General features: G+C 70.3%; 48 protein-coding genes, 2 pseudogenes and 2 riboswitches (1 of these 52 cut by a window edge). Of the genes and pseudogenes, 21 read left to right on the top strand and 29 right to left on the bottom strand.

Features of this window, described 5'->3' with window-relative positions:
• The 6 genes from gatB to ACZ4WH_RS27315 form a co-directional block, all read right to left on the bottom strand.
• On the bottom strand, positions 1–666 hold the 5' portion of the coding sequence (gene gatB, locus ACZ4WH_RS27340; RefSeq protein ID WP_468185200.1) for an Asp-tRNA(Asn)/Glu-tRNA(Gln) amidotransferase subunit GatB. Its footprint begins 849 nt before the window's first position; 666 of the gene's 1,515 nt are visible here — the first part of the coding sequence; the start codon lies at positions 664–666; its stop codon lies beyond the left edge, outside the window.
• A gap of 16 nt (positions 667–682) precedes the next feature.
• Positions 683–922 carry a hypothetical protein gene (locus ACZ4WH_RS27335; protein WP_468185198.1) on the bottom strand — a complete coding sequence of 80 codons (240 nt, stop codon included), beginning with the start codon at positions 920–922 and terminating at the stop codon, positions 683–685.
• A complete protein-coding gene (gene gatA / locus ACZ4WH_RS27330; RefSeq protein WP_468185196.1) occupies positions 919–2,421 on the bottom strand; it encodes an Asp-tRNA(Asn)/Glu-tRNA(Gln) amidotransferase subunit GatA in 1,503 nt (500 codons plus the stop codon). Before gatA ends, ACZ4WH_RS27335 begins: the two co-directional genes overlap by 4 nt.
• 5 nt (positions 2,422–2,426) lie before the next feature.
• Complete coding sequence (gene gatC, locus ACZ4WH_RS27325; protein WP_004925108.1) at positions 2,427–2,723, bottom strand: Asp-tRNA(Asn)/Glu-tRNA(Gln) amidotransferase subunit GatC; 297 nt, start codon at positions 2,721–2,723, stop codon at positions 2,427–2,429.
• 93 nt (positions 2,724–2,816) lie between these two features.
• A complete protein-coding gene (locus ACZ4WH_RS27320; protein WP_468185193.1) occupies positions 2,817–3,311 on the bottom strand; it encodes a cupin domain-containing protein in 495 nt (164 codons plus the stop codon).
• 24 nt (positions 3,312–3,335) lie between these two features.
• The gene (locus ACZ4WH_RS27315; protein WP_468185191.1) at positions 3,336–3,707 is read right to left on the bottom strand and encodes a DUF4267 domain-containing protein; all 372 of its coding nucleotides are present in this window, start codon (positions 3,705–3,707) and stop codon (positions 3,336–3,338) included.
• Positions 3,708–3,801: 94 nt separating this feature from the next.
• On the opposite strand from ACZ4WH_RS27315, the gene ACZ4WH_RS27310 reads away from it, so the two are divergent.
• On the top strand, positions 3,802–4,380 hold the full coding sequence (locus tag ACZ4WH_RS27310) for a TetR/AcrR family transcriptional regulator (RefSeq protein ID WP_468185188.1): 579 nt from the start codon (positions 3,802–3,804) through the stop codon (positions 4,378–4,380).
• An 80-nt stretch (positions 4,381–4,460) separates the two neighbouring features.
• Here ACZ4WH_RS27310 and ACZ4WH_RS27305 read toward each other — a convergent pair whose 3' ends face one another.
• From ACZ4WH_RS27305 to ACZ4WH_RS27285, 5 genes are all read right to left on the bottom strand, one after another.
• Positions 4,461–6,698, bottom strand: a complete 2,238-nt coding sequence (locus ACZ4WH_RS27305) for a putative bifunctional diguanylate cyclase/phosphodiesterase (protein ID WP_468185186.1) — start codon at positions 6,696–6,698, stop codon at positions 4,461–4,463.
• 259 nt (positions 6,699–6,957) lie between these two features.
• The gene (gene ligA, locus ACZ4WH_RS27300; protein ID WP_468185183.1) at positions 6,958–9,153 is read right to left on the bottom strand and encodes an NAD-dependent DNA ligase LigA; all 2,196 of its coding nucleotides are present in this window, start codon (positions 9,151–9,153) and stop codon (positions 6,958–6,960) included.
• A gap of 15 nt (positions 9,154–9,168) precedes the next feature.
• Positions 9,169–10,176: a methionine synthase gene (locus tag ACZ4WH_RS27295; RefSeq protein ID WP_468185180.1), complete on the bottom strand. Its 1,008-nt coding sequence runs from the start codon at positions 10,174–10,176 to the stop codon at positions 9,169–9,171.
• Positions 10,177–10,207: 31 nt separating this feature from the next.
• Entirely contained in the window at positions 10,208–10,906 is a 699-nt protein-coding gene (locus ACZ4WH_RS27290; RefSeq protein ID WP_468185177.1) for an SDR family oxidoreductase, read from the bottom strand.
• 40 nt (positions 10,907–10,946) lie between these two features.
• Positions 10,947–11,477, bottom strand: coding sequence for an LOG family protein (locus ACZ4WH_RS27285; RefSeq protein ID WP_468185174.1), 531 nt, complete (start codon positions 11,475–11,477; stop codon positions 10,947–10,949).
• 66 nt (positions 11,478–11,543) lie between these two features.
• Here ACZ4WH_RS27285 and ACZ4WH_RS27280 point away from each other — a divergent pair, with 66 nt between their 5' ends.
• Positions 11,544–11,867: a DUF427 domain-containing protein gene (locus ACZ4WH_RS27280; RefSeq protein WP_468185171.1), complete on the top strand. Its 324-nt coding sequence runs from the start codon at positions 11,544–11,546 to the stop codon at positions 11,865–11,867.
• A gap of 63 nt (positions 11,868–11,930) precedes the next feature.
• A complete protein-coding gene (locus tag ACZ4WH_RS27275; protein ID WP_468185168.1) occupies positions 11,931–12,713 on the top strand; it encodes an alpha/beta fold hydrolase in 783 nt (260 codons plus the stop codon).
• A 59-nt stretch (positions 12,714–12,772) separates the two neighbouring features.
• On the opposite strand, the gene mnmA is transcribed toward ACZ4WH_RS27275, so the two are convergent.
• Complete coding sequence (gene mnmA, locus ACZ4WH_RS27270) at positions 12,773–13,903, bottom strand: tRNA 2-thiouridine(34) synthase MnmA (RefSeq protein WP_468185165.1); 1,131 nt, start codon at positions 13,901–13,903, stop codon at positions 12,773–12,775.
• A gap of 105 nt (positions 13,904–14,008) precedes the next feature.
• On the opposite strand from mnmA, the gene ACZ4WH_RS27265 reads away from it, so the two are divergent.
• Complete coding sequence (locus tag ACZ4WH_RS27265) at positions 14,009–14,677, top strand: N-acetylmuramoyl-L-alanine amidase (RefSeq protein WP_468185260.1); 669 nt, start codon at positions 14,009–14,011, stop codon at positions 14,675–14,677.
• Between the two features lie 81 nt (positions 14,678–14,758).
• Here the strand turns inward: ACZ4WH_RS27265 and ACZ4WH_RS27260 are convergent, their stop codons facing one another.
• From ACZ4WH_RS27260 to ACZ4WH_RS27250, 3 genes are all read right to left on the bottom strand, one after another.
• A complete protein-coding gene (locus ACZ4WH_RS27260) occupies positions 14,759–15,928 on the bottom strand; it encodes a cysteine desulfurase family protein (RefSeq protein WP_468185163.1) in 1,170 nt (389 codons plus the stop codon).
• 864 nt (positions 15,929–16,792) lie between these two features.
• The gene (locus ACZ4WH_RS27255; protein WP_468185257.1) at positions 16,793–17,083 is read right to left on the bottom strand and encodes a DUF4190 domain-containing protein; all 291 of its coding nucleotides are present in this window, start codon (positions 17,081–17,083) and stop codon (positions 16,793–16,795) included.
• A 54-nt stretch (positions 17,084–17,137) separates the two neighbouring features.
• Positions 17,138–17,305: a hypothetical protein gene (locus ACZ4WH_RS27250; RefSeq protein ID WP_014675136.1), complete on the bottom strand. Its 168-nt coding sequence runs from the start codon at positions 17,303–17,305 to the stop codon at positions 17,138–17,140.
• A gap of 145 nt (positions 17,306–17,450) precedes the next feature.
• Between ACZ4WH_RS27250 and ACZ4WH_RS27245 the strand changes: the two genes are divergently transcribed.
• Entirely contained in the window at positions 17,451–18,077 is a 627-nt protein-coding gene (locus tag ACZ4WH_RS27245) for a TetR family transcriptional regulator (RefSeq protein ID WP_468185160.1), read from the top strand.
• Between the two features lie 46 nt (positions 18,078–18,123).
• Here the strand turns inward: ACZ4WH_RS27245 and ACZ4WH_RS27240 are convergent, their stop codons facing one another.
• On the bottom strand, positions 18,124–19,092 hold the full coding sequence (locus tag ACZ4WH_RS27240; RefSeq protein ID WP_468185158.1) for a helix-turn-helix transcriptional regulator: 969 nt from the start codon (positions 19,090–19,092) through the stop codon (positions 18,124–18,126).
• Positions 19,093–19,193: 101 nt separating this feature from the next.
• Between ACZ4WH_RS27240 and ACZ4WH_RS27235 the strand changes: the two genes are divergently transcribed.
• Positions 19,194–19,793 carry a TIGR03086 family metal-binding protein gene (locus ACZ4WH_RS27235; RefSeq protein WP_468185155.1) on the top strand — a complete coding sequence of 200 codons (600 nt, stop codon included), beginning with the start codon at positions 19,194–19,196 and terminating at the stop codon, positions 19,791–19,793.
• Here the strand turns inward: ACZ4WH_RS27235 and ACZ4WH_RS27230 are convergent.
• On the bottom strand, positions 19,780–20,643 hold the full coding sequence (locus tag ACZ4WH_RS27230; protein ID WP_468185153.1) for a thioesterase family protein: 864 nt from the start codon (positions 20,641–20,643) through the stop codon (positions 19,780–19,782). The genes ACZ4WH_RS27235 and ACZ4WH_RS27230 overlap by 14 nt on opposite strands.
• 165 nt (positions 20,644–20,808) lie before the next feature.
• Between ACZ4WH_RS27230 and ACZ4WH_RS27225 the strand changes: the two genes are divergently transcribed.
• Positions 20,809–22,068, top strand: coding sequence for an alpha/beta hydrolase (locus ACZ4WH_RS27225; RefSeq protein WP_468185150.1), 1,260 nt, complete (start codon positions 20,809–20,811; stop codon positions 22,066–22,068).
• Here the strand turns inward: ACZ4WH_RS27225 and ACZ4WH_RS27220 are convergent.
• The 10 genes from ACZ4WH_RS27220 to ACZ4WH_RS27175 all read right to left on the bottom strand — a co-directional run bounded on the left by ACZ4WH_RS27220 (position 21,977) and on the right by ACZ4WH_RS27175 (position 33,650).
• Complete coding sequence (locus ACZ4WH_RS27220) at positions 21,977–22,636, bottom strand: trimeric intracellular cation channel family protein (protein WP_468185148.1); 660 nt, start codon at positions 22,634–22,636, stop codon at positions 21,977–21,979. The two genes, ACZ4WH_RS27225 and ACZ4WH_RS27220, sit on opposite strands and share 92 nt — an antisense overlap.
• A gap of 47 nt (positions 22,637–22,683) precedes the next feature.
• Positions 22,684–24,075 (bottom strand): M1 family metallopeptidase, encoded by a 1,392-nt coding sequence (locus tag ACZ4WH_RS27215; protein WP_468185146.1) that lies wholly within the window; start codon positions 24,073–24,075, stop codon positions 22,684–22,686.
• 97 nt (positions 24,076–24,172) lie between these two features.
• Positions 24,173–25,822, bottom strand: coding sequence for an ABC transporter ATP-binding protein (locus tag ACZ4WH_RS27210; protein WP_468185144.1), 1,650 nt, complete (start codon positions 25,820–25,822; stop codon positions 24,173–24,175).
• On the bottom strand, positions 25,819–26,910 hold the full coding sequence (locus ACZ4WH_RS27205; RefSeq protein ID WP_468185142.1) for an ABC transporter ATP-binding protein: 1,092 nt from the start codon (positions 26,908–26,910) through the stop codon (positions 25,819–25,821). Before ACZ4WH_RS27205 ends, ACZ4WH_RS27210 begins: the two co-directional genes overlap by 4 nt.
• Entirely contained in the window at positions 26,907–27,914 is a 1,008-nt protein-coding gene (locus ACZ4WH_RS27200; RefSeq protein ID WP_468185140.1) for an ABC transporter permease, read from the bottom strand. The genes ACZ4WH_RS27205 and ACZ4WH_RS27200 overlap by 4 nt, the downstream gene beginning before the upstream one ends.
• Before the next feature lie 72 nt (positions 27,915–27,986).
• Positions 27,987–29,738, bottom strand: coding sequence for an ABC transporter substrate-binding protein (locus tag ACZ4WH_RS27195; RefSeq protein WP_468185137.1), 1,752 nt, complete (start codon positions 29,736–29,738; stop codon positions 27,987–27,989).
• Positions 29,739–29,794: 56 nt separating this feature from the next.
• Complete coding sequence (locus tag ACZ4WH_RS27190) at positions 29,795–30,793, bottom strand: ABC transporter permease (protein ID WP_468185135.1); 999 nt, start codon at positions 30,791–30,793, stop codon at positions 29,795–29,797.
• Positions 30,794–31,143: 350 nt separating this feature from the next.
• Positions 31,144–31,929, bottom strand: a complete 786-nt coding sequence (locus ACZ4WH_RS27185) for an enhanced serine sensitivity protein SseB C-terminal domain-containing protein (protein WP_468185254.1) — start codon at positions 31,927–31,929, stop codon at positions 31,144–31,146.
• A gap of 194 nt (positions 31,930–32,123) precedes the next feature.
• Positions 32,124–32,915, bottom strand: coding sequence for an enhanced serine sensitivity protein SseB (locus ACZ4WH_RS27180; RefSeq protein WP_468185132.1), 792 nt, complete (start codon positions 32,913–32,915; stop codon positions 32,124–32,126).
• 66 nt (positions 32,916–32,981) lie between these two features.
• On the bottom strand, positions 32,982–33,650 hold the full coding sequence (locus ACZ4WH_RS27175; protein ID WP_468185130.1) for an AAA family ATPase: 669 nt from the start codon (positions 33,648–33,650) through the stop codon (positions 32,982–32,984).
• Positions 33,651–33,829: 179 nt separating this feature from the next.
• A riboswitch (glycine riboswitch) is annotated at positions 33,830–33,925 on the top strand.
• Positions 33,926–34,038: riboswitch (glycine riboswitch) on the top strand.
• A gap of 42 nt (positions 34,039–34,080) precedes the next feature.
• Between ACZ4WH_RS27175 and gcvT the strand changes: the two genes are divergently transcribed.
• From gcvT to ACZ4WH_RS27130, 9 genes and pseudogenes are all read left to right on the top strand, one after another.
• The gene (gene gcvT, locus ACZ4WH_RS27170; protein ID WP_468185128.1) at positions 34,081–35,199 is read left to right on the top strand and encodes a glycine cleavage system aminomethyltransferase GcvT; all 1,119 of its coding nucleotides are present in this window, start codon (positions 34,081–34,083) and stop codon (positions 35,197–35,199) included.
• A gap of 137 nt (positions 35,200–35,336) precedes the next feature.
• Positions 35,337–35,714 (top strand): glycine cleavage system protein GcvH, encoded by a 378-nt coding sequence (gcvH, locus tag ACZ4WH_RS27165; protein WP_014675120.1) that lies wholly within the window; start codon positions 35,337–35,339, stop codon positions 35,712–35,714.
• Positions 35,715–35,728: 14 nt separating this feature from the next.
• Positions 35,729–36,994, top strand: a complete 1,266-nt coding sequence (glyA, locus tag ACZ4WH_RS27160; RefSeq protein ID WP_468185125.1) for a serine hydroxymethyltransferase — start codon at positions 35,729–35,731, stop codon at positions 36,992–36,994.
• Between the two features lie 59 nt (positions 36,995–37,053).
• A complete protein-coding gene (locus ACZ4WH_RS27155; RefSeq protein WP_468185122.1) occupies positions 37,054–38,421 on the top strand; it encodes an L-serine ammonia-lyase in 1,368 nt (455 codons plus the stop codon).
• Positions 38,422–39,070: 649 nt separating this feature from the next.
• Positions 39,071–39,262, top strand: coding sequence for a hypothetical protein (locus tag ACZ4WH_RS27150; protein ID WP_468185121.1), 192 nt, complete (start codon positions 39,071–39,073; stop codon positions 39,260–39,262).
• Positions 39,263–39,786: 524 nt separating this feature from the next.
• A complete protein-coding gene (locus tag ACZ4WH_RS27145; protein WP_468185119.1) occupies positions 39,787–45,087 on the top strand; it encodes a sacsin N-terminal ATP-binding-like domain-containing protein in 5,301 nt (1,766 codons plus the stop codon).
• 34 nt (positions 45,088–45,121) lie between these two features.
• Positions 45,122–45,376: pseudogene (locus ACZ4WH_RS27140) on the top strand (IS5/IS1182 family transposase); the annotation flags it as partial.
• A 776-nt stretch (positions 45,377–46,152) separates the two neighbouring features.
• Positions 46,153–46,996: pseudogene (locus ACZ4WH_RS27135) on the top strand (IS5 family transposase).
• 44 nt (positions 46,997–47,040) lie between these two features.
• Positions 47,041–47,229, top strand: a complete 189-nt coding sequence (locus ACZ4WH_RS27130; RefSeq protein WP_468185117.1) for an AbrB/MazE/SpoVT family DNA-binding domain-containing protein — start codon at positions 47,041–47,043, stop codon at positions 47,227–47,229.
• On the opposite strand, the gene ACZ4WH_RS27125 is transcribed toward ACZ4WH_RS27130, so the two are convergent.
• Positions 47,210–48,010 (bottom strand): very short patch repair endonuclease, encoded by an 801-nt coding sequence (locus ACZ4WH_RS27125; RefSeq protein ID WP_468185115.1) that lies wholly within the window; start codon positions 48,008–48,010, stop codon positions 47,210–47,212. The two genes, ACZ4WH_RS27130 and ACZ4WH_RS27125, sit on opposite strands and share 20 nt — an antisense overlap.
• Before the next feature lie 4 nt (positions 48,011–48,014).
• Positions 48,015–49,385, bottom strand: coding sequence for a DNA cytosine methyltransferase (locus ACZ4WH_RS27120; protein WP_468185113.1), 1,371 nt, complete (start codon positions 49,383–49,385; stop codon positions 48,015–48,017).
• A gap of 218 nt (positions 49,386–49,603) precedes the next feature.
• On the opposite strand from ACZ4WH_RS27120, the gene ACZ4WH_RS27115 reads away from it, so the two are divergent.
• The 5 genes from ACZ4WH_RS27115 (at position 49,604) to ACZ4WH_RS27095 (ending at position 56,811) form a co-directional block, all read left to right on the top strand.
• On the top strand, positions 49,604–50,257 hold the full coding sequence (locus ACZ4WH_RS27115) for an Eco29kI family restriction endonuclease (RefSeq protein ID WP_468185110.1): 654 nt from the start codon (positions 49,604–49,606) through the stop codon (positions 50,255–50,257).
• A 93-nt stretch (positions 50,258–50,350) separates the two neighbouring features.
• Entirely contained in the window at positions 50,351–51,580 is a 1,230-nt protein-coding gene (locus ACZ4WH_RS27110; protein WP_468185107.1) for an IS701 family transposase, read from the top strand.
• A 544-nt stretch (positions 51,581–52,124) separates the two neighbouring features.
• The gene (locus tag ACZ4WH_RS27105) at positions 52,125–54,527 is read left to right on the top strand and encodes an ATP-binding protein (RefSeq protein WP_468185105.1); all 2,403 of its coding nucleotides are present in this window, start codon (positions 52,125–52,127) and stop codon (positions 54,525–54,527) included.
• Between the two features lie 4 nt (positions 54,528–54,531).
• The gene (locus tag ACZ4WH_RS27100; RefSeq protein WP_468185102.1) at positions 54,532–56,205 is read left to right on the top strand and encodes a DEAD/DEAH box helicase family protein; all 1,674 of its coding nucleotides are present in this window, start codon (positions 54,532–54,534) and stop codon (positions 56,203–56,205) included.
• A gap of 6 nt (positions 56,206–56,211) precedes the next feature.
• Entirely contained in the window at positions 56,212–56,811 is a 600-nt protein-coding gene (locus tag ACZ4WH_RS27095) for a hypothetical protein (RefSeq protein ID WP_468185099.1), read from the top strand.
• The last annotated feature ends 172 nt before the right edge of the window (positions 56,812–56,983 follow it).

The following is a 56,983-nucleotide window of genomic DNA, read 5'->3' as shown; positions in this document are numbered from 1 at the left end:
GTTCACGTCGCAGCGCATCTGGCCCATCTCCATGCGGGCCTCGGACACGCCGAGGGCCCGGATGACCTCGCGCAGCTCGCGGACGTACGCCTTGGCCACCTCGGGGGCGCGCTCGCCGGCTCCGACGATCGGCTTGGTGACGATCTCGATCAGCGGGATGCCGGCGCGGTTGTAGTCGAGCAGGGAGTGGGACGCGCCGTGGATACGGCCGGTGGCGCCGCCGACGTGCGTCGACTTGCCGGTGTCCTCCTCCATGTGGGCGCGCTCGATCTCCACGCGGAAGGTCTCGCCGTCCTCCAGCTGCACGTCGAGGTAGCCGTTGAAGGCGATCGGCTCGTCGTACTGGGAGGTCTGGAAGTTCTTCGGCATGTCCGGATAGAAGTAGTTCTTCCGGGCGAAGCGGCACCACTCGGCGATCTCGCAGTTCAGCGCGAGACCGATCTTGATCGCGGACTCGACGCCGGTCGCGTTGACGACCGGGAGCGAGCCGGGCAGGCCGAGGCAGGTGGGGCAGGTCTGGCTGTTCGGCTCGGCGCCGAGCGTCGTGGAACAGCCGCAGAACATCTTGGTCCTGGTGCCGAGTTCGACATGGACCTCAAGGCCCATGACGGGGTCGTACGACGCCAGCGCGTCCTCGTACGACACCAGGTCGGTCGTGGTGGTCACGGTGAAAACTTCCCTCTCAGCCCAGCAGGACGTCGTCGTCGCCCAGCCGCTTCAGCTCGCGGTAGAGGATGGCGAGGCCGGTGGCGATGCCGGCGGCGGTGACGACGGCGTCGACGAGCCGCAGCGTGTCGTTCTCGGAGCGGGCCTTCTTGATCTGCTTCATGGCGCCGACCGCGCCGAACGCGGTGGCGGCCATGGACAGGTACGTACCGGACTTGGACTTCTTGAAGCCCTTGGCCTTGGACAGTGCGCTCACAGCGACGGTGCCTCCTCCAGCAGCGGGTGACCCCACTTTTCCACGAAGGCGGCCTCGACGGCGGCGCCCACCTTGTACAGCCGGTCGTCCTTCATCACCGGGGCGATGATCTGGAGACCGACCGGGAGGTCGTCCTCCGGGGCCAGACCGCAGGGCAGCGACATGGCCGCGTTGCCCGCCAGGTTGGTCGGGATGGTGCACAGGTCCGCGAGGTACATCGCCATCGGGTCGTCGGCGCGCTCGCCGATCGCGAAGGCGGTGGTCGGGGTCGTCGGGGAGACGATCACGTCGACCTGCTCGAAGGCCTTGTCGAAGTCCTGCTTGATCAGCGTGCGGACCTTCTGGGCGCTGCCGTAGTACGCGTCGTAGTAGCCGCTCGACAGGGCGTACGTGCCGAGCATGACGCGGCGCTTCACCTCGGCGCCGAAGCCCGCCTCACGGGTGAGGGAGGTGACCTCCTCGGCGGAGTGCGTGCCGTCGTCGCCGGTCCGCAGGCCGTAGCGCAGGCCGTCGAAGCGGGCGAGGTTGGAGGAGCACTCGGACGGGGCGATCAGGTAGTACGCCGACAGGGCGAGGTCGAAGGACGGGCAGTCCAGCTCGACGATCTCGGCGCCCAGCTCCTTGAGCAGCGCGACCGACTCGTCGAAGCGCTGGATGACGCCCGCCTGGTAGCCCTCGCCACGGAACTGCTTGACCACGCCGACGCGCATGCCCGCGACGCTGCCGTTGCGGGCGGCCTCGACCACCGGCGGGACCGGGGCGTCGATGGAGGTGGAGTCCAGCGGGTCGTGCCCGGCGATGACCTCGTGCAGCAGCGCCGCGTCGAGCACCGTACGGGCGCAGGGGCCGCCCTGGTCGAGCGAGCTGGAGAACGCGACCATGCCGTAGCGGGAGACCGCGCCGTACGTCGGCTTCACACCGACCGTGCCGGTGACGGCGGCCGGCTGGCGGATGGAGCCGCCGGTGTCGGTGCCGATGGCGAGCGGGGCCATGTGCGCGGCCAGCGCGGCCGAGGAGCCGCCGCCGGAGCCGCCGGGAATCCGGGTGAGGTCCCACGGGTTGCCGGTCGGGCCGTAGGCGCTGTTCTCGGTGGAGGACCCCATGGCGAACTCGTCCATGTTGGTCTTGCCGAGGATGACGACGTCGGCGGCCTTGAGCCGCTTGGTGAGCGTCGCGTCGTACGGCGGGATCCAGCCCTCCAGGATCTTCGAGCCGACGGTCGTGGGCACGCCCTCGGTGGTGAAGATGTCCTTGAGCGCGAGCGGGACACCGGCCAGCGGGCCGAGCTTCTCGCCGCGCTCCCGCTTCTCGTCCACGGCACGGGCCTGGGCGAGGGCGCCCTCGCCGTCGACGTGGAGGAAGGCGTGCACCTTCTCGTCGACCGCCTCGATCCGGGCGAGGTGGGCCTCGGTGACCTCGACGGCCGTCAGCTCGCCGGAGGCGATCCTCGCCGCGGTCTCGGCCGCGGTGAGCCTGATGATGCTGTTCTTGTCCGTCATGGTGGTCACTCCTCCCCCAGGATCTGCGGCACCTTGAAACGCTGCTGCTCCTGTGCCGGGGCGCCGGAGAGCGCCTGCTCGGGGGTGAGCGAGGGACGGACCTCGTCCGGCCGCATGACGTTCGTCAGCGGGAGCGGGTGAGAGGTCGGCGGTACGTCTTGGTCGGCGACCTCGCTGACGCGGGCGACCGCGCCGATGATGTCGTCAAGCTGTCCCGCGAAGTGGTCGAGTTCTTCGGGCTTCAGCTCCAGACGCGCCAGCCGGGCGAGGTGGGCGACCTCCTCGCGCGTGATGCCAGGCATGCAGCGATCCTCTGGGGTGAGTGTGTGTGGTTTGGGCCCAATCCTATGGGGCGGGGCGCCGTGACCGTGAAACGGTTTCCCCCGGGCCCGGCCTCAGCGGCGCCGCCCGTCCCAGGCGTCGCTCTTCAGGAAGTGGTTGTCGTACAGCTCCTGGACCTCCAGCAGGCTCTCCGGGGTGGCCTCGCCGAGGCGGATGCGCTGGAGGTGGCGGAAGTACTCGAAGCGCTCGACGCCCGGGGTGATGACGATGAGCAGGTCGGCGGTGCTGCCGGGGACGGCGGCGAAGGCGTGGGGCCGGTCCGGCGGGACGATGATCAGGTCGCCGCGCCCGGCGGTGACGACGTCGTCACCGGAGAGGACCTCGGCCTCGCCGTCGAGCAGGTAGAACATCTCGGCCGAGTTGTGGTGTACATGAGGGCGGGCCCCGTCGGCGCCCTCGGCGAGCGTGACGCGCACGGTTGACAGCGCGCCGCCGCTGGCGCTGCTGTCGGCCAGCAGCTTCACGGCGACGGGCGCACCGCCGACGACCTCGGCCTCGGCGTCGCGGACGAGCACGGTGGCGTCGAACTTCGGCACGAACAGCGACATGGCGGATTCCCCCTGTGGATGTGGTCAGACCGCGAAGAGCAGTCCGGCGCTGATCAGTACAACGATCGCGGTGGCGAAGTGGATCCCGAAGGCGACGGCTTTCGCGCCGCCGTTCCGCAGGACTATCAGCGTGTCGACGAGCGGGACGAGTGCCACGCAGACCATGAACCAGGCCTCGGCCCGGGCGCCGGCGAAGGCGAGCAGGGCGAGGCCCAGCAGCCCGAAGGCGCCGTCCCTGAGTCCCTTGACCGACAGGTAGGCGCGGGCGTCGCCGCGCGGGTCGGCGGGGACTCCGTAGCCGGCCGCCGCGGGGCCGGGCTGGAACCAGAACCGGTAGCCGAGGAACACGCAGAACAGGTCGAGCAGGACGGCCAGGGTGTACGCGGTGACGGTCATTTCCGTTCTCCCACTTCTTTGCTAGCAGCGCTAGCTGCAAGAGCGACGCTATCAGAGCAATGACAGGTTGGCTAGCGTTGCTAGAATCAAGGCCATGTCGATCCAGACGCGCCGGGAGCGCGAACGAGCGGAACGCGAGTGGCTGATCGTCACGGCCGCGCGGGAGCTGGCGGAGTCCGAGGGTTGGGACGCGGTGACCACACGCCGGCTGGCGGCCGGGATCGAGTACAGCCAGCCCGTCCTCTACAGCCACTTCAGGGGCAAGGACGCGATCGTGGCGGCGGTCGCGGTGCAGGGGTGCGCCGACCTGGCGACGGAACTGCGGCAGGCCCGCACGGCGGCGCGCGGCACACGGGAGGCGCTGGCGGCGGTGGCGCAGACGTACACGTCCTTCGCCAGGCGCCGGCCCGCCCTCTACGACGCGATGTTCACCCTCCGGGTGGATCTGCCGTTCGCCACGGAGGAGGCTCCGGCACCGCTGCGGGAGGCCTTCGCCGAACTGCGCCTCGCGGTGGAACCCGTCGCGGCCGAGGGCGACGACCCCGCGCTGCTGACGGAGACGTTCTGGGCGGGGCTGCACGGCCTGGCCACGCTGGTGCGGTGCGGCAGGCTGCCGGAACACGCGCACGGGACGCGCTTGGCGCTGCTGGTCGGCCACTTCACGGGGGGCTAGGGTCTTTAGTCTGGATCAGGCCGGATCAGGGAGCGGTGTCAGACCCCGCGAGCCCGGCCTGAGACGAGCGGGCGGGAGAACTACTCGGCCGCGGGCAACGCGGCGCGCGGCCGCTGCCACCCACGGGAGCCCCGCGCCAGCAGCCACGCCGTCGCCTCCTCGGGCGGCATCGCCGCGGCGACCAGCCACCCCTGCACCGCGTCGCACCCCAGATCCCGCAGCCGCTCCCACGTCTCGTCGTCCTCGACCCCCTCGGCGACGACGAGGAGGCCCAGCGAATGGGCGAGGTCGACGGTGCAGCGCACGATCTCCGCGTCCTCGGCGTCGACGGCCAGCCGGGCCACGAAGGAACGGTCGATCTTCAGCTCGCTGACCGGGAGCCGCCGCAGGTGCACCAGCGACGAGTAGCCGGTGCCGAAGTCGTCCAGGGACATCTTCACGCCGTGCCCGGTGAGCCCGGCGAGGGTGTCGGCGGCCCGCTGCGGGTCCTCCAGCAGGACGTGTTCCGTGATCTCCAGCTGAAGCGCTCCGGCGGGGACCCCGTGCCGGGCGAGGCGCGCGGCGACCGATCCGGCGAATCCCGGGGTGTGGACGTCGCGCGGGGAGACATTGACGGCGACCGGGACCCTGAGGCCCTGTGCGCGCCACCGGGCGACCTGGCCGAGCGCGGTCTCCAGGACGTACTCGGTGAGGTGGGGCATCAGCCCCGAGGACTCGGCTATCGCTATGAACTCGTCCGGCGGCACCTTCCCGCGCTCGGGGTGCACCCAGCGGACCAGGGCCTCCAGGCCGGCGACCTGTCCGTCGAAGCGGACCTTGGGCTGGTAGTGGAGCTGGACCTCGTGCGCGTCCAGCGCCCGGCGCAGGTCGCCCAGCAGGCCGAGGCGGTCCGGGGTGTTGGAGTCCCGCTTGGACTCGTACACCTCGACGCCCGTACGGTCCCTCTTCGCCTGGTACATCGCGACGTCGGCGCGGCGCAGGAGCCCTTCGGCGTCGAGCGCGTGGTCGGGGAAGACGGCGACGCCGGCGCTGGCCTCCAGGACGAGGGTGAGCCCGTCAAGGTCGAGCGGGGAGCTGAGGGCGGAGACGAGGCCGCGGGCGACGCGGGTGGCCGACGTGGTGGAGTCGGCTACGGGCAGTAAGACGGCGAACTCGTCACCGCCGAGCCGGGCGGCCTCGGCGCCGCGCGGCAGGGCGAGCCGCAGCCGGTCGGCGATCTGGAGCAGCAGCCGGTCGCCGGCCAGATGACCGAGGGTGTCGTTCACCGACCGGAAGCGATCGAGGTCGATCAGCATGAGCGCGGCGCGCGCGCCGATGCGGTCGGCGTCGTCCAGGGCGGTCCAGATGCGCTCCAGCAGCCACTGCCGGTTGGGCAGCCCGGTCAGCGGGTCGCGCAGCTGCTCCTCGGCACGGGCGCGGGCCATCCACAGCGTGGAGTCCAGGGCGATGAGCGGGATGGCGAACAGCGGGAGCAGGATCGGCTGGGCGTCGGCGACGACGCACAGCAGGGGCGCGATGCCGAGCAACGCGACGGCGACCAGGCCCTGTCGGACCAGGGCGGTGCGGGCGACGGTGGGCACCCCGCCGCCCTGCGGGGCGTGCAGGTACCACAGCAGGCCACGGCTGACGGCGAGGTAGGCGACCGCGACCAGCACGATCTCGGGGGCCGTCGCGACGCTCCAGGTGTCGGGCCGCCAGGGCTCCTCGACGCTCGGGACCCGGCCGCACGCGCCGAGCAGCAGGGCGCCGGCGCCGATGCCGAGCATGTCCACCGCGCCGTGCAGCACCCCTTGCCGCCAGCGGTTGCGGCGGGCGATGCCGACCAGGACGACGACGGTGAGGCTGACCAGGCCGGCGGGCACCCAGCCGTACAGCAGCAGGACGGCGAGGGTGAGGGCGGCGCCCGAACCGGTGCCGCCCCACCAACGGGCGCGGCCCAGCATGACGAGGTGGCCGACGATGACACCGGTGAGCAGGGCCAGCGACCAGCCGACCGTGCCGCCCGGGAAGAGGGCGTGGTGGCCGGTGTAGGCGCGGTAGAAGCCGGCGCCCAGGGCGAATCCGGCGGCGGCGACGACGGCCGCGGGCAGGGCCGGCCAGGACTGGTGCCGTTCGGTGTCGGCGCCGGCCAGGCCGGGGGCGGGCGCGATGGCCGGCAGGGGCGCGTGCGCCTCGGTGGCGGCGCCCGGTCCGGCCGGGCGCGGCTGCGCGGCCGTACGCCCGTCGGCCCGCCCGGTCCACCGGTTCCCGCGCCACGCGCCGGCACGGCGGCGCAGGCGCAGCCATGAGTCCGGGGCGGCGCTCTCGGTCGGTTCCATTCCCGTCCCTCTCACAGCCGGCGGTGCCCACGCCACGCGGCCCGATGCCCGACAACCATCAGCAGCTCCGCGTCGAAGAAACCTTCTCCGCGCCCCTGGAGGGCACGGAGATGCCCCAGCCGCAGCTGGGCACGGCAGGCGCACACCTCAACAGTAGGCCGCGGAAGGCTTCCACGGGCAGCGGTCTCCGACGGTTGCCCGAATGCGCCCGGGCCACCCGTATGCATCTGATATGCGCCGATCGGGTGGCCTTCAACCGCTACTCCCCGGTCGGAAGCGCGACTTCGGCCGCCGCTTCGGGGCCCTGTTCCAACAGGACGCCGAAACCGTCCTCGTTCAGAACGGGAACCTTCAGTTGCATGGCCTTGTCGTACTTCGATCCGGGGTTGTCACCCACAACGACGAATGAGGTCTTCTTCGACACCGAACCGGTCACCTTCGCGCCCTGGCGCTGGAGCGCCTCCTTGGCGCCGTCCCGGGTGAAGTTCTCCAGCGTGCCGGTGACGACGACCGTGAGCCCCTCCAGCGGACGCGGGCCCTCCTCCTCGCCGGACGACTGGTCCTCCAGGGGGACGCCCGCGGCCTTCCACTTGCGGACGATCTCGCGGTGCCAGTCCTCGGCGAACCACTCCTTGAGCGCGGCGGCGATGATGGGGCCGACGCCGTCGGTGGCCGCCAGCTCCTCCTCGGTCGCCTGTTCGATGCGGTCGACGGAGCGGAACTCGCGCGCGAGGGCCTGCGCGGCCACCGGTCCCACGTGCCGGATCGACAGCCCGTTCAGGAAGCGGGCGAGGGGACGGGACTTGGCCGCCTCGATGTTCGCCAGCAGGGCGAGGGTGTTCTTCTTCGGCTCGCCCTTCTGGTTGGCGAAGACCGTGACGACCTTCTCCTCGCCGGTCTTCGGGTCGCGCTTGGGCAGGCCGCTGTCCGGGTCGAGGACATAGGCCTTGATGGGCAGCAGCTTCTCCACCGTCAGGTCGAACAGGTCGCCCTCGTCCACCAGCGGCGGGTCGGCCGGCTCCAGCGGGCGGGTGAGCGCGGCGGCGGCCACCGCGCCGAAGTGCTCGATGTCCAGGCACTCCCGGCCCGCGAGGTAGGAGACCCGCTCCCGCAACTGGGCCGGGCAGGTACGCGCGTTCGGGCAGCGGAGGTCGATGTCGCCCTCCTTCATGGGCCGCAGCGGCGTCCCGCACTCGGGGCACTCGCCCGGCATCACGAACTCCCGCTCGCTGCCGTCCCGCAGGTCCACCACCGGGCCGAGGATCTCCGGGATGACGTCACCGGCCTTGCGTAGGACCACGGTGTCGCCGATGAGCACGCCCTTGGCCTTGACGACCTCCTGGTTGTGCAGGGTGGCGAACTCCACCTCGCTGCCCGCGACCGTGACCGGCTCGACCTGGGCGTACGGCGTGACCCGGCCGGTGCGGCCGACGCCCACCTTGATGTCGAGGAGCTTGGTGTTGACCTCCTCCGGCGCGTACTTGTAGGCGATCGCCCAGCGGGGCGCCCGCGCTGTGGAGCCGAGCCGGCCCTGGAGGCGGATCTCGTCCAGCTTGACCACGACACCGTCGATCTCGTGCTCGACGGAGTGACGGTTCTCGCCGTAGTACGCGATGAACTCCCGTACGCCGCCCAGGTCGTCGACCACGCGGTTGTGCGGGGAGGTGGGCAAACCCCAGGTCTTCAGCAGGTCGTACGCCTGCGAGAGCCGGGTCATGCCCGTGAAACCCTCCAGGGCGCCGATGCCGTGGACGACCATGTGCAGCGGCCTGGTCGCGGTGACCCGCGGGTCCTTCTGGCGCAGCGAACCGGCGGCGGCGTTGCGGGGGTTGGCGAACGGCTTGTCGCCGACCGCGACCAGGCGTTCGTTCAGTTCGAGGAACTTCTCCATCGGGAAGTAGACCTCGCCGCGGATCTCCACCAGGTCGGGCACCCTGTCGCCCCTCAGGCGGTCCGGGATCTCCGCGATCGTCCGGACGTTCGGCGTGATGTCCTCGCCGGTGCGGCCGTCGCCGCGGGTGGCCGCGCGCGTGAGGCGGCCCTTCTCGTAGGTGAGGTTGACCGCGAGGCCGTCCACCTTCAGCTCGCACAGGAAGTGGTACGTCTGGTCGCCCAGCTCCCTGGCGATGCGGTCGGCCCAGGCGGCCAGCTCGTCGTCGTTGAACGTGTTGTCGAGCGAGAGCATCCGCTGGCGGTGCTCGACCGCCGTGAACTCCGTCTCGTACGACCCCGCGACCTTCTGGGTGGGCGAGTCCGGGGTGCGCAGCTCCGGATACCGCCCCTCCAGGGCTTCCAGAGACTTCAGGAGCTGGTCGAACTCCGCGTCGCTGATGACGGGAGCGTCCTTCACGTAGTACCGGAAGCGGTGCTCCTCGATCTGCTCCGCCAGCTGCGCGTGCTTCTCGCGGGCCTCGGCGGGCACCGCCGTCGTCTCCGCTTGCTTGTCGCCGGCCACCGTGTTGTCCTCCCGTTACTCTGGGTTGTCCGCGAGGGATCTCGCCGCCTGGACGCAGTGGGCGAGCGCCTGGCGCGCGTACGCGGGGGAAGCGCCCGCCAGACCGCACGCCGGGGTCACCGTGACCGCCTCCGCGAGCAGCCCCGGATGCAGCCCCAGCCTGCGCCACAACGTCCTGACACCCATGACGCTACCGGCAGGGTCTGACAACGGGCCGTCCGTGCCCGGCACCACACCGGCGAACAGCCGCGTGCCGCCCTCCACGGCCTCGCCGATCGCCTCGTCGTCACGCTCGGTGAGCAGCGCGAAGTCGAAGGAGACGGCCGCCGCTCCGGCCCGCCGCAGCAGGGCGAACGGCACGTCCGGGGCGCAGGAGTGCACCAGCACGGGCCCGCCCGTGTGCACGCCGACGACGTCCCTCAGCGTCGCCTCCACGATCTGCCGGTCCACGGCGCGGTGCGTGCGGTAGCCGCTGGCGCTCTTCACCTGTCCGCGCAGCACGGCGGTGAGGGAGGGTTCGTCGAGTTGCAGCACGAGCCGGGCGCCGGGCACGCGCCGCCGCACCTCGGCGAGGTGCAGGCGCAGGCCCTCCCCAAGCGAGGCGGCGAGGTCCCGGCAGGCGCCGAGGTCCGACAGGGCGGCCTCGCCGTTCTTCAGCTCCAGGGCGGCGGCCAGCGTCCACGGCCCGACGGCCTGCACCTTGAGGTCGCCCTCGTAGCCCTGGGTGAACTCCTCCAGGGCGTCCAGGTCCTCGCCGAGCCAGGACCTGGCCCGCTTCGTGTCCCGGCCCGGCCGGTCCCCGATCCGCCATCCGCTGGGCTCCACGCGCGCGTACAGCTCGACCAGCATCCCGGCGGTACGGCCGATCATGTCCGCGCCGGGCCCGCGCCCGGGCAGCTCGGGGAGGAACGGAAAGTCCTCGAACGATCCGGTGGCGGTCTTCGCGGCTTCCCGCGCGTCCCCGCCGGGCAGGGAACCCACGCCGGTGGCCCCCGGGAACCTGAACTGGCTGTTTTCGCTCACCAGGGAAGCCTACGGAACCTCCCGGCCGAGGTCAGCGCCCCGGACGTACCGTCAGGTCGTTGATCTCCGCGTCCCTCGGGAGATCCAGGGCCGTCAGGATCGTCGTGGCGACCGACTCGGGGTCGATCCACTTCGACGGGTCGTACTGCTTGCCCTCCTGCTGGTGGACCTTGGCCTGCATGGGGCTCGCGGTGCGGCCGGGGTAGACCGAGGTGACGCGGACGCCGTTCGCGTGCTCCTCCTGGCGCAGGGAGTCGGCGAGGGCCTTCAGACCGTGCTTGGAGGCGGCGTACGCGGACCAGCCGGCGTGCGCGGTGAGGCCGGCGCCGGAGTTGACGAAGATCACATGGCCGCGGGCCGTCCGCAGCTGCGGCAGGAAGTGCCGGGTCAGCTCGGCGGGGGCGATCAGGTTGACGTCGAGCTGGTGGCGCCAGGACTTCGGGGTCAGGTCGCCGACCGCGCCGAGGTCGACGACTCCGGCGATGTGCAGCAGGGAGTCGACCCGGTCCGGGAGCGTCTGGTGGGAGAACGCCCAGGAGAGCCTGTCCGGGTCCGCGAGGTCGCCGACCAGGGTGCGCGCGCCGGGGAACTCGGCCGCCAGCTCCTTCGCGCGGCCCGCGTCGCGCGCGTGCAGCACGATCTCGTCCCCGCGCGCGTGCAGCCGGCGGGCCACGGCCGCGCCGATGCCGGAACCGGCCCCGGTGATCACATGAGTAGCCATGACCGCCATGCTCGCATCACCGGACGCCGAGCCCCGCGGCGGTAGGCGCTCATGCCGCGGCCTCCAGGTAGGCGAGGGCCGCGACCGGCTCGTCGGCGAAGAAGACCAGCTCGGCCAGCGGGCGGGGCAGGAAGCCCTCGGCCTCCATGCGGCGGAACTGCTCGCGCAGGCCGTCGTAGAAGCCCGCCGTGTTCAGCAGTACGACCGGCTTCTCGGTGCGGCCGTGCTTCTTCAGCTCCAGGATCTCGGTGGCCTCGTCCAGCGTGCCGGTGCCACCCACCATGATCACCACGGCGTCGGCCTTCTCCAGCAGCAGCTTCTTGCGTTCGGCGAGGTCGGCCGCGATGACCATCTCGTCGGCGCCGGGCCGCGCCTTGTTCGCCAGGAACTCCACGGAGACGCCCAGCAGCCTGCCGCCCGCCTCGTGCACGCCGTCGGCGACCACCTTCATCAGGCCGACGTCGGAACCGCCCCAGACGAGCGTGTGTCCGGCCTTGCCGAGCAGTTCCGCGAACTCGCGCGCGGGGCGCGTGTAACGCTCGTCGAGGTCGGCGGCGGACAGGAAGACGCAGATGTTCATGACCCCTACCGTACGGTCCCGGCGCCGGGCGGGAAGAAGCGCGGCCCGTCCCGGTGCTGAACGGGTATGACCCAAGGACACACGATCACGATCCAGAAGAGCGAGCGGCACGTGCGCGTGGTGCGCGGCGACCAGGTGCTCGCGGAGTCCGACCGGCCCCTGGAGCTGCGCGAGACGGGCTGCCCGGTCAGGTACTACATCCCCGCCGAGGACGTCCGCCTCGATCTGCTGACGCCCTCCGACACGCACACCGTGTGCCCCTTCAAGGGCACGGCGTCCTACTGGTCCCTGCCGGACGCGCCCGACCTGGTCTGGGCGTATCCGGAGCCCAAGGACGGGGTGGCGGAGATCAAGGACCACTACTGCTTCTACGACACCGAGGTCTCATGACCACGGCCGGCATCGCCGTGTCGTGACCGATGAGCGGCGTGCCGTGCGGCAGTCTGCACGGCCATGGACAAGAAGACGACTTCCCGCGACGGCACGTCCCTCGCGTACGGAGTGATCGGCCAGGGGCCCACGGTGATCCTGGTGAGCGGTGCGATGTCCACCGGCGGCACCGTGGCGCCCCTGGCCCAGCGCCTGGCCGACCGCTGCACGGCCGTCGTCTACGACCGCCGGGGCCGCGGCGCGAGCGGCGACACGGCGCCGTACGAGGTCGACCGTGAGGTGGAGGATCTGGCCGCGCTGATCGACGCGGTGGGCGGCGAGGCGGCGCTCTTCGGGGTCTCCTCGGGCGGCGCGCTGGTGCTGCGCGCGGCGGCGAGCGGGCTGCCGGTCCCGCGCGCGGCGGTGTACGAGGTGCCGTACGCCGACCATCTGGCGGGCGGCGCCGCGCGCGAGGCCACCTACAAGGAGCAGCTGAACAAGGCCCTCGGCGAGGGCCGGCGCGGGGACGCGGTGGAGCTGTTCCTGCGCCTGACGGGCCTCGGCGAGGAGATGATCCAGCGTGCCCGGGAGTCGCCGATGTGGGCCGGCATGGAGGCCGTCGCGCCCAGCCTCGCCCACGACGACGCGGTCATGGGCGACGGCCTGCTGCCCCGGGACCGGCTCGCCGCGATCGGTGTGCCCGTGCTCGCGGTCGCGGGCGGCGCGAGCCCCGAGTGGATGCGCGCGGCGTCCCGGGAGATCGCGGAGACCGTGCCCCAGGGCACGTACCGGGTCCTGGAGGGCCAGACCCACATGGTGGAGCCGGACGTGCTGGGGCCGGTGCTGGCGGAGTTCTACGCCGGGTAGGCGGGCCGCTCTTCGCGGGGTGGGCGCGCCGTTCCTCGTGGGAGGAAGGGCCGGCCGGTTCAGACCGCCGCGGCCGTCGCGCGCGTGGTGGACGCGATCGTCGCCGAGCCCACCACGCGCGTGCCGTCGTACAGCACGATCGCCTGGCCGGGGGCGACCCCGCGGACCGGCTCGGCGAACGTCACGCGCAGCTCGCCGTCGACCGGCTCGGCGGTCACCTCGGTCTCGCCGCCGTGGGCGCGCAGCTGGGCGGTGTAGGTGCCCGGGCCGGCCGGGGCGGTGCCGCACCAGCGGGGCTTGATCGCGGTCAGGGCGGTGACGTCCAGGGCGTCGGCCGGGCCGACGGTGACCGTGTTGGTGACCGGGGAGATGTCCAGGACGTACCGCGGCTTGCCGTCCGGGGCCGGGGTGCCGATCCGGAGGCCCTTGCGCTGGCCGATGGTGAAGCCGTACGCGCCCTCGTGCGTGCCCAGCTTGGCGCCGGACTCGTCCACGATGTCGCCCTCGGCCTTGCCGAGCCGCTTGGCCAGGAAGCCCTGTGTGTCGCCGTCGGCGATGAAGCAGATGTCGTGCGAGTCGGGCTTCTTGGCCACGGCCAGGCCCCGGCGCTCGGCCTCCGCGCGGATCTCCTCCTTGGTGGTGACCGTGTCGCCGAGCGGGAACATCGCGTGCGCGAGCTGCTTCTCGTCGAGCACGCCGAGGACGTACGACTGGTCCTTCGCCATGTCGGAGGCGCGGTGCAGCTCACGGGAGCCGTCCGCGTTCACGATCACCTTGGCGTAGTGGCCGGTGCAGACGGCGTCGAAGCCGAGGGCCAGCGCCTTGTCCAGCAGCGCGGCGAACTTGATCTTCTCGTTGCAGCGCAGGCACGGGTTCGGGGTGCGGCCGGCCTCGTACTCGGTGATGAAGTCATCGACGACGTCCTCGCGGAAGCGGTCGGCCAGGTCCCAGACGTAGAACGGGATGCCGATGACGTCGGCCGCGCGGCGGGCGTCGCGCGAGTCCTCGATGGTGCAACAGCCCCGCGCGCCGGTTCGGAACGACTGCGGGTTCGCGGAGAGCGCGAGGTGGACGCCGGTGACGTCGTGGCCTGCTTCCGCGGCGCGCGCGGCGGCGACGGCGGAGTCGACTCCGCCGGACATGGCGGCGAGGACGCGGAGGGGGCGGGTGCGCTGCGGGGTGTCAGTCATAGCCCTTCCAGAGTACGGGGCGCGGGAACCGCGTCGGCCTGATATCCGTTGACGATCGCAGAGGGTGACGACGGGCCGGTGATGCCGGCGGCGACGGGGGCGGACATGGGCACGGCGAAGGACGACACGGACCGGCGGCTGGGGCGGCGGGCCATGCTGGTCGGCGGGGCCGCCGCTGCCGTGGGCACGGCCGTGCTGGCCCGGGAGGAGCTGTCCCGGCTGTGGTGGCGCATGCCCGGGGTGGACAAGCCGCGGGTGGCGGGCGCGGTGGACTTCCGGGGCGCGCGCTGGGTGGGGGCCTCGGCGGCGAACTACCGGCTCGCGGACCGGCCGTCCGACTACCGGGTGGACCGGGTGGTCGTCCATGTCACCCAGGGCGGCTACGCGTCCGCGGTGAAGGTCTTCCGGGACCCGGGGCACGGAGCGGCGGCGCACTACATCGTGCGCAAGGACGGGCGGGTCACCCAGCTGGTCCGGGAGCTGGACGTGGCCTTCCACGCGGGCAACCGGGAGTACAACGAACGGAGCGTCGGCATAGAGCACGAGGGCTTCGTGGAGGACGCCTCCTCCTTCACGGACGAGATGTACGCGGCTTCGGCGCGGCTGACGGCGGCGGTATGCGAGCGGTACGGCATGCCCGTGGACCGCGAGCACATCATCGGGCACGTGGAGGTGCCGGGGACGGACCACACCGATCCCGGGCGGTTCTGGGACTGGGACCGGTACATACGCCTGGTCCGCGCGCAGCGCACGGGGGCCCGGGCGGCCACGTGAGCCCGCGCGGCCAGGTCAGCCCGAGCGGCCGGGTGACCTTGGCGGCCGGGTGACCTTGCGCGGTCGCGTGACCTTGCGCGGCTACGTCAGTCCGGCCGCCCGCGCGCGTTCCACCGCCGGGCCGATCGCCTTGGCCACGGCCTCCACGTCCGCCTCCGTGGAGGTGTGACCGAGGGAGAAGCGCAGGGTGCCGCGGGCCAGGTCCGGGTCGGTCCCGGTGGCGAGGAGGACGTGGCTGGGCTGGGCGACGCCCGCGGTGCAGGCGGAGCCGGTGGAGCACTCGATGCCCTGGGCGTCCAGCAGGAGCAGCAGGGAGTCGCCCTCGCAGCCCGGGAAGGTGAAGTGGGCGTTGGCCGGGAGCCGGCCCTCGGGCGCCGGGTCGCCGCCGAGGATCGCGTCCGGTACGGCGCGGCGCACGGCGTCGATCAGCTGATCGCGCAGGGCGCCGATCTCGCGCGTGAACCACTCGCGCTGCTCGGCGGCGAGCCGGCCGGCGACGGCGAAGGAGGCGACGGCCGGGACGTCCAGCGTGCCGGAGCGCACATGCCGCTCCTGGCCGCCGCCGTGCAGGACGGGTACGGGGGTGTGCTCGCGGCCGAGGATCAGGGCGCCGATGCCGTACGGACCACCGATCTTGTGGCCGGAGACGGTCATGGCGGCCAGGCCCGAGGCCTCGAAGTCGACCGGGACCTGACCGAAGGCCTGGACCGCGTCGGCGTGCAGCGGGATGCCGGACTCGGCGGTGATGTCGGCCAGTTCACGGATCGGCATGACCGTGCCGATCTCGTTGTTGGCCCACATCACGGTGGCCAGGGCGACGTCGGCGGGGTTGCGGGCGATGGCCTCGCGCAGCGCCTCGGGGTGGACGCGGCCGTAGGAGTCGACGGGGAGGTACTCGACGGTGGCGCCCTCGTGCTCGCCGAGCCAGTGCACGGCGTCCAGCACGGCGTGGTGCTCGACGGGGCTGGCCAGGATGCGGGTGCGGGCCGGGTCGGCGTCACGGCGGGACCAGTACAGGCCCTTGACCGCGAGGTTGTCGGCCTCGGTGCCGCCGGAGGTGAAGACGACCTCGCTGGGGCGGGCGCCGAGGGCTTCCGCGAGGGTTTCGCGGGACTCCTCGACCGTACGGCGTGCCTGGCGGCCGGATGCGTGGAGGGAGGAGGCGTTGCCCGTGATGCTCAACTGGGCGGTGAGTGCCTCCGCCGCTTCCGGGAGCATCGGGGTGGTCGCGGCGTGGTCGAGGTAAGCCATGGTGAGGCGATTCTACGGCGCTCGCGGTCGGCTTCGGCCGCGCGTGGGTGCCGTGCGCTGCGGCGCCTTGCGGTGGCTGCACCTGGCTCGGTGACGAGGCACCCGGCACTGCCGGCCGTGCCCACCCGTCCCGCCCTGCGGAACGACTGCCCACGGCGGGCGCGGCGGCACGGCGGTACGGCGGCGCGCCCGGCGCGGCGGTCTGCCGGCCGGCGGGCGCGGCCGCACGGCCGGTCGGCGGGTGCGGCGGCGGCAGGCCCGCTTGAGCGGCAGGCCCGGTACGGCGGTCTCCCGGTCGGCGGGGGCGGCGGCGTAGCCGGTGCGGCGGCGCGCGCCCGGGTGCAGCGGGCTGCCGGTCGGCAGGTGCGGCGGCGCGGCAGTACGCCCGCTTGAGCGGCACGCCCAGAACGGCGGTCTCCCCGGCCGGCGGGTGCGGCGGCACGGCCGGCTGGCGGGTGCGGCGGCGGTAGGCCCGCTTGAGCGGCACGCCCGGTACGGCGGTCTCCCGGCTGGCGGGGGCGGCGGCGCGGCCGGTTGCGGCGGTCGGCGGGTGCGGCGGGCTGCCGGGCGCGGCGGGCTGCCGGCCGGCGGGTGCGGCGGCACGCCCGGTACGGCGGTCTCCCGGTCGGCGGGGGCGGCGGCGTAGCCGGTGCGGCGGCGCGCGCCCGGGTGCAGCGGGCTGCCGGTCGGCAGGTGCGGCGGCGCGGCAGTACGCCCGCTTGAGCGGCACGCCCAGAACGGCGGTCTCCCGGTCGGCGGGGGCGGCGGCGCGGCCGGTCGCGGCGGGCTGCCGGTCGGCGGCTGCGGCGCGGCAGTACGCCCGGTTCGGCGGCACGCCCGGTGCGGCCGGTGCGGCCGTGTGGGTCACAGGCTCCAGGACACCGTGCCCGAGAGTTCCATCGCCGTCACCAGGACCGCCAGGTCGGCGACGCCCAGGGTCAGGCCCAGGTAGGCGCGGCCTCGGCGGGTCGTGCCGCGCCAGAGGGCGACCGCGGCCAGGACGATGGCGATCGGGCCGAGGAAGAGGTTGAGGACGAGCAGGCCGAGGAGGCCGAGGACGAAGGACGCGACGGCCATGCCGTCGGCGTCGCGGGTGCGCGGTCGGGTGTCGGTGTCGGTGCGGGTGCGGCCGGTGGCCGGTGCGGTGAGGTGCATCATGCTCAGCTCCTGAGGTCCTTTCCGGTGGTCGGCTGACCGGAGTTCCGGTGGTCAGTTGGCCGAGGTGTGGCGGCGGCGCCCGTGACGCTCGCGGATCGCGAAGACGCCGAGCCAGACGGCGATGACGGCGGCCAGGACGGCGGTGACGGTCAGCGGTGCGTGAGCGACGGTGCCCAGCACGACGCCGAGCAGCATGAGTGCGGCGACGAGGAACAGCATGGGATCAGATCCCCCCTCCGATATGCCTCGTGTTCAGCCGGTGTGAAGTTTGGGTGAACAGTTGTAGTAACAGTTGTTCACTGACTTCGAGTCTAGCGCTCCCGACGGCTTTTCAATTCCAGAGAACAGTTGTTAACTGGATGACATGAGTCACACCCTCGGCATCCGGCAGGCCCAGAAGCAGAAGACCCGGCAGGCGTTCCTCGACGCGGCGCTCGCGCTGCTGGAGGAGCAGAGCCTGAGCAGCCTGGGTCTGCGCGAGGTCACCCGGGCCGTCGGTGTGGCCCCGACCGCCTTCTACCGGCATTTCCGCTCGACCGCCGATCTCGGTGTGGCCTTGGTCGACGAGGCGCTGGGCAGCCTGCATCCGATGGTGCGGACGACGGTGTCCACCACGGGCGACAGCGAGGAACGCATCACGCGCGCCATCGAGTTGATCGCCCGTCACGTGGACGCGTACCCCGCACATGTCCGTTTTATCGCCCGGGAGCGACATGGCGGAGTTCAGCCGGTGCGCGAGGCCATCCGGGCCCAACTGCACCGGTTCGCCGAGGAGGTGAAGGCCGAGCTGGCCAAGGACCCCGAAGCGGCGGGCTGGAGCGACGACGACCTGCTGATGCTCGCGCACCTCTACGTCGACCAGATGCTCATCACCGCCTCCCTGTTCCTGGAGGCGCTGGAGGCCCCGGAGGAGGAGCGGGAGCGAGTGACCCAGCTCGCCACCCGCCAGCTGCGGCTCATCAGCCTCGGCCGCAGCCACTGGCTGGATTGAGCCATCCCGGTGCGTACGAAACGCCGCTCAGCCCTGCCGGCCCCTGTCAGTCAGGTAAAGGCTGGTACAGGGCCATGACGGAGCGGGCCCCGGCCAGGAGTTCCGCGCGGGCCTCGGGCGGGTCCAGGATCTCCACCCGGTCGGAGAACGCGAGGAGTTGGCGTACCGCGCGCAGCACCGGGTAGGCCAGCCGCGCGGTGACCCACTCGCCCTCGCCGTCGTCCTCGGGCGGAGCCGTCAGCTGGGCGGCGGCCATGCGCTGGAACATGTCGAGCAGCTCCCGCCGTACCCGCACGGTGACCTCGATCTCGTTCTCCCGCTCCTCCACCTGCCGGCACAACAGCTCCCAGACGTCGGCGAGTTCGACCCCGGCCCGGCGCCGTACGGGCTCGTCCAGCAGGCGGGCCGAGCGCACGCGGTCGGCGCGGAACAGCCGGGGGCGGCCGCGCCGGTCGGCGACCAGGTACCAGACCCCGGCCTTGGCGACGAGGCCGTAGGGGTCCACGGTGTACGTCCGCGGTTCCCGCTCCCCGCTGTGCCGGTAGCGCAGCCTCAGACGCCGGTCGGAGAACACCGCCTCCTGGAGGATTTCCAGGTCGACGGCCTGCCGCGGGCCGCTCTTCCAGCGGGTGGCGTCGACCAGGATGCGGCGGCTGGTCACCTCGGCGGCGGGCCGGTGCGGTGCCGGCAGCGCGGCCATCACCTTGCGCAGGGCCGAGCCGAGGGCCGCGTCGAGGCCGAGCGCGGCATGGGCGCCCTGCGCGGCCAGGATGAACAGGGCGCGGGACTCGTCGGCGGTCAGCCCGGTGACGTCGGTGCGGAAGCCGGGGAGGAGTTCGATGCCACCGTGCCGGCCGCGCTCGGCGTACACCGGGACGCCGGCGGCGGACAGCGCCTCGACGTCCCGGTAGATGGTGCGGACCGACACCTCGAGCCGGTCGGCGAGTTCGGGTGCGGGGACGCGGCCCCGGGTCTGGAGGAGCAGCAGGATCGACAGCAGCCGGTCGGACTTCACCGCGTCAGCATCCCGCCGCGGCGAAGTGCCGCGCAAATGCTGACGCCGGTTGTCAGGTTATCGAGGCATCCTCGCCCCACCGACCGAGGGAGAGGCACACCATGACCAGCACCGACTTCATCGACCCGCGACCCGTGTACGTCCGCGCCACCGAGCAGGCGGCCGCCCTGATCAAGACCGTCCGCCCCGAAGACCTGACCCTGCCGACGCCCTGCTCCGAGTTCGATGTCCGGGGTCTGCTGAGCCACATCGTCGGCGGGACCCGGCGGATCGCGATGGTGGGCGAGGGCGGTGACGGGCTCGCCGTGCACCCGTCCGCCGACGGCGTCGGGGACGACGGCTGGGCGGCGGCCTACGACGAGGTGCGGGTGCGTGTCCTCAAGGCCTGGGAGAGCGACGAACGGATGGTGACCCCGGTGCGGGTGCCCTGGGGTGAGGTGCCCGGCCACGCGGCACTTTCCGGTTACGTCATGGAGATCGTCACGCACACCTGGGACCTGGCCGAGGCGATCGGCGCTCCGAGCGAACTCGACGCGGAGCCGGCCGAGTTCGCGCTCGCGACGGCCCGGGCGGTGCTGCCGGACACCCGTCCCCGCGGCGGGGAGACGCCCTTCGAGGCCCGCCGCGAGGCGCCGCTGGGAGCCGGACCCTACGAGCGGCTGGCGGCCTGGCTGGGGCGCGAGCCGCTCAGCCGAGCCTGACCCGGGCCAGCTGCCGGGACTGGGCGACCATGCGGTCCGCGCTGTCCCAGACCTCGGCGTCCTCCTCCAGGAAGCCGCCGGCCAGGTTGCGGGTGGTGATGGACACCCGCAGCGGGCCGGGGGCCGGGCGGTGGCGGACGTGGACGGTGAGTTCCACGGTCGGCACCCAGCCCTTCAGGCCCAGCTCGAAGGCGGTGGGCGGGAGGGCGTCCACGGCGAGGAGCAGCGAGAGCGGGTCGGCGTCCCGGCCGTCGGCGAGGCCGAACCAGGCGCGCATCTCGCCCTTGCCGGAGGGCGCGCCGAGCGCCCAGCCGAGGGTGGCGGGGTCGAGCTTGAGCATCAGCCGGTCGGCGATGGCGGAGCTGCCCTCGACCGGGGCCGGCCCGTCCTCGGGGCCGAAGCACTGCTCCAGCGGTGGCATCGCGGGCGGGGCGGCGGTCGTACGGACGTCGTCGGGGAGGGTGGCGAGGTCGCCGTAGGAGGCGAGGACGCGGATGCGTTCGACCTCGTTGCCCTCGTCGTCGTACTGGTAGAGCGAGGCCTGGCCGGTGGAGAGGGTGCGGCCGGTGCGGACGGTCTCGGTGCGGACGACCGCCGGGCCGGGCCGGGAGGCGGTCAGGTAGTGCGCGGAGATGGAGAAGGGGTCCGGGTGCGGGAGGGTGTCCGCGAGGGCCCGGCCGAGCACGGCCAGCAGATAGCCGCCGTTGACGGCGCTGATGATGGTCCAGCCGGCCGAGAGGTCGATGTCGTAGACGCCGGGCTCGCGGCGGGTCACCGCGGTGTCGCGGTCGAACTCGCTGTCGCCGATCAGGGCCCGCGTCGGGGAGGGGGCGGAAGCTGCTTCTGGCATGGCTGCACGGTACAGCAGAAAACTACTAAGCGGTAGCTTTGTGCGTTGGGCGAGGTGGCGAGCGAAGGACCCGCCCCGGGGGCCCCGAGTGAGATTCCGGCAATATCTCGGTAAGTGTCCGGACTCGTCCACAACCCCCGGCGCCGGATTCCCCTCTATGGGGACATGAGCCTCACCGGGACCCCGTTCCTCTACACGACCGTCCTGCTGTCGGTCGTCGCCCTCATACTGCCGCTCGTCCTGTGGTCGCGGATGCGCGGGCCGAAGCCCCTGCGGATCACGGCCCGGGTCCTCATGCTGCTGTTCGCCCAGGGCACGGCCGTCACCCTGGTCTTCGTGCTGGTCAACAACCAGAACAACCTCTACGACAACTGGGCCGACCTGCTCGGCACCGGCGACCACGTCCAGCAGGCCGACGACCTCGGCGAGGACGGCACCGGCGGTATCACGGTGACCCGGCTGCCCAAGGTCAGACAGACCTTCACGGCCGCCGACGGGCCCGGCATGCGCGCGGCCGGCGGAGTCCGCGTCACCCAGCTCAAGGGCCGGGTCTCCGGGGTGAACGCCGAGGTCTACGTCTGGCTGCCGCCGCAGTACGACGAACCGGCCTACCGGAACAGGAAGTTCCCGGTGGTGGAGCTGCTGCCGGGCTACCCCGGTTCCGCGAAGGCCTGGTTCGGCTCGCTCAAGGCCCACGAGCAGCTGCTGCCGCTGATGAGGAGCGGACAGGTGGCGCCGTTCATCCTGGTCGCCCCGCGCACCAACCTGCTGGCCGGCGTGGACACGGGCTGCGCCAACATCCCGGGCCAGGTCAACGCCGACACCTGGCTCAGCATCGACGTCCCGAAGATGGTCATGGACAACTTCCGGGCCCAGCCGGCCCCCCAGGGCTGGGCGGTGGCCGGGTACTCGGCGGGCGCGCACTGCGCGGTGAAGCTCGCCGTCGCCCATCCCGACCGGTACCGGGCGGCGGTGAGCATGTCCGGCTACAACGACCCGATCGGCGAACGCAACTCCCTCGCCGCCCAGACCCCCGCCCTGCGCGCCGCGAACAACCCCTATCTGCTGCTGAGGCAGGCCGCCGTACCGCCCCGGATCGCGCTCTACCTCTCCGGCGAGTCCGGCGACGGGTACCAGGCGGGCATGGCCCTGGAGTCCGTCGCCGAGGCGCCGACCACCGTGCGGGTGGTGTTCCTGCCGCGCAGCGCGGGCGGTCACACCATGGCGCTGTGGCGCCCGCAGGTCGACACCGTCTTCCGCTGGCTGACCCTCCAGATGGGCCAGAGCCACGCCAAGGGGCAGGACACCTCCGTCGCCGGGACCGCCCCCGGGACTACTCCTCGGTCACCGTCGACCGGCGGTTCCACGCACGCGGCGCTCGCCAGTGGAACCGCATCGCGAGCAGGCGCAGCACGAAAGCCGTGATCACCGCGAGCCCGCTGGTGAGCGGGGTCAGGACGTCGTAGCGGATGCAGAGGACGACCATCGTGGCGCCGACGATCGCCGGGACCGCGTACAGGTCGCGGTCCCAGCGCAGCAGCGAGGGCACCTCGTTGGCCAGCACGTCCCGCAGGACGCCGCCGCCCACGGCGGTGGCGAGGCCCAGCGTCGCCGACGCGGTCAGGCCGAGGCCGTAGCTGTACGCCTTCGTCGTACCGCTGACGCAGAACAGGCCGAGGCCGGCCGCGTCGAAGACGAGCACCGCCGCCTGGATGCGCTCCACGTGCGGGTGCAGGAAGAAGACGACGAGCGTGGCGAGCAGCGGGGTGACGAAGTAACCCAGGTCCGTGAAGGCGGCCGGGGGTACGGCCCCGATCACCAGGTCGCGGAACAGCCCCCCGCCCAGCGCGGTGACCTCGGCGAGGACGGCGATGCCGAAGACGTCGAAGTTCTTCCGGACGGCCAGCAGGGCGCCGGAGATCGCGAACACGAAGATGCCGATGACATCGAGCGTGTGCTGGACGGAGGGACTGAAGAGTTGCTGGAGCTGCACCCTGACATTCTCGCCTGTCCGAGCACCTGAACCTTACAAAGCCAGGATCACAGGGCGGGCTTCCCTGTGGTGAACAGCCAGGCGTCGAAGAGATCGTCGAGCTGCCGCCCACTGACACGCTCGGCGAGGCGGATGAAGTCGGCGGTGTCCGCGTTGCCGTACCGGTGGAGCTTCGTCCAGGCCGGCAGCAGCTTGAAGAAGGCCGTGTCGCCGATCCGCTCGCGCAGCATCTGGAGCGTCATCGCGCCGCGCTCGTAGACGGCGGAGGCGAACATCGTGTCCCGCTGCGGATCGGCGACCTCGATCTGCCAGAAGGCGGAGCCTGCGGGGCGGGCGTTGTAGCCGGCCAGGAAGGAGTCGTGGGCGGTGCGGGTGCCCTGGTGCTCGGCCCACAGCCACTGGGCATAGGTGGCGAACCCCTCGTTGAGCCAGATGTCCTTCCACCGCGCCACGCTCACCGAGTCCCCGAACCACTGGTGGGCCAGCTCGTGCACGATGGTCGTCTCGCTGCGCACGGCCGAGTAGGCGGGCTTACTCTGCACCTCCAGCGAGAACCCCGCCTCCGGCATGTCGTCGACGATCGCGCCGGTCTCCTCGAAGGGGTACGGCCCGAAGACCTGCGACCAGTAGTCGGTGGCGGCGGCCGTGACGGCGTACACGTCGACGCTGTTGCCGTTCTTCAGCACCGGGTCGACGGCGACGTAGATCGGGATGCCGCCGGGGGTGCGCCCGGTGCGCACGTCGAACTTCCCGATGGTGGCGGTGGCGAGGTAGGTCGCCATCGGCTTCGACTCCCGCCAGTGGGTGTACGTCGAACCGCCCTTGTCGTACGTCGACACCAGCCGGCCGTTGGAGACGCCGGTCAGGCCCCGGGGGGCCTTGATCCGGATGTCGTAGGTGGCCTTGTCGGCGGGGTGATCGCTGGACGGGAACCAGGTGGAGGCGGCGTTGGGTTCACAGGCGACGAAGACACCGTCGGGGGTCTTCATCCAGCCGTAGTGGGAGCCGAAGACGATCGGCCCCCCGAGGGGCTGCGGTATGCCGCCATAGGTCACGGAGACGGTGAAGTCCCGGCCCTCGGGGAGCGGGTGGCGCGGAGTGACGGTGATCTCGTCGCCGTCACGGCTGAACCGCGCGCGTCTGCCGTCGACCTGGACCCCGGTGACCTCCAGCTGCTGGAGGTCGAGGTCGAAGGAGGAGAGCTTCTGGGTGGCGCGGGCCGTGAGGGTCGTACGGCCGTCCAGGCGGCCGGTGTCCGGGGCGTAGGCGATGTCCAGGTCGTAATGGCGGGCGTCGAAGCCGCCGTTGCCCAGCCGGGGGAAGTAGGGGTCGCCGATGCCGGGGGCGCCGGGGGTGGGGGCGGCGGAGGCGGCGATGACGAGGAAGGAGGCTGCCGCGGTGGCGACAGCCCCCAGACGTGCCGAACGGGAGAGTGCCATGGTCGTCCCTTTCGAGCGTGCCGATCAGTGGTCGGACACGGACGACTCTGCACTCTCCCGTTCGGACATGTACATGACTTTGCCCAGTCGTCATGTGCTACTTGTCGGTTGACTCCTGGGAGTCGGCGCCGGACGCCTTGCCGGTGGGCTCGGTCTTCTCGCCGGTCTCGGTTCCGGGCTCCTCGCCGCTCTCGGCCTCGCGGCCGGTCTCCTCGGCGACGGCTCCGGTGTCACCGGATCCCTCCGCGGGAGCGTCGGCCGCGGCGCCGGTGGCGGCGGTGGCGGCGGTGGGCTCCTCGGCCGGGGCGTCGGCCTCGGGCGCGGCCTTCTCGGCCGAGACCTTCGCGCCGGGACCGGTCTTCACACCGGAAGCGGCCTCTTCTTCGGAAGCCGCCACCTCGGCAGCCGCCGCCTCCTCGGAAACCTCATCTTCGGAAGCCGCAGCCTCAGCAGCCGCCGCCTCCTTGGGAGCCGTCTCTTCGGAAGCCGCCACCTCAGCGGCAGCCGCCGCTCCCGAAGCCGCCGGCTTCTCGGAAACCGCCGCCGCTTCAGCAGCAGCCGTCTCCTCGGCAGCCGTCGCCTTCTCCGACACGGGTTCCTTCTCGGCCGGACCCTCGGAGAGAACCGCGTCCGGTACCAGTTCCGACGCCTCCTTCGCCGCCGTCAGCAGGACCGTGTCCTGCGGCGCCTGGTCGGCGAAGTTCTCGGGGTGGTGGCAGGCGACCCGCTGACCCGGCCTCAGCTCCACGAGCTGCGGCTCGGTCGTCTTGCAGATCTGCGTCGCCTTCCAGCACCGGGTGTGGAAGCGGCAGCCGGAGGGCGGGGCGATGGGCGAGGGCACATCGCCGCGGAGCAGGATGCGCTCGCTCTTCTGACCCCGGCGCTTCGGGTCCGGCACCGGCACCGCCGACATCAACGCATTGGTGTACGGGTGCATCGGCGACTCGTACAGCGAGGTGCGGTCGGCGAGTTCCACGATCTTGCCGAGGTACATCACCGCGATCCGGTCCGACACGTGCCGGACGACCGAGAGGTCGTGGGCGATGATCACGTAGGTCAGGCCCAGCTCCTGCTGGAGGTCGTCCATGAGGTTCACGACCTGCGCCTGGATCGACACGTCCAGCGCGGAGACCGGCTCGTCCGCCACGACCAGCTTCGGCTTCAGGGCGAGCGCGCGGGCGATGCCGATGCGCTGGCGCTGACCGCCGGAGAACTCGTGCGGGTAGCGGTTGTAGTGCTCGGGGCTGAGGCCGACCAGTTCGAGGAGCCGCTGGACCTCCTTCTTCACCCCGCCCTCCGGCTCCACGCCCTGGAGCCGGAAGGGCGCCGAGACGATGGAGCCGATGGTGTGCCGGGGGTTCAGGGAGCCGTACGGGTCCTGGAAGATCATCTGGATGTCGCGGCGCAGCGGGCGCATCTGCCCGGTGCTCAGCCGCGTGATGTCCTGACCCTCGAAGGTGATCTTCCCGCCGGTCGGGTCCTGGAGGCGGGTGATGACCCGGCCCATGGTCGACTTGCCGCAGCCCGACTCGCCGACGACGCCCAGGGTCTCGCCCTTGCGCACCTCGAAGTCGATGCCGTCGACGGCCTTCACGGCGCCGACCTGGCGCTGAAGGATGCCCTTCTTGATCGGGAAGTGCTTGGTCAGTCCCTCGACCTTGAGCAGCACGTCCCGCTCCTCGGGAGCCGACGCCTGCTTCGGGACCGCTGCCTCGGCGACGGTGTCCGTCTTCTTGGTCTCACTCACAGCTTCGGCGCAATCTCTTCGGTCCAGATCCGCTGGCGGTCCTCGGCCGAGAGGTGGCAGGCGGACCAGTGCCCGGTGCTCACCTGCTCCAGCTCGGGGCGCACCGTGCGGGTGACGTTCCCCTTGGGGATGTCCGCGTACGGGCAACGGGGGTGGAAGGCGCAGCCCGAGGGGACGTTGATGAGGCTCGGCGGCGAACCCTTGACCGGGATGAGCCGTTCGGAGGTCTCACGGTCGATGCGGGGCATCGAGCCGAGCAGGCCCCAGGTGTAGGGGTGCTGCGGCTGTTCGAAGACCTCGCCGGCCGGACCGCGCTCCACGCACCGGCCGCCGTACATCACGAGGACGTCGTCGGCGATCTCGGCGACCACACCGAGGTCGTGGGTGATCATGATGACCGCGGAGCCGAACTCCTTCTGCAAGTCGCGGATCAGGTCGAGGATCTGCGCCTGGACGGTCACGTCGAGGGCGGTGGTCGGCTCGTCCGCGATGAGCAGCTCGGGGTTGTTCACCAGCGCCATGGCGATCATGGCGCGCTGGCGCATACCGCCGGAGAACTCGTGCGGGTAGCCGTCGACGCGCTTGGCGGGCTCGGGGATGCCGACGCGGTCGAGCATCTCGATGGCCCGGGCGCGGGCGACCTTCTTGCTGACGTTGTGGTGCACCCGGTAGGCCTCGACGATCTGGTCGCCGACCTTGTAGTAGGGGTGCATCGCGGACAGCGGGTCCTGGAAGATCATCGCCATCTCACGGCCGCGGAGCTTGCGCACCTCGTCCGGGGCGGCGGAGACCAGTTCCTTGCCGTCCAGCCAGATCTCGCCCGACATCCGCACGTTCTTGCCGCGGGTGCCGAGCCGGTGCAGGCCCATGATGGCCTGCGAGGTCACCGACTTGCCGGAGCCGGACTCACCCACGATGGCGAGGGTCCTGCCCTTCTCCAGCGAGAAGCTCAGCCCGTCGACGGACTTGACCACGCCGTCGTCGGTGGGGAAGTGCACCTTGAGGTCGCGGACCTCCAGGAAGGCTTCGGGCGCCTTGGCGGGGGTGGGCTCGCCCACGGCCGCGTCGGTCTTGGAGAGTTCGGTCACGAGAGCCTCACCCGCGGGTCGGCGGCGGCGTAGAGCACGTCCACCAGGAGATTTGCGATCACGACGAAGAAGGCGGCGAGCAGGGTCACGCCGAGGATCTTGGGCAGGTCGTTGTCGGTGATGCCCTGGACCGCGTACTGACCGACGCCGCCCAGCGAGAAGACGCTCTCGGTGATCACGGCGCCGCCGAGCAGCAGACCGAGGTCCATGCCGAACACGGTGATGATCGGGGTGAGGGCCGCGCGCAGACCGTGCCGGACAACGACGTTGCGCTCGCGCAGGCCCTTGGCGCGGGCCGTGCGGATGTAGTCCTCGTTCATCGTCTCCAGCATGCCCGAGCGGGTGAGCCGCGCGTAGATGGCGGAGTACAGCAGCGCCAGCGAACACCAGGCGGGGAAGAGGGTGTTTGCCCACTGCTCGGGGTTCTCGGTGAACGGGACGTAGTCGCGTCCGAAAATCGGCCAGTTGAAGACGAAGAGCAGGATCGCCAGGTTCCCCGTGAAGAACATGGGCAGCGAGACACCGGCGAGTGCGATGCCCATGAAGGTGCGGTCGAAGACCGAGCGTGGCTTCAGCGCGGAGATGACACCGATGACCACACCCGAGACGAGCCACAGCACGGCGGCGCCCGCGGCCAGCGAGAGGGTGATCGGAATGCGCTGGGTGAGCTGCGGCCAGACCGCGACGTGGTCCTTGAAGGAGTAGCCGAAGCAGGGCACGTCGCAGTGCACCGTGGTGGGCCCGAGGTTGTAGTCGGCGCCGGCCACGATCCCCTTGATGAAGTGCCAGTACTGGACGTAGACGGGCTGGTCCAGACCGAGGTTGTGCTTGACCGCGGCGATGTCCGCCTTCGACGGGCTCTTGCCGATGTACTGCTGCGCCAGCTGATCCGCTGTCTGGCCGGCGAGCCGTGGCAGCAGGAAGAAGATGGCAAAGGTTACCGCGGAGACGACCAGCAGCAGGATCACTGCCGCGAACGTCCGGCGGAGGATGTACGAGATCACGGGGACCGGCGCTGGTGCCCGCGGGCCGCGAAGCCCGCGGGCACCAATGCCTTCACCTGCCTTCCGGGGCTGCTACTTCGACGCGACGCCGATGTTGAGGTAGTCGTACTGACCGCTGAAGGCCGCCGTGGAAACCAGGTTGGTGTAGTTCTGCGGGCGGGCCAGCAGGACCTTGAAGTAGGTCAGCGGGACGAGGACAGCGTCGTCCATGGCCTTCTTGTCGATCTGCGTGTAGAGGCTGTTGCGCTCGTTGTCGTCCTGAGTGCCGATCGCCTTGGACAGCAGGGCGTTGACGTCCTTGTTGTCGTACTGCGACAGGTTGGTGTTACCGGACTGGCTGATCGCCTTGCCGTTCAGGATCTGCTGGAGGAAGCCGTAGCCGGAGGGCCAGTCGGCGCCCCACTGCATCATCTCCAGGCCGATGTTCTGCTTCTTGGTGAACTTCGGCACGCCCGCGTAGTCGGTGAAGTACTTACCGGACGGGTACTGCTTGAGGGTGGCGTTGATGCCGACCTTCTTGAGCGAGTTGATGATCGCCGTGGCGGCGTCGATCTCCTGCGGACGGTCCGAACGGGCGGAGATGTTCGTCGAGATCGAGGACTTGCCGCAGGCCTTCAGCTGCTCCTTGGCCTTGGCGACGTCACCCTTGTTGTCCTTGGTGTTGTAGACGTCGGACTTGGCGTAGCCCGGGATGTCCGGCGGGAGGACCGTGGAGGCGATCTCACCACGGATCGGGCCGCCCTCGGCGGTCTGCACCGAGACCTTGTCGATGGCGTACTGGACGGCCTTGCGGCACTCGACCTTGTCGAACGGCGCGACCTTGGTGTTGATCGCCATGTAGACCAGACGGCCACCGTAGGTGTTGTCCGTGTTGGCCTTCTTCGACGGGTCGGTGATGACCTGGGCCTGCGTCGCGGCCTGGACACCCGTGCCGCCGAGGTCGATCGCGTTGCCCGCGAGGACGTCCTTGTCGATCGTCTCCGGGTTGACCTTCAGCTTGACGACGATCTTGTCCGGCAGCTGCTTGCGCAGCGGGTCCGTCTTCGCGTCCCAGTTCTCGTTGCGGACGAGGACGGCCTGCTGACCCTCCGCGTAGCTCTGGAACTTGTACGAGCCCGAGGAGACGATGTGCTTGACGTAGTCGACGCCCGTGTCCTTCGCCTTGGGCACCGGGGCCGTCTGCGGGGCGGCGACCAGGTAGTCGAACTCCTGGAAGGCCTGCTTCAGGTGGAAGACGATCGTGGTGTCGTCCGGCGTCTCGATGGAGGACAGGCCCTTGTCGCTCTTGTCCTTGTACGGGCCCTTGTACTTGTCGCCGCCGGCCAGGAACTGCTGGAAGTAGTTCGGGCCGAGGGAGAGCACGTCACGCGCGAAGTTCGAGCGCTCGACGGCGTACTTGACGTCCTTCGAGGTGATCGGCGAGCCGTCCTCGTACTTCAGGCCCGAACGCAGCTTGTACGTCCAGGTCTTGCCGCCGTCGCTCGGGACGCCCTTGCTCGCGGCGAGGTCCGGGGCCAGGGCGTTGCCCTCTTCGCCGGGACCGGGCTTGAAGGTCATCAGCGGGCGGGCCCACAGCCGGCTGAGGTTGTACATGTACGCGTAGTACGTGTTGCCCGGGTCGAACGAGTCCGGGACATCGGACAGCTCGTAGGTGAGCGTCCCGCCCTTCTTGTCGGACACGTTGACGACGCCCTTGGTCGCGGCGTTGGCCCCGGCCGACTTGGTGCCGTTCTCGTTCTTGTTGTCATCGGCCTTGCTGCAACCTGCAAGAAGCAGGCTGGCGGAGCCGATGGCCGCGATCGCGGCCAGCGCTGACCTTCGCATGATGGGCGCTTTCCCCTCCATTGATCGGAAAATTTTCGGGCTCTCCGCGGCAGGCGTCAGCGGCTGCGCGGGTCGAGAGCGTCGCGGAGACCGTCACCCAGCAGGTTGAACGCCAGGACGGTCACGAAGATGGCGAGACCAGGGACGATCATGAACATCGGGTCGACCTGGTAGAAGTTGACCGCCTCACGGAGCATGCCACCCCAGGACGCCTGCGGGGGCTGGATGCCGACGCCGAGGAAGCTCAGGGACGCCTCGAAGAGGATGTTGGTCGGGATGAGCAGCGTCGAGTAGACGATGATCGGGCCGACCAGGTTGGGCATCAGCTCCCGGAACAGGATGTACGGCGCCTTGGCGCCCATGCCCCGGGAGGCGTCCACGAACTCGCGCTCGCGCAGGGCGAGGGTCTGGCCTCGGACGATCCGGCCCAGGTAGGGCCAGTTGAAGAAGCCGATGACGAAGATCAGCACGCTCAGGTGGAGCGGCAGTCCGTCCAGGCCGAACGCGCCGCCCTGGAGGGTGGCGGAGATGGAGATGGCAAACAGCAGGAGGGGGAAGGCGAGGAACGTGTCCATCAGCCGGCTGATGATCGAGTCCACCCGTCCGCCGTAGTAGCCCGCGATGACGCCCATGATGGCGCCGATCACGTTGGACAGGATGGTGGCGCCGAAGGCGACTACCAGCGACACCCAGGAACCCTCCAGGATGCGGGTGGCGATGTCCCGGCCGAACTTCGGGTCCACACCGAGCGGGTGATCCGCGCTCATGCCGCCGAAACTGCCCTTCGGCAGCGAGGTGTCCGGACTGATCAGGTCCTGGTTGAAGGCGTTGGGGTCGAGCCCGAACGCGGCCTGGATGGGGCGCGAGAGGATCGCGACGAGGATCAGCAGGACGACGATGACACCGCCCGCGACGGCGACCTTGTCCTTCTTGAACCGGGACCAGGCGATCTGGCCCAGGGAACGACCCTCGATCTGCCCCTTACCGGCACCCTCCAGCACAGCCTCCGGCTGTGCCTCGGCTGCCGCCCCGGTGGTCTCGATCGGTGCGGTCACGGTGAGCGACCCCTCTCGCCGGTGGTGACCGGCCTGCGCCTGCCGCGGATTGCGGCTTTGTCGACTTGCCATCGAGCATGAGGTCTCGACCTCATGTCTGAGTCGGGAGTCTTCAGCGTCTTTGCGATCACCCGCCAGAGCTGACGGCGAAAGTATGCGCAACCGTGATGCAGTTCGGAGGATTCCGTTATCCGATCACTGGGTAACGGACATCGGACGGGGGCCAGTTGGGGCAGAACGGTTAATCTCCGCGGTTCGGGACGAACGGCGGATGTCTACGCGCGCAGAAGTGTGTCGTCCGTGTAAATTATGCGACCCGCACTCAGAAGCCATGTGGTTCCGCTTGGTTGTCAGTAACCGCCGTGCACCGGTGGGTAGCCGTACCCGCCGGCCGGGGCCTGCGGCGGGGCCGGGACCTGAAGCTGCGGCTGCGGCGCGGGGGCGTGCGCCTCGCGGTCGTAGAACGGGCGCGCGTTGGCCCGCATCCACATCACCACCGGGTCGTGGTCGTCGGTCATGGCGACCGTCGACACCGGCAGCCCCTCCGGGACCGCGCCGATGGACTGCTGCATCATCGCGCGCACCGAGTCGACCGCGGCGGGCGAGGTCTCGTACACGTCCAGGCCGATGGCGAGATACGGCGCCCCGAGCGCGGGCTGCACCCAGGCTCGGCGCAGCGAGCGGAGCGCGGGGGTGCGGTGCGCGTTCTGCGCGAGCAGGGCGTAGAACTGCGGGATCTCGATGCCGGGCTCGGAGAGCCGGAGCGGGCCGGCGGGCTGGCGGTCCAGGCCGGTGGCGATGCGGCGCAGATCCAGCCAGGGGATGCCGACGCCGCCGCCCGGGGCGTGCGGATTGAGCCAGAGGCCGTAGTGGTCGGGATAGAGGGTGCGGGCCACGTCGAGGCCGTCGACCACTTCGTACGAACGGTTCCAGCCGCTGGCGGACAGCTCCTGGGCGGAGGTGACGCAGGGGGCGTAGTGGAAGCCGTCCACCTCCATGTCCCCGTACTGGGCGTCCGGGGAGCCGGCCTGGCCGTGCCACAGGAGCATCCAGATCTGGCCGGAGGAGGGGGTGGCGAGGGCGCGGAGCAGGGCCTCGTAGGCGTCGTAGCGTCCGGGGGTGACCTGGCGCAGCATGTGCTCGACGCTGCCGCTGTGGCTCGCGCTCACCTGTCGTACCGGCCCTTCTTCGTTTGCCCCTCGTTTGGAGACAGCTTAAGCGCCTGGCAGCTCGGGGCTTCGGGTTCGTGCGCGGGTGCGGGTCGTCCGTGGCTGGTCGCGCCCCGCGGCGGAGCCGCATATCGGATGCAGCCCCGGGCCCTTCGGTGCGTTCAGTGGCCGTACTGGTAGAAGGGCCGGACGTTCGTCTTCAGCCAGTCGGAGACCGGGTCGTCGGTCACGTCCATGAGCACCAGGTTGACCGGCCACTTGACCGGGACTTTGCCGAGGGCTCTGCCGAGGGCGTCCAGGGGGAGGCTTCGCAGGTCGCCCTCCCGCTGGGAGAGTTCCACGCCCACGAACATCACCGGGTCGGCCGTCTCGATGGCGGCCAGGCAGCGGCGGGCGGTGAGGACCACGCCGGTCCCGGCGAACTCCGCGGCGGCGGCGGAGAGGAAGTCGACCGGGTCGTCCTGCCAGTCGGGTTCGAAGAGACGCACCCGGCCGCCGGTGTTGGGGCCGTCGAGCGGGGTGCGGCCGGCGCGGCACAGTTCGGCCACGGCGTCGGGCGGCAGCGGGATGCCGACCACCCCGCCCGGGTTCACCGCGATGCCCGCCTGCGGCGGCAGGCCGCGCGCGAACTCCACGGCGGGGGCGATGGTGTACGACATATGGGAACCGGCCACCAGGCGCAGCTGTTCCTCGGAGCTGAACACCGGGACGTACACCTGGCCGTCGATGTCCATCGTCGGCAGGTCCAGCGGGCCGCTGTGCGGGCCCCCGCCGTTGGGCAGCGGTATCCACAGGAAACTCCGCCCGAGGACCTCGATGATCCGGCCGCCCGCCGAGGGGATGCCGAGGGAGGCCGACAGCACCTCCTCCAGCTCGTTGCCGGGCCAACCGCCGTGCGGGTGGGGGTGCGCCTGTGCCGGGAAGTCCGCGTGAATGTCCGCCGGGAAGTCCATCTGCCTACCGCCTGCTGGGAACCACTGCTGTGAGCAAGAAGGCTAGCGGGTGGCTGTGACAGTGCCTCACCGCGTGAAGCCGACCCGGCTCAGGACGTCCGCCGCGTCCCGGTCCAGCAGCACGGCCGCGCCGCAGCCTGCGGGCAGCTCCCCCTTCTCCGCCGCGCGCAGCAGCCGGGCGGTCGCGCGGCGGTGGCGGCGGAAGGCGTAGCGGGAGACGCCCCGGCCGCGCTCGCGCTGGCCCGCCCGGGCCGTCTCGGGGCTGACGTCGAGGAGGAGCAGGTGCAGGGTGGCGCCGCGGCGCCGGGCCTCGCGGGCCAGCCAGGCGCGCACCCAGGCCTGGGTGCCGCAGTCGTGCACGACGACGCCCTCGCCGGTGCGCAGGGCCCGGCGCAGCCCGGCGTAGTGGGCGAGGCGGACCAGGGGGCGGTAGAGCGCGTAGGGGACGAAGCGGGGGACGCGGGCGTCCCAGCGGTCGCGGGTGTCCTGGGAGTCGACGCGGTGGCCGGTGACCGCGCGGTGCATCAGCGTGGACTTGCCGCTGCCGGGCAGACCGGTGATCACCACCAGGTCGCGGGGGCCGAAGAGCAGGGCGTGCGGGCTGCGGCCCGCGCGGTCGCGCAGGTCGCGGACGACCTGGACGGGGCGGTCCGCGCGGCGCTCGCGGGCCAGGGCGGAGGGCTGTCCGGGCACCGCGATGCCGGCGTCGGTGGCGTAGGCCGATGTCCTGTTCACCGTGATCGTCCTCCCCAGTGGGCTCGGTCATCCCCATGCCCGTTGTATGTAAAGAGAAGGTAATGGGCAACGGTAGGTGGTTCGTGTGCGTTCTGCCACAGCTCGGTCACAAGCAGCACGCTCTGGATGGCCGGGGTGCGGCGTGCAATGATGTGCCCGCCAACTGCATACCGGCCGCTTGAATCCGCGCGGGAGAGTTCCCAGCCCCGGGCTGGGACGCCGAAGGAGCAAGTCCCTCCCTTGAATCTCTCAGGCCCCGTTACCGCGCGGGCGAGGCACATCTGAAAAGCGGGCCGCTGTGTCAGTGGCTCCACCCAAGGTGCAAGCCGTGATCGTCCCTGTGGCGGTCGTGGCGAACCTCTCAGGTTCCGATGACAGATGGGGAGGAACGTTCCTCGCCTGTCCGCTCGCCCTGGGAGACGACCGTCCGATGAGCAGCACTGAACTCCGTCACACCGCGCTCGATGCCGTGCATCGCGCGCTCGGTGCGACGATGACCGACTTCGCCGGCTGGGACATGCCCCTGCGCTACGGCTCCGAGCGCGACGAGCACCTCGCCGTGCGGACCAGGGCCGGTCTCTTCGACCTGTCCCACATGGGCGAGATCACCGTCACCGGCGCCGAGGCCGCCGCGTTCCTGAACCACGCCCTGGTCGGCAACATCGCCTCCGTCGGTGTCGGCCGCGCCCGCTACACGATGATCTGCCAGGCCGACGGCGGCATCCTGGACGACCTGATCGTCTACCGGCTGGCCGAGACCGAGTACATGGTCGTGGCCAACGCCTCCAACGCCCAGGTGGTGCTGGACGCGCTGACCGAGCGCGCCGCCGGCTTCGACGCCGAGGTCCGCGACGACCGGGACGCGTACGCGCTCATCGCCGTGCAGGGCCCGGAGTCCCCCGGCATCCTGAAGTCCCTCACCGACGCCGACCTCGACGGCCTGAAGTACTACGCCGGCCTGCCCGGCACGGTCGCCGGCGTCCCGGCGCTGATCGCCCGCACGGGCTACACCGGCGAGGACGGCTTCGAGCTGTTCGTGAAGCCGGAGCACGCCGTCGAGCTGTGGCAGGCGCTGACCAAGGCGGGTGAGGGCGCCGGGCTGGTCCCGTGCGGGCTGTCCTGCCGGGACACGCTGCGCCTGGAGGCGGGCATGCCGCTGTACGGGCACGAGCTGACGACGTCCCTCACCCCGTTCGACGCCGGGCTCGGCCGCGTGGTCAAGTTCGAGAAGGAGGGCGACTTCGTCGGGCGCGAGGCGCTCGCCGACGCCGCCGCCCGGGCCCAGCAGAACCCGCCGCGGGTCCTGGTCGGCCTGGTCGCCGAGGGCCGCCGGGTGCCGCGCGCAGGGTACGCCGTCGTCGCCGGCGGCGAGGTGATCGGCGAGGTCACCTCCGGTGCCCCCTCCCCCACCCTGGGCAAGCCGATCGCCATGGCCTACGTCGACGCGGCGCACGCGGCGCCGGGCACCGAGGGCGTCGGCGTGGACATCCGGGGCACCCACGAGCCGTACGAGGTCGTGGCGCTGCCGTTCTACAAGCGCCAGAAGTAGACACTGGGCGCGGTCGCGCCTCCCTGGGCCCCCGGTCCGTGGCCGGGGCGTGACCCTGCGCACATTCGCCCGCTCACCAGCGGTTTCCCTAGTCCCCCCGTCATCAGCACTCCCGCGTGTACAGGAGAATTCAGGCCATGAGCAACCCCCAGCAGCTGCGCTACAGCAAGGAGCACGAGTGGCTGTCGGCCGCCGAGGACGGCGTCGCGACGGTCGGCATCACGGAGCACGCGGCCAACGCGCTCGGTGACGTCGTGTTCGTTCAGCTCCCCGAGGTCGGCTCCACGGTGTCCGCGGGCGAGACCTGCGGCGAGCTGGAGTCGACGAAGTCGGTGTCCGACCTGTACTCGCCGGTCACCGGTGAGGTCACCGAGGTCAACGAGGACGTCGTCAACGACCCGTCGCTGGTGAACTCCGCCCCCTTCGAGGGTGGCTGGCTGTTCAAGGTACGCGTCGCGGAGGAGCCGGCCGACCTGCTCTCCGCCGACGAGTACACCGCTTTTTCCGCCGGCTGAGGAGTCGTAGCCGTATGACTGTCCTGAACACGCCCCTGCACGAGCTGGACCCGGAGATCGCCGCCGCGGTCGACGCCGAGCTGAGCCGCCAGCAGTCGACCCTGGAGATGATCGCCTCCGAGAACTTCGCGCCGCTCGCGGTGATGGAGGCCCAGGGCTCGGTCCTGACCAACAAGTACGCCGAGGGCTACCCGGGTCGCCGGTACTACGGCGGCTGCGAGCACGTCGACGTCGCCGAGCAGATCGCCATCGACCGGGTCAAGGAGCTGTTCGGCGCCGAGTACGCCAACGTGCAGCCCCACTCCGGCGCCTCCGCGAACCAGGCGGCCCTGTTCGCGCTGGCCCAGCCCGGGGACACCATCCTCGGCCTGGACCTGGCGCACGGCGGCCACCTCACCCACGGGATGCGGCTGAACTTCTCCGGCAAGCAGTTCGACGTGGTCGCCTACCACGTGGACGCCGAGACCGGCCTGGTCGACATGGCCGAGGTCGAGCGGCTCGCCAAGGAGCACCGCCCCAAGGTGATCATCGCGGGCTGGTCGGCGTACCCGCGGCAGCTGGACTTCGCCGAGTTCCGCCGGATCGCCGACGAGGCCGGTGCCTACCTGTGGGTCGACATGGCGCACTTCGCGGGCCTGGTCGCGGCCGGTCTGCACGAGAACCCGGTGCCGTACGCCGACGTGGTCACCTCCACCACCCACAAGACGCTGGGCGGCCCCCGCGGCGGCATCATCCTCGCCAGGAAGGACTTCGCGAAGAAGCTGAACTCCTCCGTCTTCCCGGGCTTCCAGGGCGGTCCCCTGGAGCACGTGATCGCGGCCAAGGCGGTGTCCTTCAAGGTCGCGGCCTCGGAGGACTTCAAGGAGCGCCAGCGGCGTACGGTGGAGGGTGCCCGCATCCTCGCCGAGCGCCTGACGGCCCCGGACGCCCGCGAGGCCGGCGTGAACGTGCTGTCCGGCGGCACGGACGTGCACCTGATCCTGGTGGACCTGCGCGCGTCCGAGCTGGACGGGCAGCAGGCCGAGGACCGGCTCCACGAGGTCGGCATCACGGTCAACCGCAACGCCGTCCCGAACGACCCGCGGCCGCCGATGGTCACCTCGGGCCTGCGTATCGGTACGCCGGCCCTGGCGACCCGAGGCTTCACGGCCGAGGACTTCGCCGAGGTCGCGGACGTGATCGCCGAGGCGCTGAAGCCGTCCTACGACGCCGAGGCCCTGAAGGCGCGCGTGAAGGCGCTCGCCGACAAGCACCCGCTGTACCCGGGCCTGAACAAGTAAGTCCCCGGTGGGGCACCCGCGGAGGGTGCCCCACCCCCCTGCTGTCCTGAGGAGTGACCGTGGCCATCTCGGTCTTCGACCTGTTCTCGATCGGCATCGGCCCGTCCAGCTCCCACACGGTCGGCCCGATGCGCGCGGCGCGGATGTTCGCCCGCCGCCTGCGCAACGAAGGCCTCCTGGAGCGGGCCGCCGCCGTCCGGACGGAGCTGTACGGCTCCCTGGGCGCGACCGGCCACGGCCACGGCACCCCGAAGGCCGTCCTGCTCGGCCTGACCGGCGACTCGCCGCGCACGGTGGACGTGGAGACGGCGGACGCGCGCGTGGAGGCGATCAAGGCGGAGGGGCGGATACGGCTCCTGGGCGAGCACGAGATCGCCTTCGACTTCGACCGGGATCTCGTGCTGCACCGCCGCAAGGCCCTGCCGTACCACGCCAACGGCATGACGCTGTGGGCCCACGGCGCCGACGGCGAGGAGCTGCTCTCCAAGACGTACTACTCGGTGGGCGGCGGCTTCGTCGTCGACGAGGACGCGGTGGGCGCGGACCGGATCAAGCTGGACGACACGGTTCTGAAGTACCCGTTCCGCACGGGCGACGAGCTGCTGCGCCTGACGAAGGAGACCGGCCTGTCGATCTCTTCTCTGATGCTGGAGAACGAGCGGGCCTGGCGCTCCGAGGAGGAGATCCGCGCGGGCCTGCTGGAGATCTGGCGGGTGATGCGGGAGTGCGTGGAGCGCGGCATGTCCCGTGAGGGCATCCTGCCCGGCGGTCTGAAGGTCCGCCGCCGCGCGGCCGTCTCGGCCCGCCAGCTGCGCGCGGAGGGCGACCCGCTGGCGCACGCCATGGAGTGGATCACGCTCTACGCGATGGCGGTGAACGAGGAGAACGCGGCGGGCGGCCGGGTCGTGACCGCCCCCACGAACGGCGCGGCCGGCATCATCCCGGCGGTCCTGCACTACTACATCAACTTCGTGCCGGGCGCCGACGAGGACGGCGTCGTGCGGTTCCTGCTGGCGGCGGGCGCGATCGGCATGCTCTTCAAGGAGAACGCCTCCATCTCCGGCGCCGAGGTCGGCTGCCAGGGCGAGGTCGGCTCGGCCTGCTCCATGGCGGCGGGCGCGCTCGCCGAGGTGCTCGGCGGCTCCCCCGAGCAGGTGGAGAACGCGGCCGAGATCGGCATGGAGCACAACCTCGGCCTGACCTGCGACCCGGTCGGCGGCCTGGTCCAGATCCCGTGCATCGAGCGCAACGGCATGGCCGCGGTGAAGGCGGTCACGGCCGCGAAGATGGCGATGCGCGGCGACGGCTCCCACAAGGTGTCCCTGGACAAGGTCATCAAGACCATGAAGGACACCGGCGCGGACATGAGCGTGAAGTACAAGGAGACGGCCCGGGGCGGGCTGGCGGTGAACATCATCGAGTGCTGAGGAAACGGGCCCTGACCAGCGCGTCCGCTTCTTCCAGCGCTGCCGGGCCCTCCCTGCTTACTCGGCGGAAAGTCCCCCAAAAGTCCCTGGGAGAGGCTTGAAAGTCCCCGACAGTCCCCGGGATGTCCCCGAGGCACGTCGCAGATGTGGTTAGGCAGGGCCCACGTGAGGTCCGTCCCGGCGTCCCTGCGACGTCTCGGCGTGTGGAGCGGGCCGTGGTGCGTCAGATAGGGGGACCTACGCATTGCGAGACCGTGAGCGTTCGTGCTGCGTGGTGCCTGATCGTGCTGCTGAGTGCCGTTTGGCCTGATCAGAGCATGTGCGACCGGCTGGTCTGTGCTACCTCGTATTACGTCGTCCAAAGGCGTCTGGCCACCGACCGGCCACCGGGAAGGGCACCTTGGTGGCAAAGAGCCGGGGCACCCGGGTTGTCGTCTTCTCATAGACGGCAGAATCCTGCGGGCAATCGTTCGTCACTCGCTGCTGGCGACTACAGGTGGTGGCGGGCCACGGCTGCCGCCTGTACCGCCTCAGTCTCCAGGCCGACATCGACGTACGCATCGCCGTCCGCATCTGGGACACACCGCCCAAACCCTGGACCCGCAGGCGAGATGGCCCTACCGCGCCCGGGTGTGTACGAGGGCTACGCATGGTGGGCGGACGTGAAGCCGCGTCCGCTTGCTACGGCGAGACACTGAGCAGTATCACCGACGACTGGACCCCAAAACAGATCCAGCGGGCCTGGGACAGGTGCCCGGCCAATGAACGCTACGTCCTCGATCTGGCCTTCGTCCCGGACCCCGCCCCGGACGACGAGGATGAAGATGAAGCCGACGCCTGACCGGCGAACACACGACAACGCCCCAAACAGAGTGCGAGTCAGATCCCGGGGCGCTATTCCACAAAGGAAAGAGAGCCGCTGCCGGCGGCGGTTGACATCAGCCGCCGCACCTTGAAGGGTTCCTTCCTCTTGGACGCCGACTCGACCAACCGGCCCCTGCTGCACCGCAAGCACGAGTTCCTTGCTCCGGACGTTCCAGATGTCCCCAAATACCAGCGGTTGATCCTTCGTGCTGACAGTTGACCAGCTCCGCGAACGGGGCTGGCTCTCTAGCACGCGCTTATGACAATTCGGGCCGCCGATGGGCTTCTTTGAGTCGTCCCGCCGGTCTCCAATCTGAGGGTGCCCGGCCGTCGCAAGGGACGGTATCTGGCCACACCCCCTCTCACATCGACATGTGAGCTTTCAAGGAATTGGCCGGAAAACGTGGCTGGTGCCCACTTCCGGTCACACTGATGAGCACGATTCCCGGCAGGCACGCACCGGCATGCCGGTTCAACGAGGGGGGAACGGCCATCACACCGATGAGGGGCAGCGGAGCAGGGGCGGGGTTCGGGGACGCGATCACCACTCTGACACGACGGCGGATCGAGATCTTCGACGGAGCGGGAGGAGACTGGCGCTTCGCCGAGAGCCTGAAGTCCGTCAGTGAGGACACGGCCCAGGAGTACGAGGGCCGCACGATCTTGGAGCTCATCCAGAACGGACACGATGCCCTGGCCGCAGGGGGCACTGGCAGGATCGTCGTGCTGGCGATCCGCCAGGAGGACGGTGGCGGCGTCCTGTACGTCGCCAACGAAGGAACCGGATTCACCGAGGAGAACTTCAAGGCCATCACCGAACTGGCCCTCTCCAGCAAGGGGGCGGGGGAAGGGATCGGGAACAAGGGGCTCGGCTTCCGCAGCGTGCTGCAGCTGACCGACTGGCCCGAGATCTACTCCAAGGCGTCGCCCGCTTCCGACTCGTTCGACGGCTACTGCTTCCGTTTCGCCCGGCCGGACGACATCCACGCCATTGTCGACGACACGGCCCTCGCGGCCCGAGTGATCCAGGACATCTCCCCGCTGGCGTTGCCAGTGCCGGCCGAGGCCACGGATCCCGTGCTCAAAGAACTCGCCGCAGACGGCTTCTCGACCGTCGTACGGCTGCCGCTGCGCCACGACCACGCCTGGGGCCTTGTCGTGACGCAGGCCGCGGAGGTGGTGGACGACGAGGCGCCCCTACTGCTCTTCCTCGACCGCGTACGGGAACTGGTCGTGGAGATCCGTGACGGGGCCGAGGGCGGCACACGACATGTGCTGTCACGTGCCCAACGCCCCTGCGACCTGGTCGCATCCCGGACCGCGGACTGGATCAGCGAGGTCGACCTCGGTGACGCCGGGCGGTATCTGCTGGCCCGGCGGACCCTGGACGCCGAGGCGCTGCGCGTGGCGATCGAGCGCAGCGTCGACGTCCACGGGATCGACGCGAAATGGCTGGAGTGGCAGGGCGAGGCGTGGGTAAGTGTCGCGCTCCGACTGGACCGGCCGCTGTCGCGGAACGGCCGGATGTACACCTTCATCCCGATGTCGGAGGCATCCTCTGCGCCGTTCCCGGGCCACGCCCACGCGCCGTTCTTCACCAAGCTCGCCCGGCTCGACATCAGCGAGGCGGTGGCCCTCAACGATCTGCTGCTCGACCAACTGGCGGTTCTCTGCGTGGAATCGGCCAGACGCCTGCGTACCGAGACCCCGCACGCCCGTGCCGGGGACCTCGTCCTCGACCTCATGTGCTGGGACACCCCGGCCCGCCTCGGCAAGGCGGTGGACGGGCGGCTCGCCGTCGAGCCGTTCCTCCCTCTGGAGGGCGGGGAGTCCTGGGGCACCCTGCGGGACACCTACGCCTGGCCGGACGGCCGACGCCCCTGGCGCGTCCTCACCGCCGGGGCGCTCGCCCGGGCCAGAGCCCGTCTGCTGGCCGCCTGCGCAGGCCAGGTCCGGCACGCCCGTGCCGACCGGCTGGCCAAGGCGGTCGTCTCCCGGGCCCTGCGTCCTCCGCTGGTCAGGACCGCCGACTGGGCCGAGGCGGTGGCCGAGGAGATCCGGGCAGAAGGTAGCGAGTCGCCGAGCCCACGCTGGGCGGACTTCTACAACGACCTGGCCCAGGCCTTCACCGGCCAGCACACCGCGCTGCGGGGCCGGCGGATCGTCCTCGACCAGGACGGCGGCCTGCGGCCTGCGCTCGGCGGTGCGGCGGAGCAGGGAAGGAAGGGCCAGACGGAAGGCACCGTCTTCTTCCACCCCGGGGACGAGCACGACGACGCCGGCACCCGCGTCCCCGGCGACCTCAAGGCGCTGCGCCGCCGTATCGCCTTCACCCACCCCGACATCACCTGGGAGAGCCCCGGACGGGACTTCCTGCTGCGGGGCGGGCTGGTCCGCTCCTACCAGCTGGACCAGGTCTTCGACGCGCTGCACGACCTGCTCGGGGCACGGCCCTCGGAGGCCCTCAGCCGCGACGCCCTCACCTTCGCCCTGCGGCAGTTCCCGGCGCTCACGCCGGGGCAGCGCGACCGGCTGTCGCGGATCGCCTTCCGGGTGCCGCTCGCAGACGGCGGCTGGGCAAGGGCGACACGCTGCTCCTACTCACCGGGCTGGGGCACCGAAGGCGCGCAACGGCTGGAGAGGTTCCTCAAAGCGGGCGGTTCCCGGATCCCCGAGCTGGCGGACCAGCGGCGGCACTGGATCAGCGGCCCCGACGACTGGCCCGCGCCGGTCCGGGACCGGGAGGCGTACCTCGAATTCCTCACGGCCGTCGGCGTGGTTGACGGGCTGCGGCTGTCCGTTGTCGGGGACCGCCTGGGAGCCCAGCAGGGGAACGATCTGGCACCCCGTGGCCTGGCCCAGCGGTTCGGCCTCGGCGACGACCTGGGGCCTATGTGGACGGCGGACATACGGTCCCGGTGGACCAAGTTCGCTCACCCGTGGACGCCCTACGCGTTCCAGCGGCCACTGACCCATCTCCCGGGAGCGACCGAGGTGGCGGACCTCGGCCCCACCACGCGGCGGGAGTTCGCCGAACTGCTCATCCTGGGATTCCGCACCTGGGGCGACGAGGTCTTCAACGTCACCGTGTACCGGCCCGAGCACCCGCACAAGCGGGACGAGCACTCCTGGCCCACACCGTTCGCTTCCTTCCTCCGCCGCACGCCCTGGCTTCCGGTGGAGGACGCCGAGTCGGACGGCCCGGCCTTCGTCACCCCCGGCGAGGCGTGGTTCAGCACCGACGGGGAACTGCCCAGCTTCGTCCCCTCGTTACCGCTGCCGACCCGGCGGCTTCTTACCGACAAGGCCGCGGCCGCGAGGCTCCGCCAGTGCGGGCTGCGGAGCTGGGAGGACCCTCGGCACGCCGGAGCGGCCGTCAAGCACCTCGGCGAGATCCTCCACCGGGGAGACGTACCGACGCACCTCAGTGTCTCCTTCAAGAAGCACTACGGGCGGGCGTGGTCGCACCTCGCGCAGAACACCCGCTGGCCGTGGCTCACCGGCGAGGAGGTACGACTCGTGGTCAGTCGCGGCAACGCCCTCGGCACCTTCGTGCCAACGGCCGAGGACGTGCCCGTGCACGTCTGCGACGAGCAGGCGCCGCTGAAGGAGGCACTCGTCGAACTGGCGGGCCATCCCGTCCTGGTCGCCGGACCGGAGAGCGGGGACGCCATCGTGGAGATGGCCGACGCGCACGGCATCCGCACCCTGCGCACGTCGGCGACCGATGTGCAGATCCGCCACCGCGACGGCGAACCGATCACCCCTACCGGACACGCCGACACGCTCATCGACGGCAGGGAATGGCTCGTCACGGTGGTGGCTTTGGCCGTTGAACTGAAGTCCGGGTCGTTCCTGCGCCGCAGCGAGCGCGGTGTGCGGGCCCTGCTGGAGCGGCTGCGCACCGTGCGCGTCGTCCGGTCCGACGCTGTGGAGGTCGTCATCTCAGGCGTGCTCACCGAACCACCGCCCACCACCCGCGCGCTGCCGCTGCCGGACGCCAACCATCCCACGGTCGTCGTCTGGCGCAGCGAGGAGGGCTGGGACGAACTGCAGGCGTGCACGTCCGCGCTCGCCCAACTGCTGGGCAGGCCGGGGCTGCAGGACGCACTGGAGCTGGTCCTGGTCAAGCTGGAACGGCAGCTCGACACCCATGATCCTGAAAGGATCGACAACCGCCCCCTGGCGATGGCACTGGACACGACCGAGGCCAAGGTCGCCGAGATCAGACGCAATCTCACGGGAGACGTGCACGACACGGTACGACTGCTGCGCCCGGCCCTGTGCTGTCTCCTCGGCCCCGCATGGGACGAGGAAGCGGCGCGGGCGCTCGACCGCGCGGCAGGCGAGGACGAACTCGTCCAGATCGTCGGCCGGTACACCGTCTCGCTGCCCGTGCCGGCCGTCGAACTCGTCGCCCTCGCCCGCTCCTGCACCACACCGGCCGAACTCCGTGACGAACTGGGCCTGGAATTCCAGCGGTTCAACGAGGCGCTCACCACGCTCGGCCCCGGCTACGCCCCCTACTCCCACCCCGATCTCCACAAGCAGGCCTTCGGCGACTTCGTACGCGGCCACGCCGGCACCCTGGTGGACCGGCTGCGGGAACGGTACGTGGCGGCGGCCCGCCACGGCGCGGACCTCTCCGCGTACGCCGGGGCCCGTCGACTCCACGATCTGCTGCCGGACCCCGACTGGCTGCCCCGGTTCGTCACCCCGCCCGAGGACGAGATGCGGGCCAGGGCACAGGTCTGGCTGCGCTCGCACGGCGCCGACGACGATCTCGGCCGAACCACCGATCTCCCACCCGTCGACCGGCTCCGCGAACTCAACACCGCCGCACTGGACCCCCTGGTTCCGGCGCTGGCCCGGCTCGTGTCCGCCTGGTGCCGCCGGCACGGAGCACCCGTACCAACCGGCTGGCAGGGCGCGCCCCTACTGGAGGCGCGGACTTTCCTCGACGGCTCCGGCCTGAGCGACCTCATAGAGCTGAGCGAGGGACAACTGCTCGACGTGGTGCGGCGCGGTGTGGGCTGGCCGACCGGCATGCCGCTCACAGCCGACGCGGGGCTCCTCGGCCTCACCCCCGCCGACCTGACGCCCCGGACCGGACCCGCGCAGGGCACCGCCGGATCACGCGCGGCGGGCCCGGCCACGATCATGATCGGCGAGAAGGAGGTCGCCGTGGGACGCGACCACTTCTCCGCCATCGCGGACCTAGCCTCCAGGACCGTCGACGAGGCCTTCCTCGCCCAGTCCGGCAAGGTACGCCTGGACACGGTCGCGCCGGTGCCCCAGCCCGGGCGAGGCGGGAGTTCCGGCACGTCGCGGGTGGTCGTGGCCCGTCTGCACCAGGTGAGTGAGGACCAGCGGTCGGCCATCGGTCTGGTCGGGGAGGTCGTGGCACGGGCCTGGCTTCAGCGCCATTACCCCGAGGTGCGCTGGCGGTCGGGGTACGCCGCCGTCATCAGCGGCGACCGGGAGGCATCGGACAGCCTGGGGTACGACTTCGAGGTCGCCTGGCGTGACACCACACGGTTGTACGAGGTGAAGGCGCTGAGCGAACCCGTCGGCAAGCGAGTGGAGTTCGAGCTCGGGCCGTCCGAGGTGGATGCCGCGCGCACCCACGCGCGTGGCGGTCGGTACCGGATCCTGGTGATCACCGCCGCTCTGGACCCGGAGCACCGTCAGGTGTTCGAGCTGCCCAACCCGTTCTCGGCAGCCGGTCGCGAGCGGTTCCGGATCGTGGGCAAGGGGCTGCGCTATCAGTGCTCGCCGCTGCGGAACAGCCAACGGCCGTGAGCTGAAGCGCACGGTGTCCCGAGTGCCGGGGAGCGGCCGGTCCCGCGGCGGGTCGACCTCCACGATTCACCTGGCCGCCGACCGGCGCTGTCGGCCGATGGCGATCGTCCTGACCGCCGGGTAGGCCGCCGACAGCCCTCAGTTCATCCCGGTGCTGAACAACGTACGGGTCCGTCTGCCGGTCGGCCGTCCCCGCACCCGGCCCACCGCCGTGGCGGGTGACACCGGCGCTCCACTCCGGAGGGGCTACCGGTGTCACGTCGGGGCGCAGTGGATGGAGACGCTCATCGCGTTGTGCGACGCCTGGCTGGCCAGGAACGCGGGGGACGGCGTTCACCCGTCCACCGCCCCTGGCAAGAGCGACGACGAGGAGCTGGCGGACGCGGTCCTCGCCGAGATCCCAGGGACCGGTTCGTGCCGGACGCGGTCAGGCGCGACCTGGCCGAGTACGCCCGGCACTGCACCCCTAACCTCGCCTTCCGGCTGTTGCTTCGGCGATGGCGCAAGCCGGCACCGGACGCGACGCAGCGCTCACGCCGGAGCACTACGCGCGGCTGGAGGGCTTGGGACCCGCCCTGTACTACGGCGAGTTCCTCGTGTCAGAGCTACGCCATCTGGTTCGGCCCTGCTGGCGCTTGAAGGCCGACCGAGCCAGGGCGGGGACGATGCGGAACTCGGTCATCCACCTCTCGCAAGGGGCCCGTCATCTGCTTTCGGCGGATCTCGGCAGCAGTCGCTGCCGAGATCCGTGACGGGGATGTTCTCGACGTCCGACGACGACTGGGACGGCCGATAGTGAAGCAGCGCGTCCTCGCCCACACCCCGGGAACCCGGCCGGCCGCGCGCCGGCCACCGGCTGGCCACCAGCACGGACACCGCTGGCGCCGATTCTCACAGATTTCCTGCGGGCAACTTGTGATCTTGCTTCGATTTGGTAGACACCTACAGCACCTGCTTGGAGACACTGGTCCCGGACCTCGGCCTCCAAATCCTACGAATGACGGAGACCGATCCCACCAACAAGCTAGGCAGTTTCGTTTGGATCAGTCGATCGTCGGTCCTGTTGTGCCGTTGACCGACGCGCAGTGGGCGCGGATCGGGCCGTTACTCCCGGACCGGACACCGAAGCGGGGTGGTCGTCGGCGTGATCACCGTGAGGTGATCGACGCGATCGCGTTCAAGTTCCAGACCGGCACGCAGTGGGTGCATCTGCCGGAGAAGTACGGCAATTGGCGGGGTGTCTACAACCGGCTGCGGATGTGGGCCGTCGACGGCACCTGGGAGCGGGTGTTCACCGCTCTTGTGGCCCAGGCCGACGCCGATGAGGACCTCGACTGGGCGGTCTCGGTGGACTCCACGATCGTGCGGGCCCACCAGCACGCGGCCGGGGCCCGCAAAAGGGGGCCCCGGCCGGCGAACCGGACGACCACGCCATCGGCCGGTCCCGCGGCGGACTGACGACAAAGATCCACCTCGCCGCCGAGGCCCGCTGCCGACCCCTCGCATTCGTTCTCACCGCAGGCCAAGACGGTGACGCACCCGCCTTCACCGCCGTCTTGGCCCGCCTGCGCGTTCACCGTCGGCGAGGACGCCCCCGCACCAGGCCGGATCTGATCCTGGCCGACAAGGCGTACTCCTCCCGCGTGATCCGCGAGCACCTGCGCAAGCGCGGCATCCGGGCAGTGATCCCCGTCCCGGCGGACCAGCGCAGCCACCGGCTCCACCGGGGCAGCCGAGGCGGCAGGCCACTGGCTTCGACCGCGAGACCTACAAGCAGCGCAACACCGTCGAGCGGTGCATCAACCGCCTCAAGCAGCGGCGAGGCATCGCCACCCGCTACGAGAAGACCGCCGCCATCTACCTGGCCGGACTCCACATCGCAGGCATCTTCCTCTGGCCCGCCCGCTGATCCAAACGAAAGACCCTAGCGCCCCCGGATGAAGGACTCCGCCAATGATCCCCTCCCCATCCGAAGTGGTTGTCGACGAGCACGGCACCGTCGCCCTGCCCATGAGCATCCTCGCCGAGGCTGGGATCAATCCTGGTGAGACCCTGCTGGCCTTTAGCAAGGGCGACGGCAGGATCGTCCTCCGACGTCTGGAGGGCGCCGTCACAGATCTGCTCAACGGCCGACCGTTGTAGCGTCCCGCTGGCCTCCGGAGGCTCGCCACCGCCGGAGCAGTCGCTCGATCTCGTCTGCGGCCCGGGCCGGATCTTCGTGCTCCCACACTCGGATCACTCTCCACCCAGCTGCGAGCAACTTCTGGTTGGTCTCAGCATCCCTGGCCCGGTTGCCGTCGATCTTCTCGCGCCAGAAGTCCGCGTTTTTTACCGCTGGGCGGTAGTGGTCGGGGCAGCCATGCCAGAAGCAGCCGTCCACGAAGACTGCGACGCGGTCACCAGGGAAGATCAAGTCCGCCTTACGGCGAATCTCGGCGAGCGGCCGGGCGTTAACTCGATAGCGCAGTCCGCGCTGGTAGAGCAGCCTCCGCAACGCTAGCTCGGGGCCGGTGTCCTTGCCGCGATTGGCACGCATGGCAGCCCGGACCCCAGGCGAAGAGGCGGTCGACTCGGGCGGCAGCGTCTCCACCGCCAACAGCCCTCTATCCCTAGCCCGCTGCCAAGCCTCAGCTAGGTTCTCGCCCCTGGACGCGCGCTCGACCTCGCAGACATACCGCTCCTGGGTCTTGCCATCCTTCGACCAGCGCAGGTACGCGCGGATGCGCCGCGTCCGCCGATACAACCGCAAACTGATCGAGGCGCGCGCGAAGCGACCGTCGCCTAGCGCGACGTTGCGTCGGTTGCGGCCTCCGGCCGCGCGGTCCTGCTCCACCGCTGGTGCCACGGCACCAGCGCGCCGCTTGTACGCCCGCTCCGGGGGAAGTTGGTCTTTCCAGTGCCCCCCGGCCCCGTGTTCCTGCATGACCTCAGTGTCCAGCTGCTGAGAGCGCGTCGGCGACGGCGTTGGCGAAGAACTCACCGAGAACGACCGGGACGGCGTTGCCGAGCTGGCGCATCTGCTCCCCGCGGGGGCCTGACCCCAGCCATTCATCAGGGAATGTCATCGCCCGAGCCGTCTCTCGAACCGTCATGTAACGGTGATGATGTGTCCACCCGTCCGGTGATGTGGGGTCCGCATAACCAGTGTCGAGCAGCACGACGGACTCTCCACCGGGCACACCGTGCACGCCGGCCTTGACCGTCTTGGCAGGCCTGTCGAGCTCGTTCGGTGTGTGCCCCTGGTAGATACGCGCTCCCGGCCAGCCGATGTGGTCGACGACGCCGATCTCCTTGCCGAAGTCGAACTTCTCGTCGAGACGGCCGAGGTCCACTGGCGGAAGCGCCGGGAGTTTGACATCGGTGCCGTAGCCCTTGATGGCGTCACGCAGTGTGCGCCATGGCCTGATCTTGGGGTCTTCTTCCTTGGTCGGCTTCGGCAGCTTGGCCCGAGCCCACGCACGCGCCCGTTCGCGCGCTCGCGGAGGCACGTCCGAGTGGCGTCGCCAGTACGGCCCGTCCTCGTCGAGCATCGAGCGCCACAGGGCGGTCTCCGAGAACTGAGGCGTGTTGACATATTTCTCGAATGCCTCGATATCAACCGGAATGTCGGCGCGGAAAGCCACGAGCACGATGCGGTTACGGATCTGGGGCACCCCGTAGTCCGCCGCGTTCACAGGCACCATCACGACCTTGTAGTGGTCGGGATCGGCGTCGTTCTGGGAGAGCCCGCCGATGATGCCCTTTAGGTGCTCATTGTGCGATTCCCAGCTGACCTCGTCATCCCGCTTCTCGAAGGGGAGCGTCAGTTCGTTCTGGATGTACTGGAAGTACTCCGCGAAGGAGGGCCGCCGCAGACCGCGGACGTTCTCGCAAATGACCGCCTTGGGCCGGATCTCGCGGACGGCCTTGAACATGGCCGGGAACATGTTGCGCTTGTCCTCGTCGCCCTTGGCGACCCCGCCGGCGCTGAATGGCTGGCACGGCGGGCCACCGGCCAGGACATCCACCTTGCCTTGGAATGCCGTCATGTCGAGGTCCCGGACGTCCCCAGGGTAAAGCGGCGCGGGCCGCCCGGGCCCGGGAGGCTCGGGCTTCGTATCCTCGACGAGTTCGATCCCGTCCACACCCAGCGTCTTCCGGGCGCTCGCCACGAGCGTCTCGCACGCGCGCTTGTTGAACTCGTTGAACAGGAGCGGACGGAAGCCCGCCTGGTGGACCGCCATGGCAAGGCCACCCCCGCCCGCGAACAGCTCAACACTCGTCCGCGGCTTCTTCGTCTTTTTGGGCTGGTCAACCATGCGAGAACCATACCGCGGAGCTGGTGATCATGGGGCCGTTTCACTCGAATGAGTCGCCAGAGAGTGAGCAAGACCATAGGGTTCGTCATGATCCATCACTCCCGAAGGAGCAGGGCGAATGTTTTTCGGCGCTGAAGGCGGCGAGCTTAGTTCGCGGCCGCGCCAGAACAGCGACGGCCCCCATCCGGCACGGACACGCCCCCATCGATCAGGAAGCCATGCCCTCCGAGTACACGCCCGCCTCGTTCGACCCGCTGTCGACCGAACAGATCGCGAACACCGTCTGCGAGACCTTCGAGCGTCAGCCCCTGGTTTCCATGACCACGGAGATCCCCAGGTTCGAGGGGTCCGGGTTGTACGCGCTTTACTACCGTGGGGCCGGCGTGGCGCTGTACCTGCCCCTGTCGACCATTCAGATCCCCGTGTACGTAGGGCAAGCCACCAGCAACAGCGCCACCGGGGCAAGGGTCCGGGAGCGGTTTCCTCTCCATAGCCGCCTCAAGCAGCACCGAATCTCGATCATCGAAGGCGGCCTCCCCATCGATGAGTTCCGGTTCCGGGCGCTGCTGCTGCCGGACGTGCACGCGAATCTGGGTGAGAACGGGTTGCGCGTCGGCTACCAGCCGGTGTGGAACAGCATCCTCACCGGGTTCGGCAGCAAGGAGCAGGGGGCGACAACCCGGCAGAGCCGGAAAAGCAAGTGGGACACCGTGCACGAGGGGCGACGGCGCACCCACGGGGGCGTCGTCCATGACGTCGAGGCCCTCGTCTCGGAGGTCAAGGATCATATCGAGCGGCGGGTCGTCGGATACGACGCTCTGCCGTGGTCGCACCCGAGCACCGAGACGTTCCTGGACCGCGACGCCCCCTGAGAGCAGAGCGTTTCGGTGGTGATCAGCGGCTGAGACCTAGTAGCGCTTCGTTACGTTGGGTGATCTTGTCTGGTGGTGGGCATCTTCCGGGGTATGAGGCTGGGGGAGGTGGAACGGCTCCTGGGTGAGTTATCGGAGTTCGTTGCCGATGTGTTCGCTTCGGTGCCGCGGCGGGATCAGCGGCGGTGGGGCGAGTGTTATCTGCGGGGTCTGATGCTGGACGGCCGTCGCAAGTCGATCCAGCCGATGGCCGAGCGGCTGCCGGACGGGAACATGCAGGCTCTGCAGCAGTTCGTGAACCAGTCGCCGTGGGATTGGCTGCCGGTGCGGCGGCGGATCGCCGAGCGGTTGTGCGAGGCGATCCGCCCCGAGGTGTGGGTGGTCGATGATGTGTCGTTTCCCAAGTGCGGCACTGCCTCGGCCGGGGTGGCCCGGCAGTACTGCGGAGCGTTGGGCAAGCGGGCGAACTGCCAGGTCGCGGTCAGCGTGCACGCGGCCACGGACACCGCGTCGTGCCCGTTGGAGTGGGAGCTGTTCCTGGCCGAGGAATGGGTGCACGACGGCAGGCGGCGGCAGCGGGCCCAGATCCCTGGCGAGGTCGGGCATGCTTCCAAGAGCCGTCTGGCGCTGGGGCTGCTGGACCGTCTGGCCGCGCAGGGGATGGCGGTGCCGGTGATCGTGGCGGATGCCGGGTACGGCCGCAGCGTCTGCTTCCGGCTCGCGCTGGAGGAACGCGGCTGGTCCTATGTCGTGGCCGTCGATCCGAAGGAGATCGCACGGCCTGTCGGCGCCGAGCCGTATCAACCCGCTTACGGCGGCTTGGGACCGCCGCCGCTGCCCCGATACCGCGAGGCGCCCCGGTCGCTGCCAGGCCTGGTTGAAGAGGCCGCCGTGTTCGAGAAGGTCAGCTGGCGGCAGGGCAGCAAAGACACGCTGACCTCGCACTTCGCCGTGATCCAGGTGCGGCCCTCGGGGAAGGAAGCCAGCCGCACTGCCCAGGAACAAGCAGGCGGACGCAGTCGCTGGAATGGCGTGCTGCCGTTGAGGACGTTGCTGGTCGAACGGCCCGAAGAAGCCGATGAGCCGACCGGTTACTGGATGACCAATCTGCCTGCCATCACCCCGGTCGCCGACCTGGTGCGGTGGGCGAAGATGCGCTGGCGGATCGAGCACGACTACCGCGAGCTCAAACACGGTCTGGGCCTGGACCACTTCGAAGGCCGCACCTGGCGCGGCTGGCACCACCACGTCACCCTCGTCACCGCCGCTCAGGCCTTCCTCACCCTGCGGCGACTCGACCCAAAAGCACAGATGCCGGCCTGACCCTCTACCAGGTCCTGGACGCACTCCAGGACCTGCTGAGGTGCTGGACCGGCACCTGCACCACCTGCGGCCGACCCCTCACCACCAACAGAACCAGACCCAGAACCTAACGAAGCACTACTAGCCGACACCGCCGAGAAGGCCGTCCAGATCGTGCCTCGCTGCGGCTGCGTCTGGTTGCTGTCCTCGGAATGCCGCGCCCCCGCACCATCCCCAGGATGCGCCAGCCACGGCGTCAGGCTGAAGTTGCCCGCAGCAGCCGCCCGACTCCCCTCAGGCTCGACGACGAGGGGCCCTCGGCCAACGGGCCTGCCCTGTCGAATGCCCCTGGGCGCGATGCGTGACACAGAGGTCGCCGCAGTGAGCGGGCGCTCGGCCTCCGCTCACCGTCGGACGAGCACCTCCTAGCCACCGCGCTCCCCGCTGACTTCCCGGATCAGAAGGGGAACCGTCCCCGATTGTCAGTGCCGTGGTGTAAGCCTTGGTTGACCTGACAGATACCCGCTGGACCACCACGCTGGCGCGTTTACCGAGGAGGAGCACTTTGTCGACTGACGCCGAGCGGGCGCCCCTTGAGGAGATCGACCTCACGCCCTCGCCGCAATTGTTGGAGGCGTTGGGGGACATCCCCTACAAGCCCTGGCAGTGCATGGCTGAGCTGATCGACAACTCTTTCGACGACTTCCTGACCGACCCGGACCTCACGCGCGGGGAGCCCCGGGAGGTCTGGATCACTCTTCCGAAGCCGACCGACGAGGACCTCTTCGTTAGCGTGATCGACAACGGTCGCGGTATGAGCCGCGAGATGCTCCAGAACGCGCTCCGAGCCGGCTACAGCGGCAAGCGCCGCTACGGCAGCCTGGGGCTGTTCGGCATGGGCTTCAACATCGCCACCGCGCGGCTTGGGAACCTGACCGAGGTGCGGACGACCCGCGCGGGAGACCCCGACTGGCTGGTTGTGGAGATCGATCTGCGGCGGCTCGCCCGCAACGACAGCTACAAGTCGCCTCTTCGCCGTGAGCCGAAGGACGATCCCGCGCTGCACGGCACGGAGGTCGTCGTCCGCCGCCTCCGGGACGAGATCGCCGAAGACCTCAAGCGCCCCCGCCGGCACGCGGCGATCCGCGCCGACCTCGGACGCGTGTACTCCTACCTGCTTCGTAGTGAGAACCCCGTACCCGGGGTCCCCGACGGCCCCATGGCTGGGCGCGGCTTCAAGCTTAAGGTCAACGGCAAGAACGTGTCACCCCGGCTCCCCTGCGTCTGGTCGGCATCACGGACAGTCACCAGGCAGGGCCGCGAGATCCCGGCGATCAGGTCTGTCGACATCCGCCTGGCACCCGCCCTCGCCTGTATGGACTGTGGTCACTGGCAGAACCCGGACCTCGAGTTCGACCGTTGCGTCCAGTGCGAGAGCGAAGACCTGCAGCTGCGCGAGCGACGTATCCACGGCTGGATCGGCGTCCAGCGGTACCTTCACGAGAGCGACTTCGGCATCGACTTCCTCCGCAACGGCAGGAAGATCCGGGTCGGGGACCGCTCTCTGTTCTCCTGGGAGAACCCGGACGACGGCGCCCTCGTCCCGGAGTACCCGGTGGAGGTTCCGGCCAACCAGGGACGCATCGTAGGCGAGATCCACCTCGACCATGTTCCGGTGGGCTATCAGAAGCTGGACTTCAACCGCGAGAGCCGCGAGTGGCGGTACGCGGTGACAGCCCTGCGCGGTGAGGGCCCAATGCGTCCGAAGAAGGCCGCCACGCTTGGCTACCCGCCAAACACCTCCCCCCTCGGCGAGATCTTCAAGGGCTACCAGGAAAACCGTCCGGGCACTGATTGCCTCATCCCTGGCGACGGAAGCAAGGCGACCCACGAGGCGGCCCGCGACTGGGGCGCGAAGTTCCACGCGGGTCAGGCCGAGTATCTCTCGGACGAGATCTGGTTCACGGCTGTACTCGCCCACGACGAGGCCCGCGATAACGGTGGCCGGGCCCCGAGCCCGACCGCCGGCGCCGGCGGGCCTCGCGGCTCGCTGTCCGGGCGCACGGGTTTGGCTCCTCTGGGCAAGGGCCAGACGGATGCCGACGGTGAGGCGCGGCCCGTAACTCCCGTGGCTGAGCCCGAGCCCCAGCCGGTAGAGACGGAGGAGCAGCGGTTTGCCCGGTACCGTGCTGACTCGACCCGCCTGTTCGACCTCGCGGGCGAGGTGAGCCTTCCTCGCTTGGGGCGGCGGATCGTGACGGTCTTTGACAGCCACGTGCCCCTCCTTGACGATCAGGAACGTCAGGTTCCTTCCCTGGCCCGGATGGGGCGCGGAACCAGCCTGGAGGTCTATGTCTACAGCGAGCACCCGGTGTTCCGGGAGTACGGGCGCGACCCGCGCGACTACGCGCTGATGGAGATCGCGCAGACGCTGCACGCCTTCGAACCCGATGGGCAGAAGGTGACGGCGGTCCTCGCTGACGTTACCCGGCAGTTTCCGGACCAGCGGGTCACCGAGTCCGCACTGCGGGAGAGGGCCGAGGCAATGACCGGCCGGGTCCGGGCCCTGATGGAGCCGATCGTCCCTCTGAAGGCGGCCGAGTTGTGGGCTGCCCTCCCTGAGGACGCTCGCCTCCGCGCCGAGCGTGAAGCGGGTCGGGCTGACGCCTCCCTCGACTGGCCGACGGTGGTCAAGGAGGGCGCGTTCGTGGCGTACCTCGACACGGCCGGCATCGCGGCGCTCGTACGAGTATTCCCGGGCGATTTCCTCGACGGCGCGGTGTTCAAGACCTCTTGGGCCGGCTGGTCGGACAGTGAGATCAAGGACCGCCAGGTGGCGCAGGCCGTGAGACCGCTTGAGGTCGTGAGTGAGTTCCTGGCCGAACCGGGGACGAAGACCCGGTTGGAGCTGGCGCTGGCCAGGATCACCTTCGACATGCTCGACCACAACATCGTCCGCTCGGAGTGAATCTGTGAAAACCTCCTTCATGGCCCCGGATTTCCTGCGTGCCCTTGGGCCGTCGGGTTTCACTCGCCAGGTGGAGCGCCTCGCGCTCCACCTGGGTTTCACCGACGTGGTCAACATCGACGGGTCCTACGATCAAGGAGGGGACATCCTCGCGCTCCGGGAGGGAAAGCGCTGGGTCTTCCAGGCGAAGTGGAAGGCGGGGGCGGCCGTGCCACCCAGCGCGATCGACGAGGTGCTCCACGCCAAGGCCCACTACGGCGCCGACCACGCTGTAGTCGTGACGAACAGCCGCTTCGGACCTACCACCCGCAAGCGCCGCGAGAGTCTCGCGGCAGCCGGGATGCGCGTGGAGCTGTGGTCTGGTCACGAACTCATGGATCTGTACGCGGACGACGTGTTCGCTGCCCGGCGCCTTCCGCCGCATACCCTGCGGAACTACCAGGAGCAGGCGCTCCAGGCCGTCCTCGACGACCTCGACAGCTCAGACCGCGCACTGCTCGTGCTGGCCACCGGCCTGGGGAAGACGGTGGTCGGCGGCGAGGTGATCGCTCACCATCTCAGTCGGAATCCCAGCGACAAGGTCCTGGTCGTCGCCCCGGCCAAGGATCTGGTAGACCAGCTGGAACGCGCGCTCTGGCAGCACCTATCCAAGGACGTCCGCACGCAGCTCCTGACCGGAGATCACCGACCCGACGACCTGCGAGGGGTGACGTGCGCCACTGTGGCGAGCGCCCTCGGTTACGCGCGGGCCGGCTACCGGCCCGCTCTGGTGATGGTCGATGAGGCCCACCACGTGGCCGAGGACGGGCAGCTCGCCGAACTGCTCGACGTCCTCGCTGCCAGCCGTCAATTCGGAGTGACGGCGACGCCGTGGCGGGGCGACCGCTTCGATATTCGCCATCGGTTCGGCGAGCCGAGCTTCACTCTCGGCATCGAGGACGGCATGCGGCTCGGCTACCTGTCCGAAGTGCGGTACAGGCTCTACGCCGACAGTATCGACTGGGACTTCGTCCGCTCTGCCAGCGAGCACAGCTACTCGATCAAAGACTTGAACGCTCGACTCTTCCTGCCAGAACGGGACGAGGCGGTCCGTGAACAGCTCATGACTGTCTGGGAACGGACACTCCAGCCGCGCGCGATCGTATTCTGCCGCACCGTCGAACACGCGGAGCGGATGGCCGCCCTGCTCGGAGAGGTGCCCCAGTGGCGGGGGGCTCTCGCGGTCCACGCGGGCCTGGACCGGCGGGAGCGACAGGCGCGGCTGATGCGCTTCCGCAGCGGTCAGACGCCGATCCTCACCGCGGTCGACATCCTGAACGAGGGAGTCGACGTTCCTGACGTCAACATCCTCTGCTTCGCGCGAGTCACGCACAGCCGTAGGATCTTCGTTCAACAGCTCGGGCGAGGCTTGAGGTTGCGCGCCGGTAAGACGCACGTGGAGGTTCTAGACTTTGTCAGCGATATCCGTCGCGTCGCGGCCATCATGAACATCCGCCAACAGGTCGCAGAGGACGAACTCGAAACCCTGCGGCTGGCGCGGCGTGGCACCAGTTTCGAGTTCGCGGACCAGCGCGCTGAGAGCCTGATGCGTGAATGGATCAAGGACGCGGCCAGTTTGGAGACCGCGCTGGACGAGAGCCGTCTACAGTTCCCCAACCCCGCCGCCTTTGGAGGCTGAACCTGAATGAGCGAGATCGACGAGGAGATCCGGGGGGAGGTCCTCTCCGAGGTCTACCGCCAGATCGAGGAACTCGATTGGGACGGGCTATCCGCGCGTGAGCGATCACGATGTTACGAGCGGTGGGTCAACGATCCATTGATCGGTGACAAGCTGGCCCGATTCATCCCTCGGGAGAAGGTCCGGGTGTGGATCAAGGACGGGCCAGTGAAGGAACTCCCTCGGGTCCGCAACGGCATTGGCCCCAACGCGAAGTACGCTTCCCGCCGTTACCCGACGGCCGATCAGATCGCCCGGCAGGTTCTCGGTCCGGAATGGCGAGCAGACCTCGACACGCTCGACATAAAGCCCACCCAGTGTGTCGTCAAGGGGCCCGACTCCGAGCGACTCATGATGTGGGCACCCGCTCAGAACCTCCAGGACCTCGTCTGGGCCGGAATCAACGCTAAGGTGGACGATCGCCCCAAGCCTCTCCTTATCATCGGGCTGACACAGGGGCAGCGGCTGGGCGAAGCCGAGCAGGCGAGGCAACGCCTTATCGCAGGGGTTGCCGGGCTCGAGCTGATCCACACCACACTGAGACTGATGCGCGTCTCTCCCCGCTGACCTTTCAGCGGTGGCTCACCGCGCTGGCGAGCAGGCTCGGATGCCCCACGACCGCATCCGTACCGCCGCAAGTCATCTATCGCTGCGGGCGGGCGTTGGCGTGCCCCCCCCCCCCCCCCCCCCCCCCCCCCCTCGGGTTGCTCGGCCAGGAGGCCAGGGGGGGGGGGGTGCG

The organism is Streptomyces sp. NPDC029138 (assembly GCF_055564375.1).
The sequence above is the reverse complement of the archived record's forward strand: the minus strand, read 5'-3'. Positions and strand labels throughout refer to the sequence as shown.

Excerpts from the sequence above, each read along its gene's own strand:
- ACZ4WH_RS27225 (WP_468185150.1), top strand. The coding sequence starts at position 20,809 with ATGAGCCTCACCGGGACCCCGTTCCTCTACACGACCGTCCTGCTGTCG.
- gatC (WP_004925108.1), bottom strand. The coding sequence starts at position 2,723 with ATGCCTGGCATCACGCGCGAGGAGGTCGCCCACCTCGCCCGGCTGGCG.
- ACZ4WH_RS27290 (WP_468185177.1), bottom strand. The coding sequence starts at position 10,906 with ATGGCGGTCATGGCTACTCATGTGATCACCGGGGCCGGTTCCGGCATC.
- gcvH (WP_014675120.1), top strand. The coding sequence starts at position 35,337 with ATGAGCAACCCCCAGCAGCTGCGCTACAGCAAGGAGCACGAGTGGCTG.
- ACZ4WH_RS27260 (WP_468185163.1), bottom strand. The coding sequence starts at position 15,928 with ATGGCTTACCTCGACCACGCCGCGACCACCCCGATGCTCCCGGAAGCG.
- ACZ4WH_RS27265 (WP_468185260.1), top strand. The coding sequence starts at position 14,009 with ATGGGCACGGCGAAGGACGACACGGACCGGCGGCTGGGGCGGCGGGCC.
- mnmA (WP_468185165.1), bottom strand. The coding sequence starts at position 13,903 with ATGACTGACACCCCGCAGCGCACCCGCCCCCTCCGCGTCCTCGCCGCC.
- ACZ4WH_RS27285 (WP_468185174.1), bottom strand. The coding sequence starts at position 11,477 with ATGAACATCTGCGTCTTCCTGTCCGCCGCCGACCTCGACGAGCGTTAC.
- ACZ4WH_RS27115 (WP_468185110.1), top strand. The coding sequence starts at position 49,604 with ATGCCCTCCGAGTACACGCCCGCCTCGTTCGACCCGCTGTCGACCGAA.
- ACZ4WH_RS27195 (WP_468185137.1), bottom strand. The coding sequence starts at position 29,738 with ATGCGAAGGTCAGCGCTGGCCGCGATCGCGGCCATCGGCTCCGCCAGC.
- ACZ4WH_RS27235 (WP_468185155.1), top strand. The coding sequence starts at position 19,194 with ATGACCAGCACCGACTTCATCGACCCGCGACCCGTGTACGTCCGCGCC.
- ACZ4WH_RS27245 (WP_468185160.1), top strand. The coding sequence starts at position 17,451 with ATGAGTCACACCCTCGGCATCCGGCAGGCCCAGAAGCAGAAGACCCGG.
- ACZ4WH_RS27145 (WP_468185119.1), top strand. The coding sequence starts at position 39,787 with ATGAGGGGCAGCGGAGCAGGGGCGGGGTTCGGGGACGCGATCACCACT.
- ACZ4WH_RS27280 (WP_468185171.1), top strand. The coding sequence starts at position 11,544 with ATGACCCAAGGACACACGATCACGATCCAGAAGAGCGAGCGGCACGTG.
- ACZ4WH_RS27150 (WP_468185121.1), top strand. The coding sequence starts at position 39,071 with ATGGTGGGCGGACGTGAAGCCGCGTCCGCTTGCTACGGCGAGACACTG.
- glyA (WP_468185125.1), top strand. The coding sequence starts at position 35,729 with ATGACTGTCCTGAACACGCCCCTGCACGAGCTGGACCCGGAGATCGCC.
- ACZ4WH_RS27130 (WP_468185117.1), top strand. The coding sequence starts at position 47,041 with ATGATCCCCTCCCCATCCGAAGTGGTTGTCGACGAGCACGGCACCGTC.
- ACZ4WH_RS27275 (WP_468185168.1), top strand. The coding sequence starts at position 11,931 with ATGGACAAGAAGACGACTTCCCGCGACGGCACGTCCCTCGCGTACGGA.
- ACZ4WH_RS27095 (WP_468185099.1), top strand. The coding sequence starts at position 56,212 with ATGAGCGAGATCGACGAGGAGATCCGGGGGGAGGTCCTCTCCGAGGTC.
- ACZ4WH_RS27310 (WP_468185188.1), top strand. The coding sequence starts at position 3,802 with ATGTCGATCCAGACGCGCCGGGAGCGCGAACGAGCGGAACGCGAGTGG.
- ACZ4WH_RS27250 (WP_014675136.1), bottom strand. The coding sequence starts at position 17,305 with ATGCTGTTCCTCGTCGCCGCACTCATGCTGCTCGGCGTCGTGCTGGGC.
- ACZ4WH_RS27125 (WP_468185115.1), bottom strand. The coding sequence starts at position 48,010 with ATGCAGGAACACGGGGCCGGGGGGCACTGGAAAGACCAACTTCCCCCG.
- ACZ4WH_RS27255 (WP_468185257.1), bottom strand. The coding sequence starts at position 17,083 with ATGCACCTCACCGCACCGGCCACCGGCCGCACCCGCACCGACACCGAC.
- ACZ4WH_RS27185 (WP_468185254.1), bottom strand. The coding sequence starts at position 31,929 with ATGCTGCGCCAGGTCACCCCCGGACGCTACGACGCCTACGAGGCCCTG.
- gcvT (WP_468185128.1), top strand. The coding sequence starts at position 34,081 with ATGAGCAGCACTGAACTCCGTCACACCGCGCTCGATGCCGTGCATCGC.
- ACZ4WH_RS27315 (WP_468185191.1), bottom strand. The coding sequence starts at position 3,707 with ATGACCGTCACCGCGTACACCCTGGCCGTCCTGCTCGACCTGTTCTGC.
- ACZ4WH_RS27320 (WP_468185193.1), bottom strand. The coding sequence starts at position 3,311 with ATGTCGCTGTTCGTGCCGAAGTTCGACGCCACCGTGCTCGTCCGCGAC.
- ACZ4WH_RS27305 (WP_468185186.1), bottom strand. The coding sequence starts at position 6,698 with ATGGAACCGACCGAGAGCGCCGCCCCGGACTCATGGCTGCGCCTGCGC.
- ACZ4WH_RS27110 (WP_468185107.1), top strand. The coding sequence starts at position 50,351 with ATGAGGCTGGGGGAGGTGGAACGGCTCCTGGGTGAGTTATCGGAGTTC.
- ACZ4WH_RS27230 (WP_468185153.1), bottom strand. The coding sequence starts at position 20,643 with ATGCCAGAAGCAGCTTCCGCCCCCTCCCCGACGCGGGCCCTGATCGGC.
- ACZ4WH_RS27120 (WP_468185113.1), bottom strand. The coding sequence starts at position 49,385 with ATGGTTGACCAGCCCAAAAAGACGAAGAAGCCGCGGACGAGTGTTGAG.
- ACZ4WH_RS27215 (WP_468185146.1), bottom strand. The coding sequence starts at position 24,075 with ATGGCACTCTCCCGTTCGGCACGTCTGGGGGCTGTCGCCACCGCGGCA.
- ACZ4WH_RS27180 (WP_468185132.1), bottom strand. The coding sequence starts at position 32,915 with ATGGACTTCCCGGCGGACATTCACGCGGACTTCCCGGCACAGGCGCAC.
- gatA (WP_468185196.1), bottom strand. The coding sequence starts at position 2,421 with ATGACGGACAAGAACAGCATCATCAGGCTCACCGCGGCCGAGACCGCG.